This window comes from Mucisphaera sp., assembly GCF_965279675.1.
In the GTDB taxonomy this organism is placed as follows: Bacteria; Planctomycetota; Phycisphaerae; order Phycisphaerales; family Phycisphaeraceae; genus Mucisphaera.
The window spans coordinates 1,200,235-1,256,819 of the sequence record NZ_CBDIIJ010000002.1; the positions used below are offsets into that span (position 1 = coordinate 1,200,235).

Annotated in this window: 48 protein-coding genes (2 of these 48 only partly in view); 21 read left to right on the forward strand and 27 right to left on the reverse strand. The window is 63.5% G+C overall.

Translation table 11 applies throughout. From position 1 onward, the window contains the following. The 9 genes from ppk1 to ACQZAB_RS05320 all read right to left on the reverse strand — a co-directional run. Nucleotides 1–727: the 5' portion of a polyphosphate kinase 1 gene (gene ppk1, locus ACQZAB_RS05280; protein WP_428387739.1), read on the reverse strand. 1,592 nt of this gene lie to the left of the window's left edge; only the first 727 of its 2,319 coding nucleotides appear in the window; it begins with the start codon at nt 725–727; the stop codon falls past the left edge of the window. 45 nt (nt 728–772) lie between these two features. Next, nucleotides 773–1,972: a hypothetical protein gene (locus tag ACQZAB_RS05285; RefSeq protein WP_428387741.1), complete on the reverse strand. Its 1,200-nt coding sequence runs from the start codon at nt 1,970–1,972 to the stop codon at nt 773–775. Between the two features lie 6 nt (nt 1,973–1,978). Beyond that, entirely contained in the window at nt 1,979–3,049 is a 1,071-nt protein-coding gene (locus ACQZAB_RS05290; RefSeq protein WP_428387743.1) for a prenyltransferase/squalene oxidase repeat-containing protein, read from the reverse strand. Beyond that, nucleotides 3,046–3,747: a hypothetical protein gene (locus ACQZAB_RS05295; protein ID WP_428387745.1), complete on the reverse strand. Its 702-nt coding sequence runs from the start codon at nt 3,745–3,747 to the stop codon at nt 3,046–3,048. Before ACQZAB_RS05295 ends, ACQZAB_RS05290 begins: the two co-directional genes overlap by 4 nt. A gap of 33 nt (nt 3,748–3,780) precedes the next feature. Then, the gene (locus ACQZAB_RS05300; protein ID WP_428387747.1) at nt 3,781–7,224 is read right to left on the reverse strand and encodes a hypothetical protein; all 3,444 of its coding nucleotides are present in this window, start codon (nt 7,222–7,224) and stop codon (nt 3,781–3,783) included. 25 nt (nt 7,225–7,249) lie between these two features. After that, nucleotides 7,250–9,508, reverse strand: coding sequence for a hypothetical protein (locus tag ACQZAB_RS05305; RefSeq protein ID WP_428387748.1), 2,259 nt, complete (start codon nt 9,506–9,508; stop codon nt 7,250–7,252). Continuing rightward, nucleotides 9,499–11,607 (reverse strand): BatA domain-containing protein, encoded by a 2,109-nt coding sequence (locus ACQZAB_RS05310; RefSeq protein WP_428390143.1) that lies wholly within the window; start codon nt 11,605–11,607, stop codon nt 9,499–9,501. The genes ACQZAB_RS05305 and ACQZAB_RS05310 overlap by 10 nt, the downstream gene beginning before the upstream one ends. A 96-nt stretch (nt 11,608–11,703) precedes the next feature. Next, nucleotides 11,704–12,696, reverse strand: a complete 993-nt coding sequence (locus ACQZAB_RS05315) for a DUF58 domain-containing protein (protein ID WP_428387750.1) — start codon at nt 12,694–12,696, stop codon at nt 11,704–11,706. A gap of 38 nt (nt 12,697–12,734) precedes the next feature. Beyond that, the gene (locus ACQZAB_RS05320; protein WP_428387752.1) at nt 12,735–13,814 is read right to left on the reverse strand and encodes an AAA family ATPase; all 1,080 of its coding nucleotides are present in this window, start codon (nt 13,812–13,814) and stop codon (nt 12,735–12,737) included. 68 nt (nt 13,815–13,882) lie between these two features. On the opposite strand from ACQZAB_RS05320, the gene mutM reads away from it, so the two are divergent. After that, on the forward strand, nt 13,883–14,740 hold the full coding sequence (mutM, locus tag ACQZAB_RS05325) for a bifunctional DNA-formamidopyrimidine glycosylase/DNA-(apurinic or apyrimidinic site) lyase (protein ID WP_428387754.1): 858 nt from the start codon (nt 13,883–13,885) through the stop codon (nt 14,738–14,740). A gap of 151 nt (nt 14,741–14,891) precedes the next feature. Further along, on the forward strand, nt 14,892–15,029 hold the full coding sequence (locus ACQZAB_RS05330; protein WP_428387756.1) for a hypothetical protein: 138 nt from the start codon (nt 14,892–14,894) through the stop codon (nt 15,027–15,029). Between the two features lie 133 nt (nt 15,030–15,162). Here ACQZAB_RS05330 and dnaA read toward each other — a convergent pair whose 3' ends face one another. Further along, nucleotides 15,163–16,713 (reverse strand): chromosomal replication initiator protein DnaA, encoded by a 1,551-nt coding sequence (dnaA, locus tag ACQZAB_RS05335; RefSeq protein WP_428387757.1) that lies wholly within the window; start codon nt 16,711–16,713, stop codon nt 15,163–15,165. 172 nt (nt 16,714–16,885) lie between these two features. Here dnaA and ACQZAB_RS05340 point away from each other — a divergent pair, with 172 nt between their 5' ends. Continuing rightward, a complete protein-coding gene (locus ACQZAB_RS05340) occupies nt 16,886–18,106 on the forward strand; it encodes a putative sugar nucleotidyl transferase (RefSeq protein WP_428387759.1) in 1,221 nt (406 codons plus the stop codon). On the opposite strand, the gene ACQZAB_RS05345 is transcribed toward ACQZAB_RS05340, so the two are convergent. Further along, nucleotides 18,103–18,738: a class I SAM-dependent methyltransferase gene (locus tag ACQZAB_RS05345; protein WP_428387761.1), complete on the reverse strand. Its 636-nt coding sequence runs from the start codon at nt 18,736–18,738 to the stop codon at nt 18,103–18,105. The genes ACQZAB_RS05340 and ACQZAB_RS05345 overlap by 4 nt on opposite strands. Before the next feature lie 2 nt (nt 18,739–18,740). Continuing rightward, nucleotides 18,741–19,937: an SO_0444 family Cu/Zn efflux transporter gene (locus ACQZAB_RS05350; protein ID WP_428387762.1), complete on the reverse strand. Its 1,197-nt coding sequence runs from the start codon at nt 19,935–19,937 to the stop codon at nt 18,741–18,743. 188 nt (nt 19,938–20,125) lie between these two features. Between ACQZAB_RS05350 and ACQZAB_RS05355 the strand changes: the two genes are divergently transcribed. From ACQZAB_RS05355 to meaB, 4 genes are all read left to right on the forward strand, one after another. Beyond that, nucleotides 20,126–22,273: a methylmalonyl-CoA mutase family protein gene (locus tag ACQZAB_RS05355; RefSeq protein ID WP_428387763.1), complete on the forward strand. Its 2,148-nt coding sequence runs from the start codon at nt 20,126–20,128 to the stop codon at nt 22,271–22,273. Further along, nucleotides 22,270–24,468, forward strand: coding sequence for a methylmalonyl-CoA mutase (gene scpA / locus ACQZAB_RS05360; protein ID WP_428387764.1), 2,199 nt, complete (start codon nt 22,270–22,272; stop codon nt 24,466–24,468). Before ACQZAB_RS05355 ends, scpA begins: the two co-directional genes overlap by 4 nt. 12 nt (nt 24,469–24,480) lie before the next feature. Continuing rightward, the gene (locus ACQZAB_RS05365) at nt 24,481–24,900 is read left to right on the forward strand and encodes a hypothetical protein (protein ID WP_428387765.1); all 420 of its coding nucleotides are present in this window, start codon (nt 24,481–24,483) and stop codon (nt 24,898–24,900) included. A 176-nt stretch (nt 24,901–25,076) separates the two neighbouring features. Further along, a complete protein-coding gene (gene meaB, locus ACQZAB_RS05370) occupies nt 25,077–26,165 on the forward strand; it encodes a methylmalonyl Co-A mutase-associated GTPase MeaB (protein WP_428387767.1) in 1,089 nt (362 codons plus the stop codon). Nucleotides 26,166–26,376: 211 nt separating this feature from the next. On the opposite strand, the gene lpxD is transcribed toward meaB, so the two are convergent. The 3 genes from lpxD to bamA form a co-directional block, all read right to left on the reverse strand. Continuing rightward, nucleotides 26,377–27,417 carry a UDP-3-O-(3-hydroxymyristoyl)glucosamine N-acyltransferase gene (lpxD, locus tag ACQZAB_RS05375; RefSeq protein ID WP_428387768.1) on the reverse strand — a complete coding sequence of 347 codons (1,041 nt, stop codon included), beginning with the start codon at nt 27,415–27,417 and terminating at the stop codon, nt 26,377–26,379. A gap of 57 nt (nt 27,418–27,474) precedes the next feature. Then, nucleotides 27,475–28,077, reverse strand: coding sequence for an OmpH family outer membrane protein (locus tag ACQZAB_RS05380; protein ID WP_428387769.1), 603 nt, complete (start codon nt 28,075–28,077; stop codon nt 27,475–27,477). A gap of 124 nt (nt 28,078–28,201) precedes the next feature. Further along, nucleotides 28,202–30,580 (reverse strand): outer membrane protein assembly factor BamA, encoded by a 2,379-nt coding sequence (gene bamA / locus ACQZAB_RS05385; protein ID WP_428387772.1) that lies wholly within the window; start codon nt 30,578–30,580, stop codon nt 28,202–28,204. A gap of 229 nt (nt 30,581–30,809) precedes the next feature. Here bamA and ACQZAB_RS05390 point away from each other — a divergent pair, with 229 nt between their 5' ends. From ACQZAB_RS05390 to ACQZAB_RS05410, 5 genes are all read left to right on the forward strand, one after another. Continuing rightward, a complete protein-coding gene (locus tag ACQZAB_RS05390; RefSeq protein ID WP_428387774.1) occupies nt 30,810–31,943 on the forward strand; it encodes a thiamine pyrophosphate-dependent enzyme in 1,134 nt (377 codons plus the stop codon). Nucleotides 31,944–31,980: 37 nt separating this feature from the next. Next, entirely contained in the window at nt 31,981–32,409 is a 429-nt protein-coding gene (locus tag ACQZAB_RS05395; protein WP_428387776.1) for a hypothetical protein, read from the forward strand. A gap of 59 nt (nt 32,410–32,468) precedes the next feature. Then, nucleotides 32,469–33,512, forward strand: coding sequence for an alpha-ketoacid dehydrogenase subunit beta (locus ACQZAB_RS05400; protein WP_428387778.1), 1,044 nt, complete (start codon nt 32,469–32,471; stop codon nt 33,510–33,512). 1,005 nt (nt 33,513–34,517) lie between these two features. Further along, nucleotides 34,518–35,246 (forward strand): FkbM family methyltransferase, encoded by a 729-nt coding sequence (locus ACQZAB_RS05405; protein WP_428387780.1) that lies wholly within the window; start codon nt 34,518–34,520, stop codon nt 35,244–35,246. Nucleotides 35,247–35,379: 133 nt separating this feature from the next. Then, nucleotides 35,380–36,726 (forward strand): dihydrolipoamide acetyltransferase family protein, encoded by a 1,347-nt coding sequence (locus tag ACQZAB_RS05410; RefSeq protein WP_428387782.1) that lies wholly within the window; start codon nt 35,380–35,382, stop codon nt 36,724–36,726. An 18-nt stretch (nt 36,727–36,744) separates the two neighbouring features. Here the strand turns inward: ACQZAB_RS05410 and ACQZAB_RS05415 are convergent, their stop codons facing one another. Then, nucleotides 36,745–37,284, reverse strand: a complete 540-nt coding sequence (locus tag ACQZAB_RS05415) for a CIA30 family protein (protein WP_428387783.1) — start codon at nt 37,282–37,284, stop codon at nt 36,745–36,747. Nucleotides 37,285–37,604: 320 nt separating this feature from the next. After that, nucleotides 37,605–38,444, reverse strand: coding sequence for a ZIP family metal transporter (locus tag ACQZAB_RS05420; protein ID WP_428387785.1), 840 nt, complete (start codon nt 38,442–38,444; stop codon nt 37,605–37,607). Between the two features lie 186 nt (nt 38,445–38,630). On the opposite strand from ACQZAB_RS05420, the gene ACQZAB_RS05425 reads away from it, so the two are divergent. Beyond that, nucleotides 38,631–39,017 carry an S-adenosylmethionine decarboxylase gene (locus tag ACQZAB_RS05425; protein WP_428387787.1) on the forward strand — a complete coding sequence of 129 codons (387 nt, stop codon included), beginning with the start codon at nt 38,631–38,633 and terminating at the stop codon, nt 39,015–39,017. On the opposite strand, the gene ACQZAB_RS05430 is transcribed toward ACQZAB_RS05425, so the two are convergent. The 4 genes from ACQZAB_RS05430 to ACQZAB_RS05445 form a co-directional block, all read right to left on the reverse strand. Then, entirely contained in the window at nt 39,014–40,012 is a 999-nt protein-coding gene (locus ACQZAB_RS05430) for a 3'-5' exoribonuclease YhaM family protein (protein ID WP_428387789.1), read from the reverse strand. The two genes, ACQZAB_RS05425 and ACQZAB_RS05430, sit on opposite strands and share 4 nt — an antisense overlap. 110 nt (nt 40,013–40,122) lie before the next feature. Then, entirely contained in the window at nt 40,123–40,902 is a 780-nt protein-coding gene (locus ACQZAB_RS05435) for a prepilin-type N-terminal cleavage/methylation domain-containing protein (protein WP_428387791.1), read from the reverse strand. A 150-nt stretch (nt 40,903–41,052) separates the two neighbouring features. Further along, nucleotides 41,053–42,543: a class I adenylate-forming enzyme family protein gene (locus tag ACQZAB_RS05440; RefSeq protein ID WP_428387793.1), complete on the reverse strand. Its 1,491-nt coding sequence runs from the start codon at nt 42,541–42,543 to the stop codon at nt 41,053–41,055. Between the two features lie 107 nt (nt 42,544–42,650). Next, on the reverse strand, nt 42,651–43,526 hold the full coding sequence (locus tag ACQZAB_RS05445; RefSeq protein ID WP_428387795.1) for a PHP domain-containing protein: 876 nt from the start codon (nt 43,524–43,526) through the stop codon (nt 42,651–42,653). A gap of 147 nt (nt 43,527–43,673) precedes the next feature. Between ACQZAB_RS05445 and ACQZAB_RS05450 the strand changes: the two genes are divergently transcribed. Beyond that, nucleotides 43,674–44,189, forward strand: coding sequence for a hypothetical protein (locus ACQZAB_RS05450; protein WP_428387796.1), 516 nt, complete (start codon nt 43,674–43,676; stop codon nt 44,187–44,189). Then, nucleotides 44,171–44,590, forward strand: a complete 420-nt coding sequence (locus tag ACQZAB_RS05455) for a thiol-disulfide oxidoreductase DCC family protein (RefSeq protein WP_428387798.1) — start codon at nt 44,171–44,173, stop codon at nt 44,588–44,590. The genes ACQZAB_RS05450 and ACQZAB_RS05455 overlap by 19 nt, the downstream gene beginning before the upstream one ends. Nucleotides 44,591–44,593: 3 nt before the next feature. Here ACQZAB_RS05455 and ACQZAB_RS05460 read toward each other — a convergent pair whose 3' ends face one another. The 4 genes from ACQZAB_RS05460 to ACQZAB_RS05475 form a co-directional block, all read right to left on the reverse strand. Beyond that, nucleotides 44,594–45,052, reverse strand: a complete 459-nt coding sequence (locus ACQZAB_RS05460; RefSeq protein ID WP_428387800.1) for a hypothetical protein — start codon at nt 45,050–45,052, stop codon at nt 44,594–44,596. Nucleotides 45,053–45,127: 75 nt separating this feature from the next. Continuing rightward, a complete protein-coding gene (locus ACQZAB_RS05465) occupies nt 45,128–46,234 on the reverse strand; it encodes a nodulation protein NodZ (RefSeq protein WP_428387801.1) in 1,107 nt (368 codons plus the stop codon). A gap of 31 nt (nt 46,235–46,265) precedes the next feature. Then, nucleotides 46,266–47,102 carry a CPBP family intramembrane glutamic endopeptidase gene (locus ACQZAB_RS05470; protein ID WP_428387803.1) on the reverse strand — a complete coding sequence of 279 codons (837 nt, stop codon included), beginning with the start codon at nt 47,100–47,102 and terminating at the stop codon, nt 46,266–46,268. A gap of 30 nt (nt 47,103–47,132) precedes the next feature. Then, nucleotides 47,133–47,651, reverse strand: coding sequence for an adenine phosphoribosyltransferase (locus ACQZAB_RS05475; RefSeq protein ID WP_428387804.1), 519 nt, complete (start codon nt 47,649–47,651; stop codon nt 47,133–47,135). Between the two features lie 99 nt (nt 47,652–47,750). Between ACQZAB_RS05475 and murA the strand changes: the two genes are divergently transcribed. From murA to ACQZAB_RS05490, 3 genes are read left to right on the forward strand one after another with little or no spacing between them, the layout of a single operon-like run. Then, nucleotides 47,751–49,052, forward strand: a complete 1,302-nt coding sequence (murA, locus tag ACQZAB_RS05480; RefSeq protein ID WP_428387806.1) for a UDP-N-acetylglucosamine 1-carboxyvinyltransferase — start codon at nt 47,751–47,753, stop codon at nt 49,050–49,052. Beyond that, nucleotides 49,049–49,240, forward strand: coding sequence for a Trm112 family protein (locus ACQZAB_RS05485; protein ID WP_428387808.1), 192 nt, complete (start codon nt 49,049–49,051; stop codon nt 49,238–49,240). Before murA ends, ACQZAB_RS05485 begins: the two co-directional genes overlap by 4 nt. A gap of 38 nt (nt 49,241–49,278) precedes the next feature. Next, nucleotides 49,279–50,157 carry a radical SAM protein gene (locus ACQZAB_RS05490; protein ID WP_428387809.1) on the forward strand — a complete coding sequence of 293 codons (879 nt, stop codon included), beginning with the start codon at nt 49,279–49,281 and terminating at the stop codon, nt 50,155–50,157. On the opposite strand, the gene ACQZAB_RS05495 is transcribed toward ACQZAB_RS05490, so the two are convergent. Together ACQZAB_RS05495 and ACQZAB_RS05500 are read right to left on the reverse strand one after the other, a co-directional pair. Next, on the reverse strand, nt 50,158–50,991 hold the full coding sequence (locus ACQZAB_RS05495) for a hypothetical protein (RefSeq protein ID WP_428387811.1): 834 nt from the start codon (nt 50,989–50,991) through the stop codon (nt 50,158–50,160). Nucleotides 50,992–51,012: 21 nt separating this feature from the next. After that, nucleotides 51,013–51,450 carry a hypothetical protein gene (locus tag ACQZAB_RS05500; RefSeq protein WP_428387813.1) on the reverse strand — a complete coding sequence of 146 codons (438 nt, stop codon included), beginning with the start codon at nt 51,448–51,450 and terminating at the stop codon, nt 51,013–51,015. A gap of 196 nt (nt 51,451–51,646) precedes the next feature. Between ACQZAB_RS05500 and ACQZAB_RS05505 the strand changes: the two genes are divergently transcribed. The 3 genes in view from ACQZAB_RS05505 to ACQZAB_RS05515 are tightly spaced (at most 7 nt apart) and all read left to right on the forward strand, a layout consistent with a single transcriptional unit that may run on beyond the window. Beyond that, nucleotides 51,647–52,435: a TetR/AcrR family transcriptional regulator gene (locus ACQZAB_RS05505; protein WP_428387815.1), complete on the forward strand. Its 789-nt coding sequence runs from the start codon at nt 51,647–51,649 to the stop codon at nt 52,433–52,435. Continuing rightward, nucleotides 52,428–53,744 (forward strand): efflux RND transporter periplasmic adaptor subunit, encoded by a 1,317-nt coding sequence (locus ACQZAB_RS05510; RefSeq protein WP_428387816.1) that lies wholly within the window; start codon nt 52,428–52,430, stop codon nt 53,742–53,744. Before ACQZAB_RS05505 ends, ACQZAB_RS05510 begins: the two co-directional genes overlap by 8 nt. Nucleotides 53,745–53,751: 7 nt before the next feature. Beyond that, nucleotides 53,752–56,585, forward strand: partial view of an efflux RND transporter permease subunit gene (locus ACQZAB_RS05515; protein ID WP_428387817.1) — the 5' portion only. 355 nt of this gene lie beyond the right edge of the window; 2,834 of the gene's 3,189 nt are visible here — the first part of the coding sequence; its start codon is at nt 53,752–53,754; the stop codon falls past the right edge of the window.

The following is a 56,585-nucleotide window of genomic DNA, read 5'->3' on the forward strand; positions in this document are numbered from 1 at the left end:
GTGCGATGATCTGGTCGAGTCGGATGAAGCGTTCGTTGGTTCCGTCGGAGGTATCGAGTCGGACCCATCCGGGGAGGACTTTGGGGATTTTGACTCTGGCGAATTCGAGGTTGGCCTCGTCGCCTAGTCGGCTTTGTCTTTCGTTATCGAGGAATCGTCTGCCGGAGCCTTCGCCTGAGGGTCGGAGCATGACGCCGAGTGATCGGCTGAGGTTGCTCATGAAGGGAAAGGGGTGTCCGGGGTCGACGGCGAGGGGGGTGAGGATGGGGAAGAGGTTGCGGTCGAAGTAGTCGGCGGCGAATTGTTTTTCCTCGTCGGTGAGCTGATCCCAGTTGAGGAGGTGGACGCCTTGCTCGGCGAGTTGGGGTCGGACGAGTTTGGTGTAGCAGTCGGCCTGTGCCTCGATCATGGGGAGGATGGCGTTGCGGATGGCTTCGAGTTGTTGTTCTGCGGTGAGTCCGTCGGGGGTTCGTGTGGCGACGCCCAGGCCGATCTGTCGTTTGAGGGCACCGACGCGTTTCTGGACGTATTCGTCGAGGTTGGAGGTGAAGATGGCGAGGAAGGCGGCGCGTTCGAGGAGCGGTGTGCGTTCGTCGATGGCCTCGTGGAGGACGCGTCGGTTGAACTCGAGCCAGGCGATCTCGCGGTTGAGGAAGTGGCTGTCGTCGCCTTCGGGGTGTGGCAGCGGGTCGAGCGGGATGACGGTGGTGGTTTTTTTCTTGGTCATGTTTGAAGCAGAGCCATTGTAGCGCAAGCGTGCTTTGGCGTTGAGCTAGCGGTTGAGAGTAGCGCGTGTGGTTGGGGTGTCGAGCGGGGGTGGTTCGGCGAGGAGGATGACGGCGTTGCGGATCTGGAGTCGGTCGAGGACGGGGCCTCGGGTGTGCGGGTCGAGTGTGAGTCGGAGCTGGGCGTTGGGTATCGAGACGGGGAGGGTGATGACGGTTTTTGGGTTGGCATCATCGAGTGTGATCTGGGTGGCGGTGCTGGCCTGGGTTGAGACGGTGGCGATCATGCTTGGCCAGTGCCGGTCGTGGGCGGGGATGGAGGGATCGAGTTGCAGTTCGAGGCTGATCGCGGCGGCGGTGGGTGGGAGGTCGAAGGCGATGTCGGCGGGCGCGTGGATGGCGAGGGTGTCGCTGGTTTGCCGGGGTGGCATGGGGACGCCGAAGACGACGGTGGGCTGATTGATCTGGAGCGGTTGCTGGAGGAGTGGTGTGAGTCTGAGTCCGTTGCGTCGGAGTTCGAGCTGGTTGATGGCTGCGGCTGGGAGCTGGACGGGGCTGAGGGCGAGGGTGGGGCTGAGGGTCCAGGTGTTTTGTTGGAAGCTAACGCGGGCGGCGTCGATGACTTCTCCGGTGGCGAGTGTGAGTCGATCGGCGCGTGTGGTGGTTGCTGGTTCGTGGGCGCGTTGGATGGCGTGGATGCTGGAGAGGGGGAGGTCGATGGGCTGTGGGTTGCCGGGGAGGAGGAGTCGTGCGGACTGGTCGAAGAGCGCGAGGAGCGTGGCCTGGAGCTGGTCGCCGTTGGTGAGTTGGATGCGATCGCTTCGGGCGTCGTTCGTTTGCGGGGGTGTGGCTTGCAGGGTGTTGGGAGGCCAGGTGATGGTTGCGATTCGGTCGAGTGGGATGGTGAGTCGGCCGAGTTGTGGGTGATCGATGCTGAAGGTCTGTCCTTCGGCGTCGGGTCGCCAGGGGGCGGTGAGGTGTTGTCCGTCGTCGAGGGTGATGGTGGGTGCGCTGGGTTGGGCGGTGCTGGTTTCGGGGAATTGTCTTGTGAGTCGGATGGTGTCGGTGGTGGCGATTGTGTTGGTGTCGGCGGTGTCGGGGTCGAGGGTGACGAGGGTGTCGGTGGTGAGTCGGAGGAGGTCGATGGGTTGTGTGGTCAGTTGTCGATCGGTGCGGACCCAGTCGGCCTGAGCGTTGATGCTTAGGGCGAGTGAGATCAGACCGGTGAGGATGGGTGTGTAGCGCACGTCGAATCAGCGTTCGAAGATGGGTAGGAGTCGGTTGGGCATCTGTAGGACGAGGAGTGCCATGGCGGTGGAGTAGGCGCCGCCGTGGTTGCCGGGCCAGCCGCCGTTGGGTTGTTGTCGTGCGAGGAGGGCTTCTCTGGCAGCGGGGTACCAGGTTTCCCAGTGTTCTCCGCCGGCGAGGAACATGGCCTGAACGGCGTAGTACTGTCCGTAGTAGTAGTGCCCGCCTTGCTGTGCATTGGGTCCTGTGGGGAGGTGTCGGTTGAGGTATTCGAGGGCGCTATCGATTTCGGGTCCGTCGTAGATGCCGGCGTAGTAGAGGGAGGCGAGTCCTGCGGCGGATCTTGGGAAGGCGGAGCCGCCAGAGCCGAGCATGTATCGGAACCCGCCATCCTGGGGGTTCTGGCACTGTCGGACATATTCGATGGCGCGGTCGATGGTTTGTTTGGGGACGGAGAGTCCGGCGTTGCGTGCGGAGCGGAGGGCCATGATCTGGCAGATGGTGACGGAGATATCGGCGTCGGCGGGGACGGGGTGGTAGCGCCAGCCACCTTGAGGGTTCTGGCTGGCGACGATGAGTCGGACGGCTCGTCGGAGGGCGGTTCGGACTTCGGGGTTGTGTGTCATGCCGTAGACCTCGCCCAGGAAGAGGGTGGCGAAGCCGTGGCCGTACATGGGTCCGTGGGAGGTGTCGGCGGCGAGGAGTCCTGCGTCGGAGGAGGAAGCGAGGATGAAGCGGAGTCCTTTTTCGATGACGTCGGCGTAGGGTCCGCGGTCGGGCATGTTGCCGTCGGCCATGAGGGCGAGGCAGGCGAGTGCGGTGATACCGACGTTGCGACCGTAGCGGTTGCCGCCGAAGGATCCATCGGGTGCCTGTTCGGCGCGGAGGATGGCGAAGCCGCGTTGAACGGCTTCGCGGACTTCTGGGGTGATTTCGGTGATGTTGACGGCGGTGGTTGGTTGCGGCGTTGGAGCGGGTGTGGTCTGGGCGAAGAGGTAGGGCGCGCTGATGAGGGCGGAGGCGGCGAGAGCCGCGGTCAGAAGGGGCGTGCGGGTTCGGGGTGGGTGTTTTGTCACGGGTTGTTGCTGGTTTGGGCTTCGAGGTCGGCGAGGGTCCGGAAGTAGGCTTCGGTTTGCTGTCGATGGCTGGGGCTGAAGGGCTCGCTGAGGCTTTCGGAGAGTTCGGCGCGGATGCGTGGCGGGAGGTTTCCCCATTCGCGTCGGAGTTCTTCGATGGGTTTGGGGGTGGCGCTTTCGGGGCCGACGCTGCTGGGTGAGTAGGCTCCCTGGCTGGGGTTGGCGAGGGCGGGGGTGGAGCCGGGTTGGGGTTGACCGGGCATGGGGGTGGCCTGACCGGGTTGTCCGCCTTGGGCTTGCTGGGGTCGTGGTTGGGGCTGGCTGCTGGAAGCACTGGATGATTGCTGGGCGGCGCGGATGAGTTCGGTGAGTTTATCGATGGCTTCCTGTTGGAGCTGTTGGGTTTGGTCGCCGGGGTCGAGTCGTCTTCCTAGGCGGCGGGCGGCCATGTTCATGTCGTCGATGGCTTCGTTGAAGAGCTGGGCCTGTTGCTGGGAGGAGGGGGGTTGGTTGTTGTTTTCGGATTCGAGGTCTTCGAGGGGCAGTTGTGGGAGAGCGGGGGTGGGTTCGGGGTTGAGGGGGCCGAGGAGGTCGTCGAGGGTAGGAAGGTCGTCGGGGAGGTTGCCGGCGGCGAGGGTGAGGGCGGGTGTGAGCAGGAGAGCGGCGGCGGAGGCTAGGATGGTTTTTATGTGGGGCATGGTCTGTTTATCGTATTCGGGGCGGGGTGGAAGTCACTGGTTTTCCTGGATGAGTTGCTGGGCGGTGCGGGCGAGGTCTCGCTGGCGGACGGAGAGGGTTTGAAGTTGATCGCGTTGCTCGACGGTGAGGTCCTGTTGGGGGATGGCCTGGAGGGTGCGGGTCTGGTCGAGGATCTGCTGCTGGATGGCGCGGAGGAGTCTGAGTTGCGCGGCATCGACGATGAGCGGGGGTTCGGCGGCCTGGCCGGGTTGTCCGCTGCCTCCCTGTGAGGGGCTTTGGTTGTTGTTGGGGTCGGGGGGCTGGTCTTCGAGGGCGTCGGCCATGAGTTCGAGGGTGGTGGCGATTTCGCGTTGGGTGTTGAGCAGGTCGTTCTCGGCGTAACCAGCGCGGAGTTGTCGGGTGGTTCGGTTGGCGAGTTCGGTGATGCGTGCGTGGAAGCTGGCGAAGACGGCGGCTTCGGTGACCTTGATGGCGAGGTCGTCGGCGTCGGCGGCGATGGTTTCCTGGGTGTCGGCGTGGGCGGCAAGGGTGATGCGTCGGGTGGTGCGTGGTGCCTGGTTGCGGTCGGCAGTGACGGCTTCGCGGAGTTCTCGTTGTTGGGCGGCGAGGGCTCGGTAGGCTTCGCGGAGTTCGCGGCGGCGGTCGATCATGGCCTGGGCGAGGGCTTCATCGAGTTGCTGCTGGAGGGCGATGATGGCGGAGCGGAGTGATTCCTCGGCGGCGATCTGGTTGCCGATGGCGGGGTCGCGGCGGCTGAGTCGGAGGGCGCGGACGGCTTCGGTCTGGCTGTCGATGGCGTTGCGGAGGCCCGCGGCGGCGGCTTCCTGGTTGTCGAGGGCTTCGACCTGTTCGAGTCCGGCGAGGGTGCGGAGGCGGAGGTTGCGGGCGGGTTCGGCGAGGGATGCAAGGTTGGTGGCGGGCTGCTGGGCTTCGGTTCTTTGTTCGGTTTGTTCTTCGAGGATGGCCTGGAGTTCGTTGATGAGGGCGGCGAGCTGGTCGGGGTTGTCGGGTTGGGCCTGAGCGGCCTGCTCGAGTTGTTCGGCGAGCTGCTGGAGTTGCTGGGCGAGTTGCTGCTGCTGAGCGGAGGCTCGGGCGAGCTGGTTCTCGGCGACGCGTTGGGCGGCCTGATTCATGTTGCTGGGGAGCTGTTGTTGCTGGGCGGTGTTGGCGGCCTGTTCGAGGGCCTGGGCCATGGCCTGGGCGGCGGGGCTGTCGGTGTTGGCGGCGAGTTCTTCGGCTTTCTGTCGCCACTGGTCGGCGGCCTGCGCGGTGGCTTCGGCGAGGGCCTGCTGATCGCGGGCGAGTTGTTCGAGTTGTTCCTGGAGGGTTTGGGGGAGGTCTTCGGGGTTGCGGCCGAGGGTCTGGGGGAGAAGTTCGGCGGCTCGCTGGGCGAGGGCCTGCTGCTGTTGGGCGAGTTCGCGGGCCTGCTCGACGGCCTGCATGGCGGCGGCGCGTTCATCGAGGAGGGCTCTTAGTTGTTCGAGTTGTTCGGCGGTCTGTGATTGTTGCTCGCGGGCCTGCTGGGCCTTGGGATCGGTTTCGGATTCGGCGGTCTCGAATTGTTCGGCGGCCTGCTGGGCGGTGTTGGCGGCGGCTTCGAGTCCCTGTTCGAATTGTTCGAGCAGTTGGTTGAGGGTGGTGTCGTCGAGCTGGTTTCGCTGGGCACGGCTGCGGAGGGTGGCGGCGCGGTCGGCCAGTTCGGAGAGGGTTTCGGCTAGGCGCTGCTGGGCGGGGGTGGCGGGTTCGAGGTCTTCGGCCTGGAGTCGTCGTTGTTCGTTGAGGGCGCGGTCGATGCGGCGGTCGATGAGGGCAAGGTCCTGGCGGACGATCTCGCGGAAGGTGTCTTCGTCGACGACGATGATTCGCCTGGGTACTGTTCGCTGAACGGGGTGTGTCTGGCTGTTGTGGTTGTAGGTATCGGTGGCCTGGGCGCTGACGAGGAGGGTGCTGCCTGGGGTGAGGTTGAGGGGCGTGAGGGGCCAGTCGAGGGTGAGTTCGAGGGTGGGGGCGGGGCCGTTTCGTTCGGCGAGGGTGGTGGTGGGTGGGGTGTCGTCGGTGTCGGTTTCCTGTTGGTAGGTGAGGATGAGGTTCTGGAGAGCGATGTCGTCGGTGGCTTGGGCGCGGAGGGTGAGGGTGGCGCTGGGGAGCACGCGTTGGTCGGTATCGGGTTGGAGGAGTCGGACGGTGGGGGGTCGGTCGGGGTTGGGCTGGAGGGTGAGTCGGGCGCTGCCTGAGAGGGTGAGGCCGTCGGTGCTGGTGGCCTGGAGGGTGAGGGTGCGGGGCTCCTCGGGCATGGTGAAGGTGGTGGTGAGACTGTGGGGGGTTGCGTTGAAGGTGGCGTCGGCGGGTGGCTGCTGATCGGGGAGCAGACCGGCGAGGCCGCCCTCGGTGCGAATGGGTCTTGAGAGGTTGAGGGTGAGGTCGAGGGTGCTGCCTGGGAGGGCGGTGAGGGTTTCGGGTCCGGTGGTGAGGTCGAGGTTTTCTTCACGGGTGTCGAGGAGGTCGCGGGCGTAAGAGGGTGGGGTGATGGTGGCGGTGGCGGCGGTGATGCGTGGGCGTGGCGCGAGTTCGAGGGTGGCGGGCGGGACGCGGTCCCAGCCGGAGGTGAAGTGGAGGATGGCCTTTCCGGCGTCGGCGGGTTGCTGATTGAGTCGGGTGGTGAGTTCGGCGGGTGGGTTGATCCAGGCTTCGTAGCGGGCGGTGTCGGGGTTGGTGTTGTCTTCGGGGCGTCTGGTGAGGACGAGCTGATCGGGGATGGTGAAGGTCTGGTCGTCGACGATGATCTCGGCGGTGAGGAGGATGCGTCGGTCGGTGGTGGTGGCTGGGGTTTCGACGACGACGTGGATGGGGACGCCGAGGGGTCGAACGGTTTCGGTGTTGATGAGGGTGAGTTGGGTGAGGGTTGGCCAGGGTCCGGCGGCCCAGGGGATGAGCCAGCGGGCGAGGCCGGCCTGGGTGAAGGCTGGTGTGACAATGAAGAGGATGAAGAGGGTGATGAGTGCGGCGGCGGTGGCCTGTGCCCAGCGGGTGAGGGGCTTGAGGTTGAGCAGGTGGGTGAGGGGGGTGTTCTCGGCGGGGTTGTTGAGGGCCTGCTGGGCGGCCTGGCTGAGGGAGGCGGCGAGTTCGTGGTGTTCGGCGGTGGTGTCTGTTTTGGCTTGGGAGAGTTCGATGGCGGTGGCGAGTCGACCGCGCCAGTGGGGTTGGAGGCGTTCGATGCGGAGGGCGAAGTCGACGAGCGATTCACGCCAGTTGGTGGCGGCGGCGCGCTCGATGATCCATCGGATGGCGAGGGCGAGGAGGGCGATGAGGACAAGCGTGCGGAGCCAGGCGGGGAAGCGGAGGATGAAGTCGAGGAGGCCGAGGCCGAGGAGGGTGGCGGTGGTGATCGCGAGGGCCTGGCTGAGGCGCAGGAGAATGGCGAGTCGGGTGGCTCGCTGCCTGAGTTGCCTGAGTTGTTCGATCACGGGTGAGGTCACGTCGGTCGGGCTTTCGTTGGGTGGGTCAGGTGAGTCCTGCGGCTCTTCGGGTGATCCATTCTGCGGTGAGCAGTGAGATCAGGAGGGTGAGAATGAGGGGCGAGCTCCAGATGGGTTGGCGGTTTTCGTCGACGACGGTTCGTGCGCGGGAGGGGATGGCTCCGGCGAGGAGTGAGGCTTCGTCGAGTTCGTAGAGGCGGCCATTGGTGCGTTCGGCGAGTGACTGGAGGAGGTCGCGATCGGGTTGGGTGTTGCGGTATTCGGGGGTGTCGTCGAGGACGGTGAGTTGGGCGGTGGGTCCGTTGGGGCCGGCGGTGAGGGTGTAGACGCCAGGCGTGTCGGGGATGTGAGTGGTGGACCAGCGGGTGGCGGGTCCGAGTTGTTCGGGTTGGAGGGTGAGTTCGCGGGCGGAGGTGTTGGGCTGGTCGAGGGCGTTGATGGTGACGGGCGGGGGCTCGGCGGGGAAGCCTGAGCCGGTGATGATGACTGGCTGGCCGATGCGTGCGATGGCCGGGCTGGCGCGTAGGGTGGCTTCATCGGGTTGGTTGTTGGTGAGTCGGTCGCGGACGGCGAGTCGGATCAGGGGGAGCCAGAAGGCTGCGTAGGGTTCTTCGCCTCGGGCGTAGCGCCAGCGCCACCAGTCGTCGGAGGCGATGTAGAGGGTTTGGCCGGCGCCGTAGCGCATCCAGATGGCGGCGGGCAGGGCGTCGGGGAAGCGTTCCTGTCTTGCGACCTGACTTGCGAGGAACAGGGGTTGGGCGGCGGGTTTGAGGTCGGGGAGGTTCTGGATCCAGAAGAGGCCGCGGCGTTGGGCGAGGTCGTCGTCGTTGATGAGGCCTAGGGTTCGGGCGGCGGTGGCGGCGGTGACAGACCAGGTGGTGTTCTGGGCGAGGACGCCTTGGGCGCTGGCGGGCGAGGCGGTGGGGAGCAGGGGTGTGAGGGGGCTGTCGGCGAAGCGGTTGGGGGTGTGTTGTTGTCCGGCGATCCAGATGAGTCCTGCGGCGTTCTGGCCGACGTGGTCGAGGATGAGTTGGTTTTGTTCGGCGGTGAAGAAGGCTGGGGTGATGTCGCCAAGGATGATGAGGTCGTAGGTTTCGAGTTCTTCGGTGGTTTCGGGGAAGCGTTGGATGGGGAGGTCGCCTTCCTGCGCGAAGCCGCGGTCGGCGCTGAGCAGGAGGCTGCTGAGTTCGACGGACTGTTCGCGTAGCAGGAGGTTTTTGAGGAAGCGGAACTCCCAGCGTGGGTAGCCGTCGACGAGGAGGACGCGGATGGGTCGGTCGACGATCTGGATCTTGATTTCGCGTTGGTTGTTCTGGGGGATGCGGTCGTCGGGTGCGGTGGTCTGGACGAGCCATGTGCGCTGGCCCGTTTGTGTGGGACGGGCGAGGAATCGGGCGGTGCCGTCGGTCTCCAGGGGCGCTTCGTCAAGGGTGTCGCCTGTTTCGCGGTCGATGAGTCTTGCGGTGGCAGTGGTGGGGTCTTCGAGGCCTTCGGTGAGGATGCGGACGGGGATGCGGTCGCCGGCGAAGGCGGCGGCGGGTGCCTGGACATCGGTGAGGGCGAGGTCGGTGAGGGAGGTGGACCCGCCAAGGACGATGGCGTGGATGGGGACGGTGGTCTGTTCGAGGTCGGCGAGGAGGCTGGTGGGTAGCGGGTTGTCGGAGCGGCCATCGGTGATGAGCACGATGCCGGCGTGGGGGGTGTTGTCCGTGCGCGTGATGGCGGCGCGGAGGGCGTTGTCGATGCGGGTCGTGCGGCCTGTTGGCTGGGGCCAGGTCTGGGGGTTGGCGTCGATGGCGGTGGTGGATTCGGCGAAGGCGAGGGCGGTGATCTGGCGGTTGTTGTCGGTTGTGGTTTGGTCGTCGGTTTGGGAGGGGTTGAGCCAGTCGTTGAGTTCGGTGAGTTGTTGGCGGGCGGCCTGATCCCGGGTGAGGGGTTGGGCGTTGTTGTCGACGCCTGCATCGGTGAGGGCCATGGAGAGGCTGCGGTCGATCAGGAGGGTGACGCGATCTGGTTCGATGCGGTCGGTGGTGGTGACGATCTGGGGTCCTGCGAGGAGGAAGGCGATGAGCAGGAGGGCGGCGGCGCGGCAGGTGCCGGCGAGGGCGCGGAGGGGCGCGGGGCCGGTGAGGCGGGTGTAGGACCAGAGGACCGGCAGAATGAGGAGGGTGGCGAGGGCCAGCCAGGCCCAGAGGGAGAGGGGGGTGTCGAAGCCGAGGGAGGAACGCGTGGTCTCGGCCTGAGCGAAGAAGGTCGTGAGACTGGTTGGGTTGGTTACCACCATCGCCGGTCTCCCGAGGCGGACCAGCGCGCGGTGGCGAGTTCGGCGAGGAGGGCGAGGAGGGCGAGCCAGAGGATGGGGCGGCCAGCGGGTGCGGCGGGGGTCGGGTTGTTGAGGGCGGCGGCCCAGTTACCGGGGGCGACCCAGGTGACGTTGTCGGGGTTGGGGTTGAGGTGGGCCTGGATCAGTTGGCGGTTGGCGGCGGCGAGGTTGGCGGCTTCGGGTTGGATTTGCGTGATGAAGAAGCGCTGGTTGTCATCGTTGAAACGCCAGAGGCCGGCGTGGGTGTAGGGGGTGCGGTCTTCTGTGTTGGGCTCATCGTTGAGGTTGAGGAGGGTGAGGGTTTCGGGATTGGTTTGGTTGCGTGGGGACATCTGGCCTAGAGGGCTGATGGGGATGATGGTCTGAGGGTTCAGGGTGTCGCGGAGGAGGGTTTGGAAGAGGGGGACGGCGAGGGGCTTGATGGGGAGGTTGGTCGAGGCGGGTTCGATGCGGGAGGCGAAGAGCAGGAGTTGCGTGTTGTTGAGGTTGGTGGCTTGCAGCCAGGGGATGGTGGTGTCGTTGGTACGGAGGTTGATGAGGGTTTGGGCCGAGGGGAGGGTGGGGGTGTGGTAGCGGGTGGTTCGGACGGTGCGGGCGAGGGTGGGCCATTCGGCGGCGAGGAGGCTGAGGGGTCCGGCGGCGGGGAGGGCTTCGGTGAAGGGTTGGCCGGGGGTGTCGGTTTCGAGGGTTGGGCCGAAGGAGGCGTCTGCGAGGTTGAGGGTTTCGAAGAGGCTGGTGGGGGTGGTGGGGTCCTGGGGTGGCAGGACGAGGATGGGTTTGTTGGTTTCGGCGAAGGCGCGGAGTTGGAGGGCGTCTTCGGTGTTGAGGGCGTTGGGGGAGGTGATGAAGAGGGCGTCGGCGGATTCGAGGTCGGCGGGGAGGAGGCGTGTGGCGAGCTGTGGGGTGATGGGGGCGGGGTCGGCCTGGGTGGGGTTGAAGGCGAGGGCGAGCCAGCGGGCGCTGGTGAGGCCGGGGCGGGCGTCGTGCTGGATGAGGATGGTGGCGTTGCGGCGGGCTACGAGGGTGGTGACGGCGTGGTTGTCGAGGGCGAGGGGATCGGGTTGGGCGTCGGGCAGCCAAGTGAGTTGGACGAAGAGCTGGGTGGTGTTCTGATCGGGGGGGAGGGCCTGGTCGACGGGCAGGGTGAGGACGCGGGTGAGCGTGCGGGTGGTGTCGGTGGGGCGGAGTCGGATGCTGTCGTCGAGGGTCAGGAGGGGCTGACCCTGGGCGTCGAAGACCTGCCAGCGGAGTTGGGCGGTGCGTTCGACGGGGGTGTCGGTGAAGCGGGCGAGTTGAGCGGTGAGGTGGAGTTGGAGGTTGCGGCCGGTGGCATCGGGGATGGCGACCGGGCGGAGGGGTGTGAGCTGGCGGACCTGGTCGTTGGGTTGGGCGGGCATGGGCTCGGAGAGGAGCCATTGGAGGTTTTGCGGGGTGGGTTGTTGGGGGTTGGCTTCGGCGGGTTGCCAGTTGGTGTTGGCGTGTGAGAGATCGGAGAGAAGCAGGGCAAGGTGCTGCTGGTTGGGGTTGGTGCTTGCGATGGTGTGCGTCGCGTCGCGTTGGTTCGCGAGGGAGTTTTGCGAGCTGCGGGAGAGTTGGGTGGGTTTGAGGTTGTTGATGAGGTCGATGAGTTGGAGGCGGTCTTCGGTGGGGTTGTAGGTCGTGTCGGGAGTGATGGTGCCGTTGTTGTGAATGGCGGAGAGTGTTCGGAGGTAGAGGGTGTCGGTGGGTTCGAGGTCATCGATGAGTGAGAGGGCTTGCTGTTTGAGGGTCTCGAAGCGCGTTTGGGATTGGCCGGGGTCTGTGGCGTTGGTGGTGAGGGTGTCATCGATGATGAGGTGGATGACGCGGTTGGAGCCGGGGGTGAGCCAGCCGGCGAGGAGGGGTTGCGCGAGGGCGAGTCCGAGGAGGATGAGGGCGAGGCAGCGGAGGAGGAGCAGGAGGAGTTGGGAGATGCGCATCTTGCGCCGCTGCTCTTCGACGGCCTGCTGGAGGAAACGCATCGCGCCCCAAGGCACGAGGTGATGGCGTTGCTTGCGGAGCAGGTGGAGGGTGATGGGTATGGCGATAGCGAGCGTTCCGGCGGCGGCGAGTGCCGGGGCGAGAAACAGTGAGCCGATCTGTGCCAGCGCCGGTGTCGTGGTGGCGTTCCTCTCGGGTTAGCCGCGTCTGCGGGCGATGGTGGCGCGTTGGGCGAGGCAGTGTCTTAGGACGGGTAGCAGGGGTTGATGGGTTTCGAGGATGAGGTGGTCGAAGCCGAAGCCGGCTGCACGGTGGGTGATCTCGGTGAGGTGTTGTTCGAAGGCCTCGCGGTAGGCGCGGGCAATCGCGCTGGGTTCGATCGGGAGTCGGCCTTCGCCTTCGAGTCCGGCGAAGTTGGCGCCGCGATCGAAGCTGAAGGCGCGTTCGGCGGGGTCGATGAGTTGGACGAGGAGGGTGTCGTGTCCGGCGAAGCGGAGTCGGGCGAGGGCTTTCTGGATCTGGTCGGGGTCGTCGAAGAGGTCGGAGAGGATGACGACGATGGACTTGCGGGTGAGCCGGGCGTCGAGGCGGAGGATGGCGTCGGTGAGGTCGGAGGTGGGGTTGGCTTGGGTATCGGGGGCTTTGTCCTCGGGTGAGGGGATGGGCTCGGGTTTGGTTTGGTTGAGTTGTTCGGTGGTTCTGCGCCACTGCCCGCGGGCGCTGGAGAGGGGGAGTTCAACGGGCTGGGTGCCGCCGAAGATCTGGACGCCGGCGCGGTCGTGCTGGCTGGTGGCGAGGAGGGTGATGGCGGCGGCGAGGGTGGTGGCTGCGTCGAACTTGGTCCAGGGGGCTTTGTCGGAGCGGTAGCTCATGGAGCCGGAGGCGTCGACGAGGAGCATGACGTCGGCGTTGGTTTCCTGGTGGTGTCGTTTGAGGTAGAGGCGGTCGGTTTTGCCGTAGGCCTTCCAGTCGAGGTGTCGGAGGTCGTCGCCTGGGGTGTAGGGTCGGTGTTCGGCGAATTCGAGGCTGAGTCCGCGGAGGGGCGACTGGTGGATGCCGACGGAGAGGCCTTCGATGAGTCGTCGGGCGCGGAGTTCGAGGGAGGTGAGGGCGGCGAGTTCCTCGGCGGAGGGGCCGTAGTCCTGGGCGCGGGGGTTTCGGGTTGGCGAGGTGGGTGCGGTCTGACTCATGCGCATCCGTTCGCGGGGTGGGGGTGTGGGCTAGGGGTTTAGTTGTTGCGGAGCATGGCGGCGGGCTCGGTCTGGCTGTTGGTGTCGGGGGTGGCTTCGAGGAGTCGGTCGACAAGGTCGTCGGGCAGGACGCGGTCGGCTTCGGCCTGGAAATTGAGGTGCATGCGGTGTCGGAGGACGGGGTGGGCGACGGCTTCGATGTCGGGGATGCCGGCGGCGGTGCGGCCGTCGAGGAGGGCGGCGGCCTTGGCGGCGAGGATGAGGTTCTGGGTGGCGCGGGGTCCTGCGCCCCAGGCGAGGTAGTCGCGGATGAACTCGTGGCGGTCGTCGGCTTCGCCACGTTTGGGTCGTCGGGTGGCGCGGGTGAGTCGGAGGGCGTAGTCGATGACGTGGTCGGCGACGGGTACGGCTCGGACCCAGTCCTGGAGTTGCTGGATCTGTTCGGCGTTGATGACGGGCTGGATGGGATCGGTGGTGCCGGAGGTGGTTCGTCGGATGATCTCGGCTTCTTCGTCGTGGGAGGGGTAGTCGACGCGGATCATGGCCATGAAGCGGTCGAGCTGGGCTTCGGGGAGGGGGTAGGTGCCTTCCTGTTCGATGGGGTTCTGGGTGGCGAGGACGAAGAAGGGTTCGAGGAGGTTGTGAACGACCCCGCCGGTGGTGACGTGTCGTTCCTGCATGGCTTCGAGGAGAGCGGCCTGGGTTTTGGGTGGGGTTCGGTTGATCTCGTCGGCGAGGATGATGTTGGCGAAGAGGGGGCCTTTGACGAAGCGGATTTCGCGGCGGCCGGTGTCGCGGTTTTCCTCGATGACCTCGGTGCCGGTGATGTCGGAGGGCATGAGGTCGGGGGTGAACTGGATGCGGTTGAACTCGAGGCCGAGGGCTTTGGCGACGGTGGAGACGAGGAGGGTTTTGGCGAGGCCGGGGACACCTATGAGCAGGGCATGTCCGCGGCAGAGGAGGGCGATGAGGACCTGGTTGACGACGTCGTCCTGGCCGACGATGGCTTTGGCGATTTCGTTACGGAGGTTTTTGAGTCGGGTGTCGACGGTTTGGCGGACGTCGTCGGCGTTGAGGTTGTGGGTGCTGGGGTTTCCCGATCCTTGAGCGTCGTTCATGCTGGTGCTTTCTATGCGTGGGAGCGGGCCTGGATGAGTATACGTGTGGGGTGGCCTAGACTGGGGTTATGCCGGAACTGCCGGAGGTAGAAACCATACGACGGGGTTTGGCGGCCGAGGCGGTCGGTCGGCGGGTGCTCTCCGTGGCGGTGCGACGGGCAGATTTTGTACGCACGGGAGCGGGGCGGCGTTCGGCGGAGGTGGTGCCGGAGGATGGGGCGTTGCTGGTGGGGGATGTGGTGGACCGGGTGGAGCGGCGGGGCAAGCAGATGGCGGTGGTGGGTCGGAAGGGGGGTGTGGTGAATGTGCACCTGGGGATGTCGGGATCGGTGGCGGCGGGGCCTTCGGGTCTGTTGGAGGTTGGGGTACACACGCATGTGCGGTGGGAGTTGGCGGGGGGTCGGGCGGTTTCGGTGACGGACCCGCGTCGGTTTGGGGGGGTGTGGGTGTATCCCTCGATGGCTGCGTTGGAGGCGGAGCGGTGGTCGTCGCTGGGCCCGGATGCGTTGGAGGTCGAGGCGAGGGAGTTGCTGGCAGGGTTTTCGGGGTCGCGGCGGGCGGTGAAGGCTGCCTTGCTGGATCAGCGTGTGGTGGCTGGTGTGGGGAATATCTATGCGGACGAGTCGCTGCATCGGGCGGGGATTTCGCCGGTGGCGGAGGCGGGGGTATTGAACATCGATCAGGTTAAGCGGCTGGTTCGTTCGCTTCGTCGGGTGCTGCGTGAGGCGGTGTCGGCGGGGGGCTCGTCGCTGCGGGATCATGTGATGCTGAACGGGGAGGCGGGTGCGTTCCAACATGCTCACCGGGTGTATGGGCGGTCGGGTGAGGCGTGCCTCAAGTGTCGGGGGGAGCTGGCTTCGGGGCTGGTGGCTCAGCGGACGACGGTTTGGTGTCCGGTGTGTCAGCCACTCTGTAGGAACAACTAGGTAATAAGAAATATGTCTTCTTACCTCGTTGTTAGCGTTGGCGATATGTGTTGTTGCTGGCCTATGGCACGCGTAAGTGTGATTCACATAGTTACTTAGAGACCGATCGGCCGTGTGGATAAGCTGTCGCGGAAGTCGGGGTGGCGCGCGGATGGCGCTGGTTCATGGGGTTGAGCGCGGTTTGGATGGGGTGTCGAGCGTGGCGGAGCGCGGTTCGGCGGGGTTTGGTGTCGGCGAGGCGTTCAGGCAGGCGGCGCTTTATCCACAGGTTGTGAGGGGGTGTGGATAAGTGTGGATGGCGGTGTGCGGGCGTGAGAGGCGTGCCAACCGGGGTCGCGTCGCGACCCGGCTCATAGCCAGCTGTTGTTTTGTGGTCCTCGGGACGACCTGTGGTCGGATAACGTCGCGTCACTCGGAGGGGGTCAGGTGAGTCGTTCTTTGAGGACGTCGAGTTCGCGGGCGAAGCGGTCGTCGGTCTGGGTGCGCTCTTCGACGGTTTTGATGGAGTGCATGACGGTGGTGTGGTCGCGGCCGCCGAAGTGCCCGCCTATTTCTTCGAGGCTGTAGCGGGTCTTGGACCGTGCGAGGAACATGCAGATCTGTCGGGGTTCGGTGACGGACTTGTGGCGTCGTCGTGACTGGAGGTCGGAGAGTTTGACGTTGTAGTAGCCGGTGACGACGTTGATGATCTGCTGGAGGATGTCGTGGTTGGATTTGGGCTCGTTGAGGTTTTCGCCGAGGAGTTCGGCGGCGAGTTCGAGGTCGATGTCGCGGTTGCCGAGGGCGGCGTGGGCGAGGAGGGTGGTGATGGCGCCTTCGAGCTCGCGGGCGTTGGAGTCGATTTTGGTGGCCATGTAGTTGATGACGTTTTCGGGGACGTGGACGCCACGGAGTTTGGCTTTGGCCTGGAGGATGGCGACGCGGGTCTCGAAGTGGGGTTTGGTGACGTTGGCGACGAGTCCCCACTGGAAGCGGCTGAGGAGTCGTTCTTCGAGGTTGGGGATTTCGGAGGGTGCGGCGTCGGAGCTGAGGACGATCTGCTTGTTGGCCTGGTAGAGCTCGTTGAAGGTGTGGAAGAACTCTTCCTGGGAGCGTTCGCGGTTGGAGAGGAAGTGGATGTCGTCGATGACGACCATGTCGGCGTAGCGGTATCGGTGTCGGAACTGGAGCATCTGCCCGCGTTGGACGGACTGGATGAACTGGGTCATGAAGGATTCGCAGGAGACGTAGACGATGCGTGTTTCGGGGTTGCGTGTGAGGATGGCCTGGCAGATGCCCTGGAGGAGGTGGGTTTTGCCGAGGCCGACGCCGCCATGGATGAAGAGGGGGTTGTAAGCTTCGCCGGGCTGGTTGGCGACGGCGACGGAGGCGGCGTAGGCGAGCTGATTGTTGGGTCCGGTGATGAAGTTGGAGAAGGTGTAGTCGGGGCTGAGGACGACATCGTCTTCGAGTTCGAAGGCTTTGCCTTCTTCGCCGAGCTTCTGGGCGTCGCCTGAGACGCTGAAGGCTTTGGGTTGTTCCATCGGATCGGTGAGGTTGATCTCGATGGCTGGGGCGGGCTGGGGTGTGACTTGGGGCTGGTTGCGGGGCGGGGGTTCGTGGAGGGGTTCATCGGGGACGCGATGGTTAGGCGCGGGGGTCGGCTGTTTGGTTGTGTGGCTGGTGCCGTTGGTGGTGGTGGCGTTTTGCCTGATTGGGGAGGTTGTGTCGGCGGGTTTGGTGGCGGTGTTGCCGTGTTCGAAGCGGACGACGACGAGTTTACCGGTGACTTCCTGGGCGGCCTCGTTGAAGGGGTCGAGGCAGCGTTTCTGGAGGTAGTTCTGCTGGATGGGGCTGGAGGTTTTCACCCGTAGGAGGCCGTTGTCGAGCACGATGGGTTCGAGCTCGTCGAACCACTGTCGGCAGATGGAGGCGTGCTGACGGCGTAGGTGGGCCATCATGTCACGCCAGAGCTTGTCGTCGAGCCTGGGCATGGCTGGCGTTTTTCCCTGTCCTCGTCGGCGTGGGAGCCGATGCGTTTGGGTTCTTCTTCGTCTCGTGTCGGACTGTTCTCGAACGCTCCAAGCTAAGCAGGGGCGGGTGGAAATGCAACGACTTGTGGGATGGTTCGTGGCTGCGGGCTCGTGAAAGCCGATACTAGTGATCATGAACGAGACACGGCTTCTGATCTTCGATGATGACCGGGGTTCGTTTGGGCCTTTGCGGCATCGTCGTGCGGTGTTCGCTACGCGTACTGGTGCGTTGGAGGTGCGTCAGCGGATTGAGCGGGTGCTGAAGCGTCCGGTGGACGCGCTCTGGATGCCGGCGCGGTATCAGGCGGTGGCGGCGCCGCGTTACCCGGCTCCGGTGAACGCGGGTCTGGATGCGGGGGACTGGCTGATCGTGAATGGTCGCTGGAACGGTGTTCGTCATGTGGAGGAGGTGGCGTCGCTGGAGCCTGGTCAGGTGCTGGTGGAGCCGGATGGTCAGGTGGTGGCGGCGCATGTGACTTGGATTGATGCGGGGAAGATTCTGGAGACCCGTGATCCTCACAACGGGGTGGAGACGGTGCACACGGATCAGGACATGCTCATGGAGCGTCCCTGGGACGTGTTTGGGGATCTGCGGGCGGCGATGCTTTACGACCTGGGTGTGCTGGAGATGTCGACGTTCGATGAGGGGACGATCGGTTCGCGGTGTCCGGGTGTGGCGGTGGTGGGGACACATGGTGTTAAGTTGGGTCAGGGGGCTCGTGTGGGGATGCACACGGTGATCGATACGACGGGTGGTCCCGTGGTGATTGATGATGGGGCGGTGGTGGGTCCGTTGTGTTCGTTGGAGGGGCCTTTGTATGTGGGTCGGCACACGGTGATCGGTGCGCAGGCGTGCTTGCGGCCGAACACGTCGGTCGGTCCGTTCTGTCGGGTGGCGGGCGAGGTATCGAACTCGGTGATTCAGGCGTGGACGAACAAGGCGCACTACGGGTATCTGGGTCACAGCCTGGTGGGTCAGTGGTGCAATCTGGGGGCGGGGACGACGGTGTCGAATCTGAAGAACACGTACACGCCGGTGCGGATGCAGCTGGAGCCGGATACGCCTGCGGAGGAGACGGGGCAGGCGTTTCTGGGTCCGGTGCTGGGTGATTTTGTGCGGACGGCGATCGGGACGAAGCTGCTGACGGGATCGTGCATCAGTACGGGATGCATGCTGGCGGTGTCGGGGTTTGCGCCGAAGTACGCGGCGCCTTTTGGTTTCTATACGGACGCGGGTCGGCAGACGTATGCGTTCGAGAAGTTTCTGGATACGGCGGGGACGGTGATGGCGCGTCGCGACAGCCCGTTGTTTGAGGAAGAGGTGGCGTTGCTGCGGTCGTTGGCTGGGGCTTAGTGGCGTCTTTTGGTGGCTTTGGTTTTTCGGTGGAGCCAGAGTCGGTCGTCGGTGCGGTAGGTGAGCAGGAGGGCGCCGGTGGCGGCGAAGCGTTCGAAGCAGGCTTCGGCGATGGGTTCTTCGCCTGGCCAGGGGTAGACGTAGATGATGTCGAAGTCGTCGATGTCGAGTCCGAGTTCGTCGTAGCCATCGGGGCGATCGGTTTCGAGCCAGGACATGTCGTCGATGGCGTCGGTGAGTTGTTCGGCGTCGGGGGGGAGGTAGGAGCCGCGGGCGAAGGTGGCGTGGATGTGGTGGTCGTCGATGAGGGCTTCGGCCTGGTCGACGAGGTCGTGTTCGACCTCGACGCCGTGGGCTTCGTAGCCGAGCAGTGAGGCGAGGGCGGTGACGACGCCGAAGCCGGATCCCCATTCGAGGAAGCGGTTGCCGGAGGCGAGTCCGTGGGCTTCGATGCTGGCGAGGGCCTGATAGACGAGGGGGTAGTCGGCGGGGACGAAGCCGGGGATGGGGTTGTCGCGGCGGTCGTGGATCCAGCGGGGGATGCGGTGGTCGAGGGCGTCTTCGATGAGTTCGGCGGCGCGGTCGGAGAGGTCGGGGTCGGCGAGGGGGAGGTCGAGGTGTTGGAGGGGCATGGTCAGGCCGATTGTGCTTGTGTGGTCTGGGAGGCCCGGTTGGGGACGGCTTTGCGGAAGGTGAGGAGGGTGAGGGTGATGAGGCTGATCCAGCTGATGATGAGCCAGAGGCCGGGTTCGTGGTGGTGGTGGGTTTGTGGGCCGGTCCAGCCGGCGGCGTTGAGTGCCAGGTCGGTGATGAGGCCGGCGGCGATGGCGACGATGATGATGGCCCCGAGGTAGGCGGCGGTGGAGGCGGTGCCGAGTTCTTTGCGGATGAGGGCGACGGTGCCGGCGTTGGTGGCGGGTCCGGCGAGCAGGAAGACGAGGACGGTGCCGGGGGAGATGCCGGCGACGAGGAGGGAGGCGGCGACGGGGGTGGAGGCGGTGGCGCAGATGTACATGGGGATGCCGAGGGCGACCATCGCGAGCATGGCGGGGACGCCTGAGCCAAAGGAGGCGAGGGTGGAGGGGGGGACGAAGGTGACGACGGCGGCGGCGGCGAGGAGGCCGATGGCGAGCCAGATGGCCATGTCGTCGAGGAGTCGGGTCCATGCGTAGACCTGGCCATCCCAGGCGCGGCGGAGGCGTGAGGCGTTGGGGGTTGGGGATTCGGTGCTGCAGCAGTCGGAGGCTGTTTCCGTGGGGGCGGGCTGGAGGTTGGGGGGAGGCGTGTTGACGACGTTGAGGGAGAGGGATTTGGGTTCGGTGCTGCAGCAGGAGCCGGGTTCGGGTTGGTTGGTCGAGCAGCAGGATGAGGTCGTGGGCGGGTTTGGTTTTGAGGTGGTTGGGTTGTTTCTGGGCTGGTCGGGGTCGATGAGTTCGGCGGCGACCCCGCCTGCGATGGCGGTGATGACGGAGGCGATGGGTCGAGCGATGGTGAGGAGGGGGCCGAGCATGGCGTAGGAGACGGCGAGGGAGTCGACGCCTGTTTGCGGGGTGGCGACGAGGAAGGAGACGGTGGCTCCTTTGGAGGCGCCTTCGCGTCGGAGACCAAGAGCGGCGGGGATGACGCCACAGGAGCAGAGGGGCAGGGGGACGCCGATGAGGGAGCCGCGGACGATGGAGCCGATGCCGGGTTTGCCGACGAAGCGGGCGAGGGCCCCGGCGGGGAGGAGTCCTTTGAGGAGTCCGGCGGCGATGAGGCCGACGGCGAGCCAGGGGGCGGCTTCGAGGGAGAGGTCGAGAAGGTTCTGGAGGAAGGTGGTGAGGAGGTCCATGCGGTTATCTTTGCGACTCAGTCTCAGAAATCTAGCAGCGGAGACTCGTTTGAGGCGGGGCTTTCAAAAGACCGATTGATCGTCTATGCTGTCCTGCCGCATGCTGTAAGCCGATGGCTTCATCAGCGATGTGCCTTCATTGTGCTTAGATGCTTCCTGTTGGGAGCGATGTAAGAGGGAACCAGGCGATGAGCAAGCTCGATTCTACGCTGAGGCTGTCCGAAGATTTTCCGCCGGTTGATGAGGCGGCCTGGCGTGCGTTGGTGGAGAAGGATCTCAAGGGGGCGCCGTTTGAGAAGAAACTGGTGACGCATACGTACGAGGGGATCGACCTCAAGCCGGTGTACAGCCCTTCGGACTGGGATGCTTCGGCGGGGACGACGGGGCTGCCGGGCTTGTATCCGTTTACGCGTGGGTCTTCGACGCTGGGTGCTTCGGCGTGCGGGTGGGACATTCGTCAGCAGCATGAACATCCGGACCTTGAGGTGGCGAATGGTTTGATTCTTGAGGACCTGGAGCGTGGGGTGACGTCGCTTCAGTTGCGGTTGGATGTGGCGGGTCGTCGGGGTCAGTCGCCTGGTGCGGTGACGGAGACGGACTGGCTGGGTCGTGATGGGTTGATGGTTTATTCGCTGGGGGATCTGGAGGCGTTGTTGGCGGGGGTGCACGCGGAGATGATCGGGATTGCGTTGGAGGCGGGCGCGGCGTTTTTGCCGGCGTCGGCACTGCTTGCGGCGTATTGGGAGACGAAGGGTGTGGACCCGAAGCGGGCTCGGGGTGCGTTTAATGCGGACCCGCTGGCAGTGTTGGCGCGTGATGGTGAGTTGCCGACGTCGCTGGAGAACAGTCTGGGTCAGCTGGCTGATCTGGCGGTGTGGACGGATGGTCGGTATCGGGCGGTTCGTTCGGTGCGTGTGGGGTCGGCTCCGTATCACCATGCGGGCGCGACGGCGGCGCAGGATCTTGGGCTTTCGATGGCGACGGCTGTTGCTTATCTGCGGGTGTTGACCGATGCGGGTCTGGGTGTGGATGCGGCGGCTAAGCAGCTGCTGTTCAGCTACGGGTTGGGGACGAACTTCTTCCTGGCGATGTCGAAACTGCGTGCGGCCCGGCGGTTGTGGGCCCGCGTGCTCGAGGCGGCCGGCGGCGACACCTCTCCCGCCGCTGGCACCTCGATGATGGTGCATGCGAGGACCTCGAAGCGTGTGCTGACGCAGCGTGATCCGTGGGTGAACATGCTGCGGAACACGGCGACGACGTTCGCGGCGGCGTGTGCGGGTGCACAGATCATCACGACGGAGCCGTTTGATGCGGCTTTGGGCGCAAGTGAGGATTTTGGTCGCAGGATCGCGCGGAACACGCAGGTGATTCTGGCGGAGGAATCGCATCTCGGGAAGGTGGTTGATCCGGCGGGCGGGTCGTGGTTTGTGGAGTCGATGACGGACGAGCTGGCCGAGAAGGGCTGGGCGTTCTTCCAGGCGATTGAGGGCGAGGGCGGGATGGAGAAGGCGCTGACTTCCGGTTGGGTTCAGGACCAGATTGATTCGGCGTTTGCGCCGCGTTTGGCGAACATCGCGAAGCGTCGGGATGCGGTGACGGGGGTGAGTGAGTTCCCGAACCTTGGCGAGAAGCCGGTGGAGCTGGAGCCGATTGATTTTGCAAGGCTGCGTCGGGAGTCGGCATCGCGGTCGTCGGGTGTGAACGTGGCGGTGGATGCGTTGGCGGCCTTGGGTGAAGCGGGTCCGAAGCGGTTGGAGGCGGCGGTGTCGCTGGCGAAGACCGGGGCGACGATCGCGCAGTTGTGCGGGCCGATGCTCGAGGGCGAGGCGGCTTCGGTGCGGGCGGTGACGCCTCACCCGTATGCAGCTCCGTTTGAGGAGTTGCGGGATGCGAGTGATCGGTATCTGGCGATGGCGGGTCATCGGCCGCGGGTGTTTCTGGTGAATCTCGGTCCGGTGGCGCATCACACGGCGCGGGCGGCTTACAGCTCGAACTTCTTTGAGGCGGGCGGGTTTGAAGTGAGTGCGTCGTCGCCGATTGGCTGGAAGTCGGATGAGGAGCTGATGCAGGTGGGTGACGAAGCGGTGTCGGCCTTTGTGGGGTCGGGTGCTTCGATCGCGGTGCTGTGTTCTTCGGACAAGCTGTATCCGGCGGCAGTGCCTGCGGTGGCGCAGCGGCTGAAGTCGGCCGGGGCGCGGACGGTGATCCTGGCGGGCGCGCCGGGTGAGATGGAGGGGGATTACCGGAAGGCCGGTGTGGATCGGTTCATTTTTATGAAGTGTGATGTGCTCGGAACGCTGACCGAGCTTCTGAGTGAGGAAGGTGTGTTGTCATGAGTGTTCCGAATTTCAAGGATATTCCTCTGGCTTCGGAGACGGCGCGTGCGGATGCGGCGGCGTGGGGTGAGCAGGCGTCGAAGGAGCTGGGTCGTCCGGTTGAGGATTTTGTGTGGACGACGGCGGAGCAGATTCCGGTGAAGCCGGCTTACACGGTGGCGGATCTGGAGGGGCTTGAGCATCTGCACACGATGCCGGGGTTGCCGCCTTACTTGAGGGGTCCGTACAGCACGATGTACGTGATGCGTCCGTGGACGGTGCGTCAGTACGCGGGCTTTTCGACGGCGGAGGAGAGCAACGCTTTTTACAAGCGGAATCTCCAGGCGGGTCAGAAGGGGTTGTCGATCGCGTTCGATCTGGCGACGCACCGGGGGTATGACTCGGACAACCCGCGAGTGGTGGGTGATGTGGGGATGGCGGGGGTGGCGATTGATTCGATTCGGGATATGCGGAAGCTGTTTGACGGGATCCCGTTGGACAAGATGTCGGTGTCGATGACGATGAATGGTGCGGTGTTGCCGGTGATGGCGTTGTACATCGTGGCGGCGGAAGAGCAGGGCGTGCAGCCGGAGCAGCTGGCGGGGACGATTCAGAATGACATTCTGAAGGAGTTCATGGTTCGGAACACGTACATCTATCCGCCTGAGCCGTCGATGCGTGTGATCGGTGATATTTTTGCGTACACGGCGGAGCGGATGCCACGTTTCAACTCGATCTCGATTTCGGGTTACCACATGCAGGAGGCGGGGGCGACGTGCGACCTGGAGCTGGCGTACACGCTGGCGGACGGGCTTGAGTATCTGCGGACCGGGACGGCTGCCGGTCTGAGCGTGGATGCGTTTGCGCCGCGGCTGAGTTTCTTCTGGGCGATCGGGATGAACTTCTTCATGGAGGTCGCGAAGATGCGTGCGGCGCGGATGCTCTGGGCGAAGCTCGTGAAGCGTTTTGATCCGGCGAATCCGAAGAGCTTGTCGCTACGGACGCACTCGCAGACGTCGGGCTGGTCGCTGACGGCGCAGGATGTTTACAACAACGTGATCCGGACGTGTATCGAGGCGATGGCGGCGACGCAGGGTCATACGCAGAGTCTGCATACGAATGCGCTGGATGAGGCGCTGGCGTTGCCGACCGATTTCTCGGCACGTATTGCGCGGAACACGCAGCTGTTTTTGCAGCAGGAGACGGATACGTGCAAGACGGTCGATCCGTGGGGCGGGAGTTACTACGTCGAGAAGCTGACGCATGAGTTGATGCATCGGGCTTGGTCTCACCTCGTGGAGGTGGATGAGTATGGCGGGATGGCCAAGGCGATCGATGCGGGCATCCCGAAGATGCGCATCGAGGAGGCTTCGGCACGGACGCAGGCCCGGATTGATTCGGGTCAGCAGACGGTGGTTGGCGTGAACAAGTACAAGCTGAGTCGGCCGGAGCAGGTGGACGTCTTGAAGGTGGACAACACGTCGGTGCGTGAGCAGCAGGTGGCTTCGCTGAGGGAGCTGCGTGCGAATCGCAATGACGATGTGTTGAAGGAGAAGCTGGATGCGCTGACGAAGGCGGCGGATGCGAAGGATGGCAATCTGCTGGAGTTGGCCGTGGATGCGGCGAGGGCTCAGGCGACGGTTGGTGAGATCTCGGATGCGCTCGAGAAGGTTTACGGGCGTCATGAGGCGGCGATGCACTCGATTCGGGGTGTGTATGCGAGTGAGGCGGGCGGGAGTGGTGACCATCAGGAGAAGATGGCTTCGATCAAGGCGAAGGTGGAGGCGTTCGAGGCTGAGGAGGGTCGGCGGCCACGGATTCTGATTGCGAAGATGGGCCAGGATGGTCACGATCGCGGGCAGAAGGTGGTGGCGACGGCGTACGCGGACTTTGGTTTTGATGTGGATATAGGCCCGTTGTTCCAGACGCCTGAGGAGACGGCTCGGCAGGCGGCGGAGAACGATGTGCACGTGGTGGCGGTGTCGTCTTTGGCGGCGGGCCACCTGACCTTGGTGCCGGCGCTACGGAAAGCGCTGGCGGACGAGGGCCGCGAGGACATCATGGTGATCGTGGGCGGTGTGATCCCGCCACAGGACTATGGGGCGCTGTACGAGGCGGGTGCTTCGGCTATTTTTGGTCCGGGGACGAACATTCCTGATGCGGCGTTGGAGGTGTTGGAGAAGCTGGAGGCTAGTGGGGAGGGGGTTGGGGCTTAGGAGGGTGTCTCCATGTTGAGGCTTGTTAAGGCCGCTGCTTTGAGTCTTGTGCTGGCTCTCAATGGGTGTCAGTACCTGTGCCTCGGCGAGTATTACTCGGTTCCTTTGCTAATGATTGGAGCTCCTGTCCTTTGGCCACCGCCTGAGGTCGAATGGATACCGGCGCGATTGATTGAGGTTGAGGATTTACCGCGATGTGTTCTAGCAGACGTCCCAGCTGAGTACGGTTTGTCAGATCTTGAACCCGTTGGTGCGTGGCAGTTCGGCAAGATTACGCGTGACCGATTAGATGCCGGTTATTGCGGGGAATGTACGCAGTATTACTGCATCGTCTATGTTGATGATTCCTTTGTTTATGCGGTTGATGTGAGTGACGAGGTCTATGGCTTGAATCGTTTTGCTTTAGACCCAGGTGTTGACGACTTGGTTTAGTGGGTACGGGATCGATTGCAGGATCAGGGTGTGGTTACAGGTTTTCTTGGTGATATGAGCTTTCCAACGCATATCAATCGGCTACCGGTCTGGGGAAGGGTTGATGACGATCTTGGCTCCAAAGATTCACGGTTTAGGTGAATGAGATTGTTCTTTCGCGATAGGTTAAGTGGCAGATGACTGACTTTGAGCACCAGGCGGATTTGGGGGATGGGAAGTCGGCGTTGTCGGTGGACAGGGCGGGAGAGGGTAAGGCTGTGGGGGGTGGGGTGGTTCCGCGTCGTCGGCGGTTGACGGTGCCCGAGATGGCGGAGGGGGTGGTGTCGGGGGATCGGGGGGTGCTTGGGCGGGCGATTACGCTGGCGGAGTCGCATCGATCGGAGCATCAGCGGGAGGCGGAGGCGCTGGTGACGGAGGTGCTGGGTCGGACGGGGAAGGGGCTTCGGGTGGGGATCACGGGGGTGCCGGGGGTGGGCAAGAGCACGTTTATCGAGCGGTTGGGGGTGATGCTTTGTGAGCAGGGGCATCGGGTGGCGGTGCTGGCGGTGGATCCTTCGAGTTCGGTGACGGGGGGATCGATTCTGGGTGACAAGACGCGGATGGCGAAGCTATCGGTGCACGAGCGGGCGTTTATTCGGCCGTCGCCTAGTGCTGGGACGCTTGGCGGGGTGGCGAAGAAGACGCGGGAGACGCTGCTGCTGGTGGAGGCGGCGGGGTACGACGTGGTGCTGGTGGAGACGGTGGGCGTGGGTCAGAGCGAGACGGTGGTGGCGGAGATGACGGATTGTTTTCTGGCGCTGATGCTGCCTGGCGCGGGGGATGAGCTTCAGGGGATCAAGCGGGGTTTGCTTGAGGTGACGGATGTGCTGGCGGTGAACAAGGCGGATGGGGATCGGGTGGTGGCGGCGGAGCGGGCGGCGGGAGATTTACGCAGGGCCATGCATTTTATGCCCCGGAAGGATGGGGGCTGGGAGGTGCCGGTTCTGACGTGCAGTGCGCAGACGGGGGATGGGGTGGCGGCGGTTTGGGCGGAGGTGACGGGGCGGATCGAGGGGCTGCGGGCTTCGGGGGTGCTGACTGAGCGTCGGCGGAAGCAGGCGCTTCGGTGGATGTGGGCGCTGGTGGAGGATCGGCTGATGGTGTCGCTTCGGGAGGACGCGGGGGTGGTGAAGGTGCTGGAGCGGGTGGAGGCTGAGGTCGAGGCGGGGCGGCTGGCGCCGACCGCGGGGGCTCGGGCGGTGTTGGATGGTTTTTTGAAGGTTTGAGAAGCACGACCCTGGAAGGGTCGTGGCACCCGGCGTTGTCAATTGGTTTCTCACACGCGCGGTGTTCTTGTTGCGCTCTATCGGTCTGCGGCTGATGAAATCATGGCACCCGTTGAGCGTTTTGGTTCTGTGGGCACGGGGCGTGCCCACAGCCACCCATGGTTGCTGCGGGTGGTTCCGGCCGTGTCGCGGCCGGGTTAGGTGTGCTGGGTTACTTTTTTCGGTGGGCTTTGACGAGGTCGGGGAGGTGTTTGAGGTTGGCGACTTCGCGGAACCATTGTTTGGCGGGCTGGGCGGGGAAGCCGCCCCAGGTTTCGCCGTCGGGGATGTCGAAGCCGACGACGGCTGCGCCGGCGACGGTGGCTCGGGTGCCGATGGTGATGTGGTCGCGGACGACGACGCCGCCTGCGATGGTGGCACCGTCCTTGATGGTGACGGAGCCGGAGATGCCGCAGTTACCGGCGATGATGACGAGGTTGCCGATGGTGCAGTTGTGGCCGATCTGGCAGAGGTTGTCGATCTTGGTCTGGTTGCCGATGGTGGTGGCGCCGAACTTGCCGCGGTCGATGCAGGTGTTGGCTCCGATTTCGGCCTCGTCGCCGATGATGACGTTGCCGATGTGGGGGATCTTGACGATGCGTGGCTGGCCGTTGTCGTCGGTGTCGGGTCGGTAGCCGAAGCCATCGGTGCCGATGCAGGCGCTGGCGTGGAGGATGGAGCGTTGGCCAACGATGGTTCGTTCGCGGAGGACGACGCCTGCGTGGAGTTCGGTGTGTTCGCCGACCTGGCAGTCGGCGTAGAGGTGGGCGTGGCCGTGGATGATGGCCCCGGCGGCGATCTGGACGCGTGGGCCGATCTGGGTGTAGGGGCCGATGTGGGCTTTGGGGTCGATGGAGGCGGTGGGGTCGACCGTGGCGGTGCGGTGGATGCCGGCGGGCGGGAGGTTTCTGGGGGGCTCGAAGAGGGCGAGCGCTTTGGCCATGGCGAGGTCGGCGTTGGGGACGGTGATGATGGCCTGGTTGTCGCTGGGGTTGATGTTATCGATGCCGTCGGTCAGGAGCAGGGCGGTGGCCTGGGAGGCTGGCCAGCGGTCGGCGAACTTGGCGTCGGTGAGGAAGGTGACGTCGCCTGGCTGGGCCTGCTCGAGGTTGTTGAGGCCGGTGATGCTGAGGTTGTCGGGTCCGCGCAAGGAGCCGGCGAGCTGCTGGCACAGCTCGCCGGTCGTGATGGTGATGGATGTCGTTGTGGCCATGGCTTTGCCGGGTGGGGCTTGGCTTGGGTTGATCGCGACGGCGGGTGCGTCGGAGCCTTAGCGGGCCTGGTAGTTGAGGTTCATCCGGCTGATGACGGCGTCGGTGATGTCGACGTCGTTGCTGGCCCAGATGAGCTTGCGCTGCTGGATCTGGGCGGAGGCCTGCTGGGGTGACTCGAAGCCGTCGGGCAGCTGGCCGTCGCGGAAGAAGACCATGTCGATGCCATTGGCCTCGGAGACGTCTTCGATGGCGTCGATGGCTTCGTTGTAGAGGGTTTTGATGAATCGGGCCTGTTCCATCTGGAGCTTGGCCTGTTCCCACTTGAGCCAGCTTTCGGCTTCGAACTGGGCCTGCTGGATTTCCTGGACGCGGGAGCGGTGGTTTTCGGAGCCGACTTCGTAGAGGTCGAGCTGGTTGCGCATGCCGGCGATGCGTTCCTGGTAGCCCTGGGCTTCTTCACGGAGGGCGGCGCCTTTCTGGGTCATGTTGGCGTCGATGTCGCCTTTCTGTTCGGAGGCGTTGAAGACGCGTTGGATATCGACGACGGCGACGGTGGTGGCCCGCTGGGTCATGCCGGACTGGGCGGTGACGGCGGTGTAGAAGGTGGAGGTGAGGATGGCGGCGGCAGCGGTGAGCATCAGCCAGTGGCGGGTGTTCATGGTTTTTCCTAAGTGTTGATCTGTCCTGCCGGTTGGCGGGATGGGCGTTGTGGGGATCCGTTTACCTGATTCTATACGTGTATCAGGCTGACTGGTTCGGGGCAATGGCTCGAAAGCGGGGGGTTTACTGGAAGGGGAGGGAGATATCGAAGCTGATGAGCTGGTTCTCGTCGGTGTCCTGTTCGAGGATGGGGAAGGCGAAATCGAGGGCGAAGGGGGCGGCCCCGAGGAAGGGGGCTTTGATGCGGAAGCCGAAGCCGACGGAGGCGCGCCAGTCGTCGACGCCGATTTCGTCGAGGAGGGTTCCCTGATCGAGGAAGATGACGCCGGCGAGGAAGTCGTCGATGAGGGGTTTCTGGTACTGGAAGCCGAGTAGCAGGAGGAAGTCGCCACCTATGGGGTCGTCGCCTGGGGTTTCTCCGGGGTCGGCGTTGCCGTTCTGGTTGTTGTCGCGGATGCCTCTGGGCCCGATGCCTCTGAACTGGAAGCCTCGGAGTGTTCGGTGGCCGCCGGCGTAGAAGCGTTCGAAGACGGGCGCCTGGTTTTCCTGGAGGATGTAGGAGGTCTGAAAGCGGAGGCTGAAGATGGAGGTTCGGCCGCGGTAGTCGACATCGACGGGCCAGAATTTGCGGAAGTCGAATTCGGCGACGGTGAAGTCGAAGTCCCCGCCAAGGGCTCCGACCTGCTCGAGGGTGAGGGTGGTGCTGGAGCCGGTGGTGGGGTTGATGGGGTCGTCGGTGGTGTTGCGTCGAACGACGGCGGCGATTCCGGAGACGAAGTTGGATCCTTCGACGGCGAAGACATCGACGGGGGCGTCGTCTTCGACATCGATGATGCGGACGCTTTCGACGCGGGGGCGGATGCGGGCGGACCAGACGTCGCCGAAGCGTTTGCCGACGGCGAAGGTGAGGGCGGCTCGTTGTTCGTCGTTGTCTTCGCGGACGAGGTCGCGGAAGGAGGCGGAGCTGGTGAAGAAGAAGTCGGTATCGAAGAGGGCGGGCTCGCCGAAGGAGATGGCGTATTCGCTGACTTCGGTGCCGGGTTGGAGGGAGAGGAGGAAGTTTTGTCCGGCGCCGCGGAAGGCCTCGGCGCGGGCGAGTTCGCCGAAGGACTCGGGCCAGTCGAGGATGTCGAAGTTTCGCTGGGTGACCCGGACGCCACCGGAGAGTCCGGCGTCGGAGTTGATGCCTGCTCCGAAGAGGATGAAGCCGGTGTTCTGTTCGTTGACGTCGATGACGACGTCGCGGACATCGGGTTCGGGGCCGGGGATGATGGTGACCTGTGGCTGGCCGAAGAGGCCGGACTGCTGGAGTCGCCTTTGTGTCTGTTCGCGGCCGTTGCCGTCGAAGCGTCGGCCGGGGGTCATGCCTCGGACTTCGCGGAGGACGACCTTGGTGCGGGTGAGGTCGTTGCCGCTGACGGAGATTTTGCCGACGGTGACGGGTTCGGCCTCGGAGATGGCGACGAGGATATCGACGACATGTCCGGCCTCGCGGTAGAGGGGTTCGATGGAGACGGCGGTATCGAGGTGGCCGAGGCTTCCGTAGAGGCTGTTGATGGCGTCGATGGAGGCCTGGGCGCGTTCCTGGCTGTAGAAGTCGCCTGGGAGGAGCAGGAGGTATCTGCGGATCTGTTCGTGGGTGAAGAGGGTGGCGCCTTCGACGCGGATGGCGCCGACGCGGTATTGGGGGCCTTCTTCGACGACGAAGGTGACGGCGGCGTCGGTCTGGTCGGGTGAGAGGTCGATGCGCCAGCCGACGCGGGCGTCGAGGTAGCCTCGGCTGCGGTAGTAGGTGCGTACGGCGGCGGCGTCGAGGTCGAGCTGCTCGCGGTTGAGTCGTCCTTTGCGGAAGATGAACAGGGCGGTGTCGGTTTCGATGCCGGGCCTGAGGCTGCGGGCTTCGAAGGCCGTGTTGCCTTCGAACTGGATGGATCGGACGCGGATGCGCGGGCCTTCGCGGACGCGGTAGATCAGGACGCCTTCGTCTGCGAGGAGGGCCTGGTTGACCTCGACATCTGCGGCGAAGAAGCCGGCTTCGCGGTAGAGGCCGAGGATGGCTCTTCGTCCCTGATCGATGAGGAAGGTATCGACGGGGTCGCCGGGTCGGAGTTGGACGGCGTCGTAGAGTTCGGCGTCGGTGAGGGCCTTGTTGCCCACGACGGCGACGTCTGCGATGGCGTCGAGTTCGTCTAGGCTGAAGGTGACGATGGCGCTGCCATCGGGGGCGGGCTGCCAGCGGACGCGGACGGCTCCGAATCGTCCGAGGTGGGTGAGTCTGGCGATGTCGTTTTCGATGGTTTCGGGGTTGTAGGCCCCGCCGACGCGGGATCGGATCTGGTTTCGGACGAGGCTTTCGGGGACTTCGTCGAGGCCCTCGATGCGCAGGTCGGAGATGAGCCTGCCTGCGGGGTTGGGCCCGGCGGTCTGGGCGTGGAGGGAGGTCGTGAGCAGGGTGAGGCACACGATCAGGGGGGTCAGAATCGGGCCCGGGCTCAGCCGCACGCGGGTTTACTCCAGGCTAGCGGGGTAGGAAGGGGTGTCCTGAGACAGGATGGCAGTGTAATGAAGTCGGCGTGATGTGCCGATGCGCGGTCTGTACGAACACTTGCGACGGCGATTTTAGCGTCCTAGACTGGTCTATGACGGGAACACGCTGCGTCCGCCCGAGGTTATGTGCTGTTTGTTCGGCTGTCGTGCCGTTACCCGACCTTGTTCCAATGAAGGAGTCGCCATGACGACGGCTACGGAGGAGGCCACTGTGGCCCATACACGTCCGAGTGACGCTCTCTCCTCGGAGGAGTTGCTGGATACGCTCTGGATGTTGCGTCTGATCCGCCGGTTTGAAGAGCGGACGATGCAGAGCTATATGCAGCAGAAGATCGGGGGGTTCTGCCACATTTACATTGGGCAGGAAGCGGTGGCGACGGGGATCTGTCGGGCGATTCGGCAGGATGATCCGATTGTGGGGGCGTATCGGGATCATGGGTATGCGTTGGCGAAGGGGATGGACCCTAATTACTGCATGGCAGAGATGTTCGGGAAGATCACGGGTTGTGCGAAGGGCAAGGGGGGCTCGATGCACATGTTTGATAAGCCTAATCATATGTATGGCGGGCATGCGATCGTTGGCGGGCAGTGTCCGCTGGGTGTGGGGCTTGGTTTTGCGCTGCAGTATGAGAAGAAGGACGGCCTGGCGGTCTGTTTTCTCGGGGATGGGGCCTTGAATCAGGGGGCGTTTCTGGAGTCGATGAACCTGGCGGCGATCTGGAATCTGCCGGTGATGTTCGTTCTGGAGAACAACCAGTATTCGATGGGGACGCACATCGCTCGGGGTACGGCGATGGCCGACGACCTCGCGGCGAAGGCCGAGGCCTTCGGGATGCGGTACGCGGAGTGCAACGGGCACGATGTGCTGGACGTCTACGACGTGTTTGCCCGGGAGGCCGAGAAGACCCGCGGGGCTCAGAACCCGCAGTGGGAGCGTGGGACGATCCCGACGTATTCGCGAGATGGCTCGACACCCGGGCCGGTGTTCGTGAACGCCAAGACGTACCGGTATCAGGGCCATTCGATGTCGGACCCGCAGAAGTACCGGAGCAAGGACGAGGTGACGGAGGTGCAGGAGCGGGACTGCATCGCGTCGCTGGAGCGTCACCTGCTGGATCGGGATATGGCGACGCAGGAGCAGTTTGACGAGATCGATGCTCGTGCGAAGAAGGCCGCGACGGATGCGGTGAAGTACGCTGAGGAATCCGAGCCGATGGGCGAGGACGAGCTGTACACCGATGTTTATGCGAATCCTTACGGTCCTTACGGCCACGGTCGGACGGTGAAGCTGCTTGAGGATGCCCAAGGCGACGACTAGGCTGGCTGGTCTCGATCACACTCAAAGGATGAGCCTGATGCGTCTTTCTGCTTGGTTGTTGCTGGTGGTCTTTGTGGCTGGTGGCTGTCGTTATGCCCAGGATGTCGAGATCGAAGGTGAGTCCTTCTTTATCTACGGGGACATGACGGCTGAGCAGGAGCAGCAGGTGCGTGCGGTGATCGCGGCGCGTGGCGGGGTGGTTTCGGATCGTCTGGACGCGAACACGGCCGTGGCGATACGGGGCAACGCGCCTCATCTGGCGGCTCCCCTGGAGCGGACCGAGGCGGGGGATCAGGCGATCACGCAGTGGGCGCTGGATGAAACCACTGCGAATCATTACCTGCACCTGGACGACCGGGCGGAGACGCTGGGTGTGCCGACGCTGCCGCCTGACCACTTCCTGCAGATGGCGACGCGGGAAGAGGTGGACTGGAACAAGGTGTGGACGCTGGGCTTTGGCGACTGAGCCGAGTCGGCGTAGACGACACGAGACTGACCGAGACCCTGTTGTAGAGAGAGCCTTTTATGGTCGCGAATGACCGGAAGATTCAGTACCGCGAAGCGCTGCGTGAGGCCATGCAGGAAGAGATGCGTGCGGATGAGCGCATCTTCCTGATGGGTGAAGAAGTGGCGGAGTACAACGGGGCCTACAAGGTGAGTCAGGGGATGGTCGAGGAGTTCGGCCCGCGCCGGATCGTGGACTCGCCGATCTCGGAGACGGGTTTTGCGGGTCTGGGTGTTGGGGCGGCGATGTACGGGCTGCGGCCGATCATCGAGTTCATGAGCTGGTCGTTCTGTCTGGTGGCGGCGGACCAGATCATCAACAACGCGCCGAAGATGCTATACATGTCGGGTGGGCAGTTTGGTTGTCCGGCGGTGTTTCGGGGGAACAACGGGGCGGGCGGGCAGCTGGGGTCGACGCACTCCTGGTCGGTCGAGTCGATGTTTGCGAGCGTGCCGGGCCTGAAGCTGGCGGTGCCGTCGACGCCTCGGGATGCCAAGGGCCTGCTCAAGGCGGGGATTCGGGATCTGGATCCGTTCTTCAATCTGGAGTCGGAGCGGATGCTGGGGATGGGGGCTCGGGGCGACAAGGACTTCTCGCGGTATCTGCATGGCGGGAAGTGGGCGCCGCCTGAGGGGGATGACGACTTTGTGATCGAGCTCGGGGTCGCAGAGGTCAAGAAGGAGGGGGCGGACGTCACGGTGGTGAGTGCGGGGCGACCGGTGCACTTTGCGCTCGAAGCGGCGGAGGTGCTGGAGAAGGAGGGCATCGACGTGGAGGTGGTGGACGTGCGGACCTATCGTCCGCTGGACATCAAGACGATCGCCAAGTCGGTGCGGAAGACGAACTACGCGGTGGTGGTGGACCAGAGCTGGCCGTTTGCATCGGTGGGTGCCGAGGTGGCTGCTCAGATCTATGAGCACTGCTTCGATGATCTGGACAACCAGGTGTTTCGTGTGCACAGCGATGATGTGCCGTCGCCTTACAACCGCGAGATGGAAAACGCGTTTTTGCCGAACACCAAGAAGATCGTGGAGGCGATTCGTGGGGTGACGTATAACCTTTAAATCTTGGTGTGGCCGATGCATAAAGGCGTTTACGATGTTATTATTCCACCAATACCGGAATACTCTCCGTACATTAATACTGTCGGCTTTTTTAACGAAATAGAAGCCTGTGGCCTGCCCGCTTCGGGACTTTATAACCAGAGTATACTTCATAATGCCGGAAGAACACTAAATCGTACCGGCCTGTACGGGCGCCTAGCGCACTTGCGGAAGAGTGTACACCTGGTATTTGTCGGCTACAACCAGGTGAGGTATTTCGCACCCCGTGGAATTTTCTCTGACATTATTCCTTGGTGCCTTGATACTTGGCCTGGCGAGGATCACCTACTTGATCGGCTGTTTTTCAGATATGGTGTGAAACGTGCTGCCTTTGGACAGCGCATGTCTTGCGAGAGATGGCGTGGGCTTAAGCCTGATTTGGACCTCTGCTGGATTCCCGAGAGCACTAGCCCGGACGATTTTTATCCAGATACAGATTTAGATATGCGTTCTATGTTGTTGCTAGAATATGGCCGAGAACTGCCTGTGATTTCGCAGCAAATCAACCGTTCCGCCAGTCGCTTTGGCTGGTCTTATTCGCCAGTCGAGAGCTCCCGGATACGGTATACGAGTTGGCGAGATCTTCGCGTCGCGCTCGGACAAACTCGTTCAATTATAGCTTTTCCGCGTTCTGTTACCCACCCTCTCGTTGCACAGGGTTGCGAGACCATGTCCTTGCGGTATCTGGAGGGTATAGCATCTAAAACTATCTTGCTTGGCCAATGTCCCCGAGAACTCTCCGACCTATTTGGTTTCGATCCTGTAATTCCCATAAACAAAAATAATATTATAGATATTTTGTCGGATATTTATAGCCATCCATCTGATTACCAAGAGCATGTCGACACATGCTACAGAAGGTTCATGGAGGTAGGAACACATCGTGTAAGGGCGAGGCAGCTAGTAGATTGGGTTCTGAATTATTAGTCTTTTTTTTGTAATCCATTTCTTCTAAAGGAGTCGTAAATGCGCGCCTGGATCAAGGAGAAAATTCAATTATATCTGAAGTCCCATGGTCTCAGGATTACTTACGATCGTGATGATCGTGTGCTCAGTGATTTCGACCTGCTTACTCTGCTTTTAGAAGCAAATGATCTTAAATCTAATCAAATAAGGTCGATCGTTCAGATTGGCGCCAACGATGGCTTGGTTGTGGACCCGGTGGTGAATCTGATTAACAAATCGGATGCCAGGGCATTTTTGTTGGAGCCACTTCCTGATCGTTACGAAAAACTTGCTTCCCTCTATGCGGACAATCGGCGTGTTACCACTATTCGCGCCGCCCTGAATGATACGAATGGTGAGGCGATACTTTGGCGTGTTGCGCCCGACAATGAATCGCTCGCAAATTTATCTGTATATTCAAGCTTTGATCGCTCAAAGCTTGAAAGGCAATATTCTGCATACGCTGGGTTGGGGGGGAGGATTATTGGTGAGACCGTGCAGTCTCTAACGGCTGAGGCATTTATTGAAAAATATAATCTTGAAACTATCGATCTACTTCAGGTTGATACGGAGGGTTGGGATGCGAGGGTTGTTAACTGGTTTCTGGATTGCGAGATCCCGATTCGAGCAATCAATTACGAGCATGTCCACTTATATGGTGCGGAGGATAGCGGGCTAATCTCTAGGCTGAAAGGCAAAGGATACCGTTTGGCAAGATATGGCTTAGACACAACCGCGATCTTGGACTGATGCCGCGATGCTGGCGTGAGCTTTCAGGTCTCCTGAGTATTCCGGTCTCGCATTTCTCGCCGCGTATCGAGACCAGAGACTGCTTCTTGGATCTCGACTAAACTAACGTTGTAAGTCTTAGGAGATGCCCGCGATGCCGATCATGATTGAGATGCCCCGTTTGTCGGACACGATGGAGGAGGGGACGCTGCTGAAGTGGAACGTGTCGGTGGGGGACAAGGTCGCGGCGGGCGATCATCTGGCGGATGTCGAGACCGACAAGGCGACGATGGAGCTCCAGGCGTTCGAGGATGGGACGGTGGCGAAGATCGCGATCGAGGAGGGGGAGACGGTGCCCATCGGCGAGGCGATCCTGGTGCTCGCGGCGGATGGAGAGTCCGTCGAAGAGGCGGCGAAGGCCGATCCGGGGTCTGGTGGTGGCAGCGGAGGCGGCGGGGCGGCTGAGGCTTCCAAAGAAGACAAGAAAGAAGAGAAGGCTGAACCCGAAGTGGCGTCGTCCTCTTCGCCCAAGTCTGGCGGGTCGGGCAGCGGCGGCGGGAAGATCCGGGTGAGCCCGTTGGCTCGGAAGCTCGCGGAGGAGCATGGGGTGGATCTGGCGTCGGTGGAGGGGTCGGGGCCGGACGGGCGGATCATCAAGCGGGATGTGCTGGCGGCGGCGAAGGGCGAGACCAAGTCTGGCGGTGGGGAGAGTGGTGGCGGGTCGCCGGCGGCCAAGGGTCAGGTGAGTTCGTCGCCGATTGGCGGGGGCACGGCGGCTCCGGCGACGGCTTCGGTGTCGCTGGAGGCCAAGTCGATCAAGCTGTCGGGGATGCGGAAGACGATCGCGAAGCGGCTGATCGAGAGCAAGACCACGGTCCCGCATTTTTACATCACCTCGGCGGTGTCGATGGATGCGCTGCTTGAGCTGCGGAAGACGCTGAATGCTCAGCTGGAGTCGCAGGGGGTGAAGCTGTCGGTGAACGACTTCATCCTGCGGGCGGTCGCGTTGGCGGCGGTGCAGCATCCGGTGGTGAACAGTTCCTGGGGCGGGGATGCGATCCAGCAGCACGGGACGGTGAACATTGGTGTGGCCGTGGCGTTGCCGGCCGAGCGTGGCGGCGGGCTGGTGGTGCCGGTGATTCATGACGTGCAGAACAAGGGCCTGCGGACGATCTCTGCGGAGACGCGAGCGCTGGCGAAGAAGGCTCGGGAGACGGGGCTGTCGCCTGACGAGATGGCGGACTCGACGATCGCGGTGTCGAACGTCGGGATGTTCGGCTCGGAGAGCGTGATTCCGATCGTGAACCCGCCTAATGCGGTGATTCTTGGCATCGGTGCGGCGATTCAGGAGGCCGTGGTGCGTGACGGCGCGATCGTGCCGGGTCACGTGATGCGGATTACGCTGTCGGGCGATCACCGGGTGGTCGATGGCGCGACGGCGGCGGAGTATCTGCAGACGCTGACCGGGATGCTGGAGCAGCCGGCGGGGTTGCTGGTTTAAGTTTGTCAGCAGCCAGCTTTATCTGACGACTTCGATCCAGTCGACTTCGAGGCGGAAGGGACCGTCGCCGGTGTCGTTGAGGATGAAGCCGAGTTGGACGGCGTGGTCTTTGCTCAAGGGTGGGACGCTGACCGGGTTACCGTGAAAGCTGGGGGTGAGTTGATCGAGGTTGATGGTGACGGTCTGCCAGCGGTTGGCTGCGACGTTGGGATCGAGCGGGAGGTCGTGGCGGTGGAGGATGGTACGGGGTCGGGTGGGGAGGTTGTCGATGATGAGCAGCCGGTAGGGGGATCGGCCGTCGGAACGGACGCGGAGCCGGATCTGGCTGGCGTCTTTGAGGGTGCCGGGCTCGAGGGGCATGCGGACGGAGGAGAAGCCGCCGCCATTGGTGTTGATGGAGCCGGAGAAGATCATGACGCCGTCATCGAACTGAACGCGGCCGAGTGAGCGGCCCCCCATGACGTTGTCGTTGACCATACGCCAGCGCTGGTTCTCGGTGAGGTTGGCGAAGTCGGTGAGGCGGATGGGTTGTCTTTGAGTGGCTTGAACATCAGACATCTGGGGTTCGGAACCGCAGGCTGAGAGCAAAAGGAGTGATATCGTCAGTCCCATCCATATGACTATGCGTTTTTTCATGTTTGACTTTAGGGTGAGTCAGCAAAGTTCGGCCAGTGACCATCTCATCTATCTTTTCTCACGATCCAATGGATGTAGATCAGAACCAGTGCCCAACAGGCCAAGCCAGTTGAAACGAACAGGAATGTGTTGAGTCCACGAAAGTAAGTAGCACCGATCAACGCTAATGCGATACCGAGGCTCCATAGACAGAGCAGCCCGTAACCTTCTGTAGTGCTTAGAAGCTTTGGCACTACTGAATATTACAGCACCACCTGGACCAGCAGCATCGCACAGAAGCCGAGAGTGAAGGCCCAGGCGATGGGGGTGGGTTTTTCTTCTTCGAGGGCGTGGGGAATGAGTTCGAGGACGATGAGGAAGATCATCGCGCCGGCGGCGAAGCCCATGAGCAGGGGCATGAGCGGCTGGAAGAACCAGGCGAGCAGGACGGCGGGGACGGCGGCGATGGGCTGGGGGACGGAGGTGAGGACGGCGGCCCAGAAGCATCGCCAGATAGAAGCCCCGGCGGCGCGGAGGGGGATGGCGACGGCTAGGCCTTCGGGGATGTTGTGGATGCCGATGGCGAGGGCGAGGACCGGGCCGAGGTTGTTGGTGAGGCCTGCTGCGTCGGAGGTGTAGCCGGTGCCGACGGCGACGCCTTCGGGGATGGAGTGGACGGTCATGGCGATGAGGACGAGCAGGCCGACGCGGCCGCCCCAGCCGTAGTGCTTGGTTGGTTGCTGTGAGCCATCTGGTGTCAGGATCTCTTCGTGGTCGTGGTCGAGGTAGCGATCGGTCAGTGCGAGGAAGCCTGCGCCGAGGAGGATGCCGATGAGGATCGGGCCGATGTGGACGAGGTCGATCTGGAACTCGTCCGGGCTCTGGCCCATCTGGAGCGCGGGCAGGATGAGGTTGTAGACCGAGGCGGCAAACATGAGCCCGCCGGCGACGGCGTAGCCGAGGCCGCGGTGGCGTGCGGGGTCGATGGACTTGATGGCCAGGGGGAGCGCGCCGAGCCCGCAGGCGAGGCAGGCGAGGATGCCGGCGATGGTGGCCTGCATGAGGGCGTCGAGGGGCAGGCCGTCGGCGGGTGAGGGTGTCATATGCACAAGCTATCGGCGGCTGGGGCCGGGCACCACGAGCGTGACGCGATCGTGGCTCTTTTGGGACGGTGGGCAGGCATGCGAACATTCCTTTTGCCGGGTCCTTGTGGAGGGGTGCGGTGATCGCTATCTTTTCCGCTCGCGCCGAAGTGTTGGCGCTTCGCCTTTGCCCGGAGGCTTTATGCGTTGCTGGAACACAAACACCTGATCATCCGGGCTGACACCCGGCGAACGCCTGTGTCGGTTGAACAAACCGTTTCCTGGTTCTGCGAGTTGGTTGAGAAGATCGGCATGAAGCTGGTTGATCTGCCGAACAACCCGAACTGCTTTTACATGGATACGCCTGGGAATCGTGGCCTGACCTGTGTCGGGATCATCGAGACGTCGCACATCGCGCTGCACTGCTGGGACGAAGCGGACCCGGGGATGCTGCAGCTGGACGTCTACTCCTGCAAAGGGTTCGACCCGGAGCTTGTGCTGGAGCATCTGCAGGTTTTTGAGCCGACGCGGGTGCTGTGGAAGCACCTGGATCGGGAGCACGACCTGCAGGAGCTGGTGGCGGAGCCGGTTTAGTCGGTTGGGTCGGGGCGGAGGATCTTGGTTTCGAGGGCCCAGATTTTTTCGGTGAAGTCGCCGGCCGGGAGGTCGGGGTTGACCGGCTGGCTGCGTTTGGCGGCCATGAGGGCGAGGTTGATCTTGGCGTCGGCGTTGTCGATGAGCGAGATCATGATGGCCTCGGGGGTGGCGGGGATCTTGAGCGCGCCGTACTCGGGCTGGCCGTGGTGGCTGAGGATGATGTGTTCGAGGACGGCAAGCAGGCGTGTGGGGATGGGTTGGTTGATCTCGGGGTCTTCGGCGCAGGTGCGGGCTTTGTCGTGGAGCCAGATCACGCCTCGGGCGATGTGGCCGACGAGCTGGCCGTCTTCGGTGTAGGCGAAGCCGGCATCCCAGGAGAGCTCGGCGGTTTTGCCGAGGTCGTGGATGAAGAGGCCGAAGAGCACGACGTCGCGGTTGATCTCCGGGTAGTTGGGCAGGATGGCTTTGGCAAACTTCATCACCGAGAGTGTGTGCTCAAGCAGCCCGCCGAGGAAGGCGTGGTGGAGTGCGGTGGCGGCGGGGGCTCGGCAGAAGGCTTCCATGAGCGGGCCGTCTTCGAGGTAGCGATCGCGGAGGGCGCAGATGGGTGGGTGTTCGAGGGTGCCGAGGAGCTTGATGACTTCGGCGAACATCTCATCGATGTCGTGTTCGGTCGAGGGCAGGAGTTCGGTGAGTTCGGCGACGGTGGGTTCGTGGGCGTGGATCTTGTGGATGATGATCTGCATCTCGCCCTGGTACGGCTGGGTCTGGCCTTCGATATAGACAAAGCCGTCGGTGGGGAGTTGGGCGAAGAGCTCGGGGGTGGCGTTCCACATGCGGCCGGGCGTGCGGCCGGAGCGGTCGGCGAGGAGGCATTTGATGAAGGGCTTGCCGTTCTTGGTCTGGCCGAGTTGGCAGTTCTGGATGGCGAAGGCGCCTTCGACGAGTTCGGCGGGGGCGAGGTTAGCGATCGGGGTGCGCGTGGTTGGCAAGGGCTGGCTCCATCGTGATTGCTTGCAATGCGACAGCGCATCGTACCGGGAAGCACGAGGGATCGAGAGCGATCGGGTGTCAGCTGGTTGTCACCGGAGATTCGAAGCTTTTAGCCGCCGTCGGCTTCGGTGAGGTTCCGGGGGTCTCGCCAGGGGCCCATGCGGTCGTACTGGAAGGTGATCTTGTTCTCGTCGTAGTTGGAGAAGCTGGCGACGTGTCCGTCGGCGAAGAGGAGGTTGAGGGCGCCCTGGTGGTGGGGTTCCCAGTAGCTCCAGGCGTCTTCTTCGTTGGTGCTGAAGCGGCTGCGGTCCCAGACGGCGCACTCCTGGGTGTAGTCGTCCTTATCGGCGTCGATGTCGAGGAAGCGGAGGTTGAGGTCGCCGGCGAGGACGAAGGAGGTGGTGTGGCGGATCCTTCGGCGGTCGGTGGAGGCCCAGGGGTAGAAGGGGTTGGGGTCGTTGAGCTGCTTGTCGATGAAGGCTGCGTTGGCCGAGATGAAATAGTGGTAGGGGCTGTCCTGGGGGTAGGTGGGGCAGCCGGAAAAGAAGGTTTCGTCCTGGATGTAAGTGGAGATCTGCTGCATCCAGGAGAACATGCGGCTGCCGTTGGACTGCGGGGTGTCGATGCCGTCGCGTTGGTTCCAGCCGATGGTTGCTCCGGCGAGGGGGTAGAGCTCGCGGTGCTCGTTGGCGTAGATCTCGAAGGCGATGCCGATCTGTCGGATCTGGCTGGCGCACTGCATGCGCTTGGCGACGTTGCGGGCGCTGGCGAGGGCCGGCAGCAGGATGCCGATGAGCAGGGCGATGATGGAGATCACGACCAGCAGCTCGATCAGCGTGAAGGCCGAACGGCGGGCGCGGATGGACAGGGTATCGATAACTGGTTGCATGTCCTCGTCCCTCAACGAAGTCAGGTCGAACAATGGTGCCTCTCGAACAGACGAAGTATCGTCCCGATGACAGGTTAAGCGTTAACCGGCCCCGGATGAAGCGCTTTTTCTGAGGATTTGTCCCAAACGGGAGCGTTCATGGGATGCTGATTAATCGGGCTTGAGTTCGCGGCGGAGGATTTTGCCGGTGGGGTTGCGGGGCAGGGCGTCGAGCTTGCGGATGTCGCGGGGCACCTTGAAGGGGGCCATGTGCTCCCGGCAGTGGGTTTTGAGGGCCTGCTCGTCGAAGTCGTGGCCTTCTTCGATTTCGACGAAGGCCATGGGCAGTTCGCCGCGGTTGGGGTCCCGGACGCCTATGACGGCGGAGGCGTGGACGGAGGGGTGGGTGTTGAGGACTTCTTCGATTTCTCGGGGGAAGACGTTCTCGCCGGAGATGATGAGCATCTCTTTCTTGCGGCCGGTGATGAAGAGGTAGCCCTCGTCGTCGAGGTGGCCGATGTCGCCGGTGCGGAAGGCGCGGACGGTCTCGCCGGTGGGGAGGGTGAGGGAGATGATGACCTCGGCGGTCAGGTCGGGGAGGTGGTGGTAGCCGGCCATGACGTTCGGTCCGACGATGAGGATCTCGCCGTCTTCGTTGGGTCCGAGGAGGTTGAGGTTGTCATCAACGATGAGGTTGCGGACGCCTGGGATCGCGCGGCCGACGGAGCCGGGTTTGGTCTGGCCGGGGATGCAGCAGTTGGTGACCGGCGAGGTCTCGGTGAGTCCGTAGCCCTCGTACATCGGGATCTTGAAACGCTCGCAGTAACGGTTGGCGAGGTCGGCGGAGAGGGGCTCGCCGCCTGAGATCGAGAAGCGGAGCGACTTCATCGTGTCGGCGGTCGCGCCTTTGACGGACATGAGCGCGCCGTACATCGAGGGCACGGCGACGAAGACCGAGACGTCGTGTTCCTGGATGAGTTCGGTGATCTTCTTGGGCACGAAGCGGGCGGTGAAGACGGCCTTGCGTCCGCGGGACAGCGGCCAGAGGGTGAGGGCGGTCATGCCGAAGCTGTGGAACTGCGGGAGGACGCCCAGGAACGTGCCGTAGTCGATGTCTTTGGCGTGTTCGGCGATGGACTGGATGTTGGCGGCGATGTTGCCGTGGGTGAGCCGGACGCCTTTGGGTTTGCCGGAGGTGCCGGAGGTGTAGAGCAGGACGGCGTCGTCTTCGGACTTCGGCAGCCGGGGCCAGCGGAGTTCGGGCAGGCTCTTGAGGTTGAGCTGTTCTAGGAAGACGAGCTTGACGCCGGGGGGGATGGCTTCGGGCCCGCCGACGAAGTCGAGCATCTTCTCGACGGTGATGATGGTGTCGATGTCGGCGTCGTTGGCGACGTGGGCGAGGTCGGATTTCGACAGCAGGTAGTTGATAGGCACGGGCACCCGGCCGGCGAGCCAGGAGCCGAGGAGGACGAGCGGGAAGGCCCCGGAGGTCGGGAGCATGACGCCGACACGTTGGCGATCGGTGAGTCGGCGGATGGCCCCGGCCATGATGAGCGATCCGACGCCGAGCCGTCCGTAGGTGTAGGTACGGAGGTCGTCGACCATGGCGACCCGTTTGGGGTGCTTCCGGCAGTTGTTGAGGATGGTCCAGAGAGGCGTCATGGGTGCTCCGACGGGTGTGACGGGAGCCTAGGAGTGTCGCGGGGTTGGGGTGGGGGGGTCAAGCTGGGCCTTCGCAGGTCTGACAAAACAAGGGGTGTTGTTTGTCGTTAACCAGCGGCGCGGGTGAGGCGTTCGGCGACGGTCTGGTAGTAGGTGAGGGGGACGCGCATAGCGCCGAGTTTGGCGCCGTGTTCTTTGCCGTGGTAGTCGGAGCCGCCGGTCATGAAGAGGCCGAGTTTGCGGGCGAGGTGGGCGAGTCCCTGGCGGGTGCCGGATTTCTGGTCGGGGTGGATGACCTCGATGCCGTCGATGCCGAGTTCCCGGAGCCGGAGGACGGCGCGGCCGAGGAGGTCGCGGTCGCGGGTGAGCTGGATGGGGTGGGCGAGCACGGCGAGGCCGCCTGCCTCGTGGAGGGTGGCGATGGCGCGTTCGGCGGAGAGGGCGTCCTTGCGGACGTAGGCGGGGGCGCCTTCGCCGATGTAGCGTTTGAAGGCTTCGTGGTGGGAGCGGACGTAGCCGTGTTTCTCCAGGACGGCGGCGATGTGCGGACGGCCGACGACGCCTGAGCCGGTCTCGGTGGCGTGGTCGATGACCTGCTGGTAGTCGATCCGGACGCCGAGGGTGTTGAGCTTGTCGACGATCTCGGGGTTGCGTTCGTCGCGGGCCTGTTTGAGTTCGTCGCAAACGGCGTTGAGGCCGGGGTGGTCGGGGTCGATGCCGTAGCCGAGGATGTGGAGCGTGCCGAAGCGGACAGTGGGTGGGGTGTCGAGGATCGAGAAGGGGTCGGAGGAGAGCTCGATGCCGGGGAGGAAGGCGAGGCCGGCCTTTTCGGCGGCCTGGGCGGCTTCGGCGACGCCTGCGGTGGTGTCGTGGTCGGTCAGCGCAAAGGCTTCGAGTCCGGCCTCGGCGGCGCGGTGTGCCAGGTCGCTGGGCGGGGTCAGGCCGTCCGAAGCGGTCGAATGGGCGTGGAGATCGCAGGTCATTAAAGAAAATCTTAGGTGGAATCCATGGCTTGCTCACGAAAGCGCGGCATCTTTTGCGTACTGCTGAAGGGGGAGACCTCGGCTTCCCGATAACAGGACAGGACGAGAGGTCTCCCGAGAGAGGATTCGCTGCGGATGTGCCCCCATTTGACTGAGCCCGTGGAGCCGGTGTTGCGGCCCCTGTTCGACCGACTGACCATCAACCAGACCATGCCGACGCTCGTGAGCAAAGGCCAGCCCGACCAAGGTCTGGTGGCGTTGGTTCAAAAACTGATTGAGGATGAGGCCATCGGTAGCAAGCCGGAATTGGTCGCGGCGCTCTGGCTGTATATCGATGATCTGGAGGCCAGTCATGCGGTGAGCCAGGCGATCGACACGCCGACGGGGTCGTATCTGCATGCGATCATGCATCGGCGCGAGGGAGATTTCAGCAACGCCAGGCACTGGTATCGGAAGGTGGGCGTGCACCCGGCACAGAGCCGGATCACCTCGGCCGGCGGCGGAGCGGGCTCGGGCACGACGCTCGGGCCGTTCGATGCGATTGAGTTCGTCGACCGGGTGGAGCGTGCCGTGGCCCGGGGCGATGAGCGTCAGGCCGAATTGATCGCGATTCAGCGGCGCGAGTGGCGTACGCTCTTTGAATGGTGCCTGGAACACCTCTGAGCCAGATCACGACCGAGCCGTCGGTGCCCATCCTGTTCTTCGATGGGGACTGCGGGTTCTGTCGTGGGTCGGTGGCGTGGGTGGCCTCGAAGGATCGGGAAGGGATTCTCAGCTTTGCGCCGCTGGGTGGGGAGACGGCAGCGGCGTTGGGTTTGACCGATGAGGTTCGGCCGGGCGGGGGTTCGGCGGTGCTGGTGGATGCGGAGAAGCGGGTCCATCGAAACAGCGAGGCGGTGCTGCGGGCACTCAAACTGGTTGGTGGGTTCTGGGGCGGATTGTCGCGGCTGGGCCTGGCGGTCCCGAGGGTGCTGCGTGATCCGGTGTATCGGCTGGTGGCGCGGGTGCGGCGGTGGCTGCCGGCGGGGAAGTGTGTGCTGCCGGCGGGGCGCGTGTTGGGGTAGAGCTTACTGACGTGAGCGGTTTAGTCTGCTGTCTATCAACCTCAACCGAGCGCGTCGAGCCTCGATTGCATTTCCGACAACAAAGTAGAGTCTCTCATCCGGGCCACTACCAGCAATGTCTAGTAGGTGAAAATGGTCCATAAGTCCATCGTGCTCCTGCATCTCGTTCTCGCCAATCTGATACGTCATGCGAGTGCCATTTGTAAGCGCCGACATGATTTGTGGACCTATGTGGATTGTTGAGGCATCGATCTTCAATACGAGACTGCCATCCTTGTTACGGCTAGATACTGCGTCGGCGTCGTAGATCACCTCGATTAAACCGCTGATACTGGGATCAATGTCGAAGTGAGTCGTTGGCGTAAACAGTACTGCGTAGCCGTAGAAGAGAATCATGGATATGAGGCAGAAGGCAACCACTGCTACTCCAACAAAGACTGCCGTGACGATGCGATTGGCCATCATTTGTCAGGGTCTTGATTAGTGCCTGCTATAGAAGTACTGCGTGATCACGATCACGTTGTAGGCGAACGGTATTCAGAAGGGGAACTTGTAAGCAAGTTTGGTGATCGCGCGGTTGATAAGGGTTGTCTGCAGGGAGACCGTTTGGTGGGTTGGGAGTTCGTTTCTCGTGAGGAGTGTGAATTGGCTCGGGATGCAGACGACTGCTTGGCATCGTCTAAGTAGGGCGAGTTCGGTGAACATGTCGTCGGTTGTGGTTTGTGTGTTCTTCACAAGGTGGCTGCGACTATCGATCTGATGGAGGGGCCCGAGGCCGGCGGGCAGGAGATTGCTATCGAAGCGGATGAGATCGGGTAACTCTCTGCTCAGGCCTTCGACGACCTGAGGCGCGTCGGTCAGTAGGAGGGGTTTCGCGGGAGTGTCGAGTTGCCCGGCGAGTCGAGTGAAGATCTGCCGGATTTGCTTATACAGATATCTTTCTGTCTTTGTGTTACTTCTGACCGCGGTGAGACAGGGTGGCATGTTATCAAGGAATCGCCCGGTGTTTTGCTTCTGGTGTATAGATTTTTTCCTATTGCGCCGAAGCTGACGGAAGAGGTCGAGGCCGTCTAGCCAGTACGCAACACGTCCTCCGATATTCTCGCCATTGCCGTGTCGAATGTGTATGCCAATTAGCGCCGAACCTGGTGCCTGTTCTTCGTGTATGCGCAGTGCTGCCTCTTGATAGCGTGGGTGAAACTGTATATCCGCAAGTGCGTGTTTGATTACCTCAGGATTCTGGGGCAGCGTCAGGTGTTGGTTAACGATGATCGTGGGTTCGGGGCGTGGTTCGGTCTGAAGAATCATTCGGTGAATCGCGAGAATTTCTTCCTCGGTATGTGGGACGTGCTGGGTGGCTGTGATGTTCTCTGGCGTCCATTTAGCGTCGTACCAGGGTCCCTCGAGCGCGTGGTCGATGACAAAGTCATCGGCGATGACCGGGACGTTTCCGATGTGGTCGGTGGTCTGAAAATAGTCAAAGAAGCAGTTGTGTCCGGGTCGCTGATTAAACCGTGAGCCTCTCCAGTCGATCAGAAGGGTACGACCCGTCTGTTTGGCGTAATGCCAGGTTCCGAGCACGGTGCTTAGATGATCACCGATGCCACAGTTAGGCGATCTCGCCATGATGTAGTGCTGTTTCATGTAACAAACCTTCTTCGTTGGTCGGACGATCTTAACTGCGCGACCAGAAGTACTGCGTGATCACGATCACGTCGTAGGCGGCGTGGGCGGCGACGACGATGCCGAAGCCGCGGAGGACGTAGACGGCGGCGAAGTAGAGGCCGGCGATCAGGTAGAAGCCGAAGCGTGACCACTCCAGCGGGCTCCAGCCGAGGGGGTTGATCGACTCGAAGTGGTAGATCGAGAAGAGTAGGGCCGAGAGGACGATCGCGCCGAGCGAGCTGGCGGGTTCGGGCAGGGCGAGCAGGTCGGAGAGGACCATGTGGATCAGGGAGATGGCGATGAGGCGGAAGAGCAGTTCCTCGTAGATCCCTGCGCCGATGGAGAAGACGACGCCTTGCGGCCAGGAGCCGATGGCGGCGAGGGCGTCGGAGCCGGGCTGCGCGGCGAGCATCTCCGGGAGCAGGGTGGCGAGCGAGGCGGTTTCTTCGGCGGGTGGGGCGATGGGCTGGCGGAAGATCGCGGCCATGAGGACCAGCAGCGGGATGGCCAGGGCGACGGATTCGAGCCACATGACGCCCCAGGTTTTGGGTGCGGGTCGCCAGGGGTCTTTGCGGAGGATGTGCCAGATCAGGAGGACGACGGCGGCGAGGATGCCGGGGAGGTAGGTGCCGGGGATGCCGACGATCTCGAAGAAGTCGAACATCAGCCGTTCGGCGAAGATCGGCGGGAGGCGCTCGCCGGGGCCGGGCCCGAGCCACCAGGCGCCGAATTCGTAGAGCAGCAGCAGCGGGAGCAGGAAGTAGAGCGATTGCAGGGGCTGCCGGGTCTGCTCCCAGTAGGAAGCGATCGCGGGTGGCGGCGGCTTGTCCCTGGTCTTCTTGCTCATGACAGCAATGGTCTTAGCTGAACCCGGGGTCTAGTAGGTGATGACGGCGTGGATATCGAGCGGGCTGCTGATGTGGTCCCGGCCTTTGAGGCCGAGGAGTTCGATGAGCACGGTGATGCCGGCGATCTCGCCGCCGGTGTCGCGGACCATGTCGCAGCAGGCCTTCATGGTTCCGCCGGTGGCGAGGAGGTCATCGACCATGAGCACCTTCTGGCCGGGTTTCACGGCGTCTTCGTGCATTTCGAGGGTGTCGGAGCCGTATTCGAGGTCGTAGCTGACGGCTCGGGTCTTGGAGGGCAGCTTGCCGGGCTTGCGGATGGGGACAAAGCCGGCCGATAGGGCCTGGGCGATGGCCGTGCCGAAGATAAAGCCCCGGGATTCGGCCCCGCAGACGAGCTCGATGCCCTTGCCGCGGTAGGGGCTGGCCATCATTTCGACGGCGAGGGCCAGCCCGGCGGGGTCGCCGAGCAGGGGGGTGATGTCTTTGAAGACGATGCCGGGCTTGGGGAAATCGGGCACGTCGCGGATGAGGTCGGTGAGTTGGAGCATGGGACCGCCAGGTTGGAGGGATGAATATCCAGAGTTTTACCACGGGATGGGTTCGGGCTCTGTCTTGCTCGCCGGCGGCGGATGTGGGACAAGTCATCCATGGATGCATTTGTGATTCAAGGCGGCCGTCCGCTCCGGGGCCGCGTTCGGGTAAACGGATCGAAGAACGCGGCGTTGCCGCTGATGGCGGCGGCCCTGCTGACCGATCAGCCGGTGGTTTTGTCGGACGTGCCGGACCTCTCGGATATCCGGAACATGGTCCGGCTGCTCGAACGGCTGGGGTGTTCGGTCGGGTCATCGGAGGCGGACACGACGCTGCACGCGGCCGATCAGGAACCGGTTGAAGCACCGTACGAGATTGTGCGCACGATGCGGGCGGGGATCTGTGTGCTGGGGCCGTTGCTGGCCAGCCGGGGCCGGGCCCGGGTGTCGATGCCCGGGGGGTGTGCGATTGGCGATCGGCCGGTCGATCTGCACCTGCGGGGGCTGCGTGCGCTGGGGGCCGAGATCAAGCTCGATAGCGGGTACATCGAGGCGCGTGTGCCCGGGGGACGATTGCGGGGGCGCTCGGTCTTCATGGGCGGGCCCAATGGCTCAACGGTTCTGGGTACGGCGAACATTCTTTCGGCGGCGGTGCTCGCCGAGGGTGTGACGGTGATCGAGTCGGCGGCCTGCGAGCCCGAGGTCGAGGATCTGGCGAAGCTGTTGATCGCGATGGGCGCGAAGATCGAGGGCGCGGGCACGCCACGGATCACGATCGAGGGTGTCGAGGCGTTAGGTGGTGCCACCCATCGTGTGATGCCCGATCGTATTGAAGCTGGGACCTATGTCATCGCGTCGGCGATCACCAACGGCGATGTGGTGATCGAGAACTACCCGACGCAGACGCTCGCAGCGCTGCACGACCGTTTGGAGTTTGTCGGCGTCGATGTGCTGTCTGAGGGTGAAGCCGGTGACGGTCAGCGGGACAGCGTGCGTATCGCCACGCGTCGTCGTCTGATGCCGGTGCACGCGGTGACCCAGCCTCACCCGGGTTTCCCGACCGACCTTCAGGCGCAGCTGATGGCGTTGCTCTGTCTGGCGGACGGCAATTCGATGATTACGGAGAAGATCTTTCCCGATCGTTTCCTGCACGTGGCCGAGTTGCTGCGGATGGGGGCGAACCTGACCCGGACGGGGCCGAGTGTGCTGGTGACGGGTGTTTCGGAACTGGTCGGGGCGCCGGTGATGGCGTCTGACCTGCGGGCGTCTGCCGGTCTGGTGCTGGCCGGGTTGGCGGCTCGCGGGACCACCACGGTGCTGCGGGTTTATCATCTGGATCGTGGTTATGAGCGCATGGAGTTGACGCTGAATCAGCTGGGTGCCGACATCCAGCGGGTGCGTCAGGAGGACCTGCCATGACGACGAATGACATCGATCGCTGGGTCGAGGTCCTGCGCTGCCCGGTGACCGGCGAGCCACTTAGAAGAGAGGGTGACCGGCTCGTCAGCACCGAAACCGGTGTGCGCTACCCGATCGTCAACGGGCTGCCGATGCTGCTGGCCGACGAGGCGATTCGGCCGGATCCAGACGATCCGGCGTCGGGCTGAGGCTTGGAATCATCATCGTCGGCGGATAAAATACCGGTATGTCTGTAAGCGGCTCGGCACTCGACCGGGTGTTCTCGCATCATCCGCGGCAATGGAGACAGTTCCGACTGGTCTATCCCGTGGTCAGCCGGCGTTCCGGCGGGCTGTCGATCGGCGTCAACCTGACGCCCGATGGCGTCTGCAATTTCGACTGCACCTACTGCTCGGTCGATCGCGAGAAGGTGGCCGATCAGCCGCCCGCTGATCTCGATGAACTGCAGGCCGAGTTGTCCGTGATGTTCGCGCTGGTCCAAAGCGGTGACATCTGGACCGATCCGGATTTCGCAGACGTGCCCGAGAGCCATCGGGTGCTTCGTGATCTGGCTTTCTCGGGCGACGGTGAGCCCACTTCTTCGCCGCTGTTTCCGGCAGCGGTCGATCTGGTGATGACGCTGGTTGAGCAGATGGGCCTGGACTTGCCGCACATCGTGGTGATTACCAACGGCAGTCTGCTGCACCGGGTGGCGGTCAAGGCCGCGCTTGCGCGGCTAGGCGGCCGCGGCGAGATCTGGGCAAAGCTCGATGCCGGCTCCAACGGCTACTACCGGCAGGTGGATCGCTCGGCGGTTCCCATGGAACGGCTCATCGAGAACCTGGTGACCTGTTCGCGAGATCACCCGATCGTGGTTCAGACCATGCTGCTACGGGACAGCACCGGCCCGATGCCCGATCACGAGTTTCTGGTTTACCTCGGCCGTCTCCAGTCCGTGCTCGACCGTGGCGGGCGGCTCAGGGAAGTGCAGCTCTATACCGTGGCTCGGGATTGCCGGGAGCCGGATGTCGAGCCGGTGTCGGAACAGGTGCTCAACGCCAGGGCCGAGCAGTTGCGCGGGGTGCTGCCCGGGCTGAAGGTTTCGATCCACCCCGGGACGGCGTGATCACGGAGCCGAGGCGACCCTCAAGGGTTCGCCATCCACACGCAGTTGGAGCGTGACCGTGAGCCGTGCGCCGGAAGGCATGTCCCTGAGTTGTATCTGGGCCCCGTCGGCGTGGTCACGCAAGCGCTTGGCCCCTTCGAGGCCACGGATCTCCGTGCCGGCGGGCAATTCGAGGTGAATCACCGGATCGATGGCGGCCTTGGGTGAAGGGTTGTGCACCGTGATGAGCAGTTCCGATCGATCGCCCGCGAGCACGTAATCGGGTGAGGCTTTCACGCTCAGGATCAGTTCCGGCCGCTGCGAGTCGGTGTCGCTGGTGCCGCCTAGGGACAGCGTGTGCTGGCTCTGCGCGTAGCCATGGGTGCTCTGGAGGTGCTGGGCCACCCAGTCCACGGCGGTGTGCTCATAGATGCTGGAGGAGAAGGTGCTGCTGGCAGCGGTAACGCTCTGAAACGTATTCGTACGGTCTGCGAGCGCGTAACCGGCGCGCGGACGAGCCGTAGCCGTCGCGCCTGAGATCGCGCCGGCGTTCGATTCGTTGGCGAAGTCCCGGGACGTGGTGCGATAGCCCGCCTGGTAGCCGCGGCTCCTGGCTTCCGCCAGTTCGTCCTGCGTCGTGCTGACGGGTTCGACCAGTTTCCAGATGGCCTGTGTAATTGGCGTCTGCCATCGGTGGTCCGACCAGCCGCCGGCGTACTCGACGTAGATCGAGGCGGTGGTGAGACCGACCACGGGCAGGTGCTCTTTGCTGGCTGTCGGTAGCGATCCACAGCCCGATAGCCAACCCAATGCGATCGCGCACGCGATCGCTCCGACGAAGCAACGCCTCTTCATGGCTTTCTCCCGTTGCGCGGCTTAGCGCGCCTGCCCGATCGTCAGCTGGTAGATGTGCTGCCCGCTCGCTGAGGTTCCGTTGAGGACGATGGCGGAGCCGCGTTCGATGTCGCGGATGTGGGACGGCTGGATCTTGAGGAAGTTGCGAGAGAGCCGATCGACGTCGTGCTCTTCGTAACCGAAGGTTTCGAGCACGCCCTCCGCGGGCACGGGCTGGCCGCCAAGGATGAACTGGAACTCGATGTCCTTGCGCTTCGGCTTGGCCCCGGTCTTGTCCGGTCGCCCGACGGCGAGCGTGGTGGGCACGGGTTCGGTATCGCCTTTGAAGGTGACGGTCGAGCCGTTGGGGGCTTCGAGGTCGAGGTGCAGTTTGCTGGTGGAGCAACCGGTGAGCAGCCCGGCCGACGCCACGGTTGCAATCAAGGCCAAGGCGGGAAGTGGTTTTTGGTTGAACGGCATCGATAACCCCTTGTCGTAGAACAGGTTGCTCAGTCGCTAGGAGGCCGCGAGCGATTCCGTCACCGGGATGCTTGTTGGCCTTGTGCTTTGATAATCGACCGCGGACCTTGCCGACTCAAGCGCGAATCGGTGAAATTGTCGCCATGACGAGTTGTCATTTTATGACTAAACGTCATAATGTGACGATATGGTCACCATGAGCCGTAAACAGCGTGAGATCGCCGCGCGTGAGCAACTGATCCTCGAGACAGCGCTTGACCTGCTGGCCGAGCATGGCTACCTGGGCCTGAACATGGACCAGATTGCTCACGCGACGGAATACGCGAAGGGCACGATCTACCACCACTTCACCAGCAAGGAGGACCTCTTGATGGCCCTCATGGTGAAGGTGGGCAAGGTCCGGCAGGAATACTTCTCGCGCGCCTTGAAGCTCGAAGGACGCACCCGTGAGCAGATCATGGCAATCGGGGTCGCCGACGAGCTCTTCATCCGGCTCTACCCGCACTACTTTCTCGTGGAACGGCTGGTCAAGGACAGCGACCTGGCCAGCAAGGTCACCGAAGCGAGGCACGCCGAGGTCGCTGAGCATCACAACGCCTGCGGGGCCGTGGGGCAGAACATCATCGCCAGAGCGATCGAGCTTGGCGACCTGCCGATGCCGAATCCCGAGGCTGGCCGTGCCGTTCAGTTGGCGCTCTGGGCTCAGTCGATCGGTTCCCACACGCTTCGTCTGAGCAGCGGTCTTGGCGAGATGCTGGGCGACCTCGATCTGTCCGCGGTGCTCTGGCACAACTACAACGCGCTGCTCGATGGTTACCGCTGGCGTCCGCTGTCGATGGAGCACGATTACCGAGCCACTGGCGAGCGCATTCTCAAAGAGCTGTTCCCTGAAGAGCACCAGCGGTCGACCGAACTCGGTCATCCGCCGCCGGGTTATGCGTTGAAACCGGCATCGGAACTGGCAAAGGAGGCCAACCATGGCTGAGGCCCATCGAAGATTCAAGCGATGGGGCTGGCTCCTGCTGGTGCCTGTGATCCTGCTCGCGGTGGTGGTGGGTCTGATGTCCTCCTCCGATGATGGCTCAGCCCAGACCGATACCGCGCCAACCATCCTCCCAGTTCAGGCCGTTACGCTGCAGGCAGCCAGCGGGTACACCGTCGAGCGGGTCTACACAGGTTTGGTCCAGGCCGGTCGGAGCAGTCAACTCAGCTTCGAGCGGTCGGGTCGGGTGATCGCGTTGCCGGTGGATGAAGGAGAGCAAGTGCAGGCTGGTGATCTGCTTGCCGAGATCGACACGCGTCGGATCGAGGCCGAGCGTCAAGGCGTGCTGGCCCAGCGGTCCGCTGAGCAGGCTCGTCTGAAGGAGATGGTCGCTGGTCCCCGGCAGCAGGTTATCGATGAAGCCAGGGCGACGGTTGCAGAACGTCGTGCCACCCTCTCCGAAGCGCAACTTCGTGAAAGACGGTTGTCATCGATGCTCGAAAGGCAGGCGGCCACTCAGGATGAAGCGGACGCCTCGCGATTCACGCGCGAAGCCACGGAAGCGCGTGTCAGGGCGGCCGAGAACCGGCTCAGCGAGCTCGAAGCGGGCACGAGGCCCGAACAGATCGAGGCTCAGCGGGCGCTGGTTGATTCGCTGGACGCACAGCTTGCCTCGCTTCAGGTTGATCTGGAAGACAGCCGGATCGTGGCTCCCTTCGATGGCAGCATCGACCGCCGGTGGATCGATGAGGGCACCGTGGTCTCTGCGGGGATGCCCGTGCTTGATCTCATCGAGGATGGGCCGCGCGAGCTGCACGTGGGTGTTCCGGCAGAAGCCGCGGGCAAACTCACGCTGGGTGAGCAGCGAAGCATCAAGATCGATGGCGTCACGCATCGGGGCGTGCTCGATCGCATCCTGCCGACGCTGGACGATGCGACACGCACGCGGCGGCTGGTCTTTCTGCTTGATGCTTCGTATGAACCGCTGCCAGGACAGGTTGGCAGGGTGGCGCTGAGCCGGCGTGTCGAGACAGAAGGTTACTGGCTGCCGGAATCGGCCTTGATCCGTGGCGAGCGCGGGCTCTGGGCGGCTTTCCTGATTCAGCAGGCTGGCGACACGTCGGGGGAAGTCGTGCGTCGTGCCGAACTCGAGGTGCTCTACACCGGCGACGGTCGGGCGTTCGTGCGTGGGGCGTTGGAACCGGGTGATCGTGTGGTCGCGACGGGCGTGCAGCGGCTGGTCGCCGGTCAATCGGTCGATTTGAGCCAGGCAAAGCAGGCATCGGCGATCGCCAACGAGAGCGGGAGCTGACACACCCATGAACACCCTGCTCTTTGATCGCCCGCGCATCCTGCTGGTGCTGATTCTGCTGGTCCTTGCCGGCGGTTTTTCGGCCTATCAGTCGCTGCCCCGCACAGAAGACCCGAGGCTGACCCAGCGATGGGCCACGATCCTCACCACCTGGCCCGGCACCGATGCGCTGCGCATCGAGGCGCTCATCACCGAGAAGATCGAAGAAGAGATCCGAGACATCGAGGAGATTAAGTCGATCGAATCCTCGAGTCGTGCGGGCATCTCAGTGATCCAGATCGAGTTGCACGACTGGGTCGGTCCCGGCGAGAACCGGCAGGTGTTTTCGAGGCTGCGTGATCGCGTGGCCGACGCCGAGCAGCAGCTGCCTGCAGGTGCGGGCAAGCCCGAAGTGCTTGACGACGAGAACGATGCTTATACCTTCATCGCCGCGGTGGTCTGGGAGCACCCGACGGCTGAGCCTCGCGTCGGCATGATGCTGCGTTTGGCCGAGCAGGTGGAAGACCGTTTGGCAGCCGTGCCGGGTACGGACAAGACCGATCTTTTTGGCGATCCCGAAGAAGAAATCGCGGTCACGATCGATCGACAGAAGCTCGCGGGGCTGAATCTGACCACGGCAGATCTGCGTGATCGGGTGGTCGCCGCCGATGTCAAGGTGTCCGCTGGTCGGATGCAGACGGACCGGGGCGACCTGCTGGTCGAAGTCGCGGGCGAAGTCGATACCCTCGACCGCATCCGCCGGATACCGATCCGCGTGAACGAGGCCGGACAGATGATCCGGCTTGGTGACATCGCTGAGATCAGCAAGCAGATCAGCGACCCGCCCCGGGAACTGGCTTATGTCAACGGTCATCCCGCCGTCATGATCCCGGTGCGTATTGGTGAAGGCTATCGCGTCGATCAGTGGACGCAGCAGATCCGTGAAGCGATCGCTCAGATGAGTGAGGGGCGTGCGGAGGGGATTGCGCTGCGAACCGTCTTCGATCAATCGATCTACACCGATGCGCGTCTGGCCGGCCTGCGGAACAACTTCCTGCTGGGTGTTGCCGCCGTGTTCCTGGTGGTCCTGCTGATGATGGGCTGGCGGTCGGCCATGTTGGTGGGCACCGCGATCCCGCTCTGCGCACTGCTGGTCTTGATCGGCATGCAGCAGATCGGCCTGCCGATTCATCAGATGTCGATCACGGGGCTCATCATTGCCCTTGGGCTGCTTATCGATAACGCCATCGTGATCGTCGACGAGGTGAACCGGCGCTTGTCACGCGGCGAATCGCCGAGGGACGCGGTCTCCGCGACGACGAAGCATCTGTTCCTGCCTCTGCTCGGTTCAACCCTGACCACCATGCTGGCCTTCGCGCCGATTGCCCTGCTGCCCGGTCCCGCCGGCGAGTTTGTTGGCGGCATCGCCACCACCGTGATCATCGCGGTGGGCGCTTCATTTGTGCTGTCTCTGAGCATCACGGCGTCGCTGGCCGGGCTGATGAGCCTCCGGCTGGCCGGCTGGATCGCACGGCAGCGCGAACGGGGTGACGAGGTTTGTGGTGGCCTGCTCACCGACGGCATCTCACTGCGTGCGCTAGGTGAGGGCTACGTTGGCGGTCTGCGTTGGCTCTACCGGCGGCCGCTGGTCGGGATAGCCGTAGCGCTGGTCTTGCCGGTTGCCGGATTTGTCGTCGCTACCCAGCTCGACGAGCAGTTCTTCCCGCCAGCCGATCGCGATCAATTCCAGGTCCAGGTGCGGTTGCCCGAGCAGGCGTCCATCTCGCAGACGACGGAGTTGATGCTGGCTGCGCGCGAGCGCCTGCTCGAACATCCGCGCATCGAGGACGTCGATTTCGTGGTCGGTAACAGCGCGCCAGCCTTCTACTACAACCTGGTTGGCGGGGCAGACGGGTTGGCCTTTTATGCTCAGGCGATGGTCACGATGACCACCTTCGAGGGTGGCAGCCAGACCATCCACGAGGCTCAGCAGATCCTGGATCGCTCGTTCCCACAGGCGCAGAGCATCGCGATTCAACTCGAGCAGGGGCCGCCTTTCCCCGCTCCGATTGTGATGCGTATCCAAGGCGCGGACATCGAAAAACTCCGCGAACTCGGCGAACAGGCTCGGCGCATCCTGTCGGGCATCCCCAACGTCACGCATGCGCTCACGACGCTGCGGCCCAACCGGCCCAAGCTGTGGGTCGCGCTCGATGAGGAGGCGGCCCGACTCACCGGACTCGAGAGCACGCAGGTTGCGCAGCAGCTGGGTAATGCACTGGATGGCGCTTTGGGGGGGTCGCTGCTGGAAGGCTCGGAAGAGTTGCCCATCCGTGTAAGACTCGATGCGCAGGAGCGTAAGCGAGCCACGCAGCTTCCGGCGATTGATCTCTATACGCAGCAAACTGCTGCTGGAGATCATCCCGCAGGCACCAACATTCCTCTCGGCGCGGTTGCTGATATCGAGCTGCGTCCGCAGATTGCCGACATCGAGCGGCGCAACGGTGTTCGTATGAATCAGGTGCAGGCTTACGTACGAGCCGGTGTTCTCCCATCGACGGTTTTGACGGAGTTTGAAAGAAGGCTTGACGAAGCCGGTTTCCAACTCCCGCCCGGCTACTTCATCAACTGGGGCGGTGAATCCGGCGAGCGAGACCAGGCCGTCGGCAGCCTGCTCGGGCCGGTAGCCGTCCTGGGTGTTGCCATGGCGGCGACGATGATCGTTGCCCTGGGCTCGTTCCGGTTGGCGGGGATCATCGGCGGGGTGGCGTTTGCATCGGTGGGCTTGGCGCTTGGGGCCGTCTGGCTGTTTGGCTACCCGGCCGGATTCATGGCGATCGTCGGCGCCATGGGGCTCGTCGG

Bases quoted from the DNA above. Each gene is read 5' to 3' on its own strand.
- ACQZAB_RS05295 (WP_428387745.1), bottom strand. From the start codon at position 3,747: ATGCCCCACATAAAAACCATCCTAGCCTCCGCCGCCGCTCTCCTGCTC.
- ACQZAB_RS05305 (WP_428387748.1), bottom strand. From the start codon at position 9,508: ATGGTGGTAACCAACCCAACCAGTCTCACGACCTTCTTCGCTCAGGCC.
- ACQZAB_RS05315 (WP_428387750.1), bottom strand. From the start codon at position 12,696: ATGAGTCAGACCGCACCCACCTCGCCAACCCGAAACCCCCGCGCCCAG.
- ACQZAB_RS05320 (WP_428387752.1), bottom strand. From the start codon at position 13,814: ATGAACGACGCTCAAGGATCGGGAAACCCCAGCACCCACAACCTCAAC.
- mutM (WP_428387754.1), top strand. From the start codon at position 13,883: ATGCCGGAACTGCCGGAGGTAGAAACCATACGACGGGGTTTGGCGGCC.
- ACQZAB_RS05330 (WP_428387756.1), top strand. From the start codon at position 14,892: ATGGCGCTGGTTCATGGGGTTGAGCGCGGTTTGGATGGGGTGTCGAGC.
- dnaA (WP_428387757.1), bottom strand. From the start codon at position 16,713: ATGCCCAGGCTCGACGACAAGCTCTGGCGTGACATGATGGCCCACCTA.
- ACQZAB_RS05340 (WP_428387759.1), top strand. From the start codon at position 16,886: ATGAACGAGACACGGCTTCTGATCTTCGATGATGACCGGGGTTCGTTT.
- ACQZAB_RS05345 (WP_428387761.1), bottom strand. From the start codon at position 18,738: ATGCCCCTCCAACACCTCGACCTCCCCCTCGCCGACCCCGACCTCTCC.
- ACQZAB_RS05350 (WP_428387762.1), bottom strand. From the start codon at position 19,937: ATGGACCTCCTCACCACCTTCCTCCAGAACCTTCTCGACCTCTCCCTC.
- ACQZAB_RS05355 (WP_428387763.1), top strand. From the start codon at position 20,126: ATGAGCAAGCTCGATTCTACGCTGAGGCTGTCCGAAGATTTTCCGCCG.
- scpA (WP_428387764.1), top strand. From the start codon at position 22,270: ATGAGTGTTCCGAATTTCAAGGATATTCCTCTGGCTTCGGAGACGGCG.
- ACQZAB_RS05365 (WP_428387765.1), top strand. From the start codon at position 24,481: ATGTTGAGGCTTGTTAAGGCCGCTGCTTTGAGTCTTGTGCTGGCTCTC.
- meaB (WP_428387767.1), top strand. From the start codon at position 25,077: ATGACTGACTTTGAGCACCAGGCGGATTTGGGGGATGGGAAGTCGGCG.
- lpxD (WP_428387768.1), bottom strand. From the start codon at position 27,417: ATGGCCACAACGACATCCATCACCATCACGACCGGCGAGCTGTGCCAG.
- ACQZAB_RS05380 (WP_428387769.1), bottom strand. From the start codon at position 28,077: ATGAACACCCGCCACTGGCTGATGCTCACCGCTGCCGCCGCCATCCTC.
- ACQZAB_RS05390 (WP_428387774.1), top strand. From the start codon at position 30,810: ATGACGACGGCTACGGAGGAGGCCACTGTGGCCCATACACGTCCGAGT.
- ACQZAB_RS05395 (WP_428387776.1), top strand. From the start codon at position 31,981: ATGCGTCTTTCTGCTTGGTTGTTGCTGGTGGTCTTTGTGGCTGGTGGC.
- ACQZAB_RS05400 (WP_428387778.1), top strand. From the start codon at position 32,469: ATGGTCGCGAATGACCGGAAGATTCAGTACCGCGAAGCGCTGCGTGAG.
- ACQZAB_RS05405 (WP_428387780.1), top strand. From the start codon at position 34,518: ATGCGCGCCTGGATCAAGGAGAAAATTCAATTATATCTGAAGTCCCAT.
- ACQZAB_RS05410 (WP_428387782.1), top strand. From the start codon at position 35,380: ATGCCGATCATGATTGAGATGCCCCGTTTGTCGGACACGATGGAGGAG.
- ACQZAB_RS05415 (WP_428387783.1), bottom strand. From the start codon at position 37,284: ATGTCTGATGTTCAAGCCACTCAAAGACAACCCATCCGCCTCACCGAC.
- ACQZAB_RS05420 (WP_428387785.1), bottom strand. From the start codon at position 38,444: ATGACACCCTCACCCGCCGACGGCCTGCCCCTCGACGCCCTCATGCAG.
- ACQZAB_RS05435 (WP_428387791.1), bottom strand. From the start codon at position 40,902: ATGCAACCAGTTATCGATACCCTGTCCATCCGCGCCCGCCGTTCGGCC.
- ACQZAB_RS05440 (WP_428387793.1), bottom strand. From the start codon at position 42,543: ATGACGCCTCTCTGGACCATCCTCAACAACTGCCGGAAGCACCCCAAA.
- ACQZAB_RS05445 (WP_428387795.1), bottom strand. From the start codon at position 43,526: ATGACCTGCGATCTCCACGCCCATTCGACCGCTTCGGACGGCCTGACC.
- ACQZAB_RS05460 (WP_428387800.1), bottom strand. From the start codon at position 45,052: ATGGCCAATCGCATCGTCACGGCAGTCTTTGTTGGAGTAGCAGTGGTT.
- ACQZAB_RS05465 (WP_428387801.1), bottom strand. From the start codon at position 46,234: ATGAAACAGCACTACATCATGGCGAGATCGCCTAACTGTGGCATCGGT.
- ACQZAB_RS05470 (WP_428387803.1), bottom strand. From the start codon at position 47,102: ATGAGCAAGAAGACCAGGGACAAGCCGCCGCCACCCGCGATCGCTTCC.
- ACQZAB_RS05475 (WP_428387804.1), bottom strand. From the start codon at position 47,651: ATGCTCCAACTCACCGACCTCATCCGCGACGTGCCCGATTTCCCCAAG.
- murA (WP_428387806.1), top strand. From the start codon at position 47,751: ATGGATGCATTTGTGATTCAAGGCGGCCGTCCGCTCCGGGGCCGCGTT.
- ACQZAB_RS05485 (WP_428387808.1), top strand. From the start codon at position 49,049: ATGACGACGAATGACATCGATCGCTGGGTCGAGGTCCTGCGCTGCCCG.
- ACQZAB_RS05490 (WP_428387809.1), top strand. From the start codon at position 49,279: ATGTCTGTAAGCGGCTCGGCACTCGACCGGGTGTTCTCGCATCATCCG.
- ACQZAB_RS05495 (WP_428387811.1), bottom strand. From the start codon at position 50,991: ATGAAGAGGCGTTGCTTCGTCGGAGCGATCGCGTGCGCGATCGCATTG.
- ACQZAB_RS05500 (WP_428387813.1), bottom strand. From the start codon at position 51,450: ATGCCGTTCAACCAAAAACCACTTCCCGCCTTGGCCTTGATTGCAACC.
- ACQZAB_RS05505 (WP_428387815.1), top strand. From the start codon at position 51,647: ATGAGCCGTAAACAGCGTGAGATCGCCGCGCGTGAGCAACTGATCCTC.
- ACQZAB_RS05510 (WP_428387816.1), top strand. From the start codon at position 52,428: ATGGCTGAGGCCCATCGAAGATTCAAGCGATGGGGCTGGCTCCTGCTG.